Source organism: Aeromonas sp. EERV15 (genome assembly GCF_900079845.1).
GTDB classification, from domain to species: Bacteria; Pseudomonadota; Gammaproteobacteria; order Enterobacterales; family Aeromonadaceae; genus Aeromonas; species Aeromonas sobria.
In genome coordinates, this window is sequence record NZ_FKKY02000012.1 from 1 (window position 1) to 56707 (window position 56707).

Annotated in this window: 53 protein-coding genes, 1 tRNA gene and 2 pseudogenes (1 of these 56 cut by a window edge); 37 read left to right on the forward strand and 19 right to left on the reverse strand. The window is 59.5% G+C overall.

Going from position 1 to position 56707, the window contains the following annotated elements; translation table 11 throughout:
- The first annotated feature begins 169 nt into the window (after window positions 1-169).
- A tRNA-Asp gene (locus BN4575_RS11875) sits at window positions 170-246 on the forward strand.
- Window positions 247-722: 476 nt separating this feature from the next.
- On the opposite strand, the gene BN4575_RS11880 is transcribed toward BN4575_RS11875, so the two are convergent.
- On the reverse strand, window positions 723-1088 hold the full coding sequence (locus BN4575_RS11880; RefSeq protein ID WP_068978310.1) for a YijD family membrane protein: 366 nt from the start codon (window positions 1086-1088) through the stop codon (window positions 723-725).
- 19 nt (window positions 1089-1107) lie between these two features.
- Window positions 1108-1728 (reverse strand): HTH-type transcriptional repressor FabR, encoded by a 621-nt coding sequence (gene fabR, locus BN4575_RS11885; protein ID WP_042019757.1) that lies wholly within the window; start codon window positions 1726-1728, stop codon window positions 1108-1110.
- Between the two features lie 147 nt (window positions 1729-1875).
- Between fabR and BN4575_RS11890 the strand changes: the two genes are divergently transcribed.
- Window positions 1876-2994 (forward strand): fatty acid desaturase, encoded by a 1119-nt coding sequence (locus tag BN4575_RS11890; RefSeq protein ID WP_068978311.1) that lies wholly within the window; start codon window positions 1876-1878, stop codon window positions 2992-2994.
- 211 nt (window positions 2995-3205) lie between these two features.
- Here the strand turns inward: BN4575_RS11890 and BN4575_RS21760 are convergent, their stop codons facing one another.
- Window positions 3206-3346: a hypothetical protein gene (locus BN4575_RS21760; protein WP_172953930.1), complete on the reverse strand. Its 141-nt coding sequence runs from the start codon at window positions 3344-3346 to the stop codon at window positions 3206-3208.
- A 187-nt stretch (window positions 3347-3533) separates the two neighbouring features.
- On the opposite strand from BN4575_RS21760, the gene BN4575_RS11895 reads away from it, so the two are divergent.
- A complete protein-coding gene (locus BN4575_RS11895; protein WP_042019753.1) occupies window positions 3534-4160 on the forward strand; it encodes a lysoplasmalogenase in 627 nt (208 codons plus the stop codon).
- Between the two features lie 79 nt (window positions 4161-4239).
- Here the strand turns inward: BN4575_RS11895 and BN4575_RS11900 are convergent, their stop codons facing one another.
- Window positions 4240-5793 (reverse strand): DHA2 family efflux MFS transporter permease subunit, encoded by a 1554-nt coding sequence (locus tag BN4575_RS11900; protein ID WP_068978312.1) that lies wholly within the window; start codon window positions 5791-5793, stop codon window positions 4240-4242.
- Window positions 5793-6845, reverse strand: coding sequence for an HlyD family secretion protein (locus BN4575_RS11905; protein ID WP_068978313.1), 1053 nt, complete (start codon window positions 6843-6845; stop codon window positions 5793-5795). Before BN4575_RS11905 ends, BN4575_RS11900 begins: the two co-directional genes overlap by 1 nt.
- Window positions 6846-6942: 97 nt before the next feature.
- Here BN4575_RS11905 and BN4575_RS11910 point away from each other — a divergent pair, with 97 nt between their 5' ends.
- Together BN4575_RS11910 and BN4575_RS11915 are read left to right on the forward strand one after the other, a co-directional pair.
- Window positions 6943-7845, forward strand: coding sequence for a LysR family transcriptional regulator (locus BN4575_RS11910; RefSeq protein WP_068978314.1), 903 nt, complete (start codon window positions 6943-6945; stop codon window positions 7843-7845).
- Between the two features lie 9 nt (window positions 7846-7854).
- Window positions 7855-8169, forward strand: a complete 315-nt coding sequence (locus tag BN4575_RS11915; protein WP_042019746.1) for a putative signal transducing protein — start codon at window positions 7855-7857, stop codon at window positions 8167-8169.
- A gap of 11 nt (window positions 8170-8180) precedes the next feature.
- Here BN4575_RS11915 and BN4575_RS11920 read toward each other — a convergent pair whose 3' ends face one another.
- Entirely contained in the window at window positions 8181-9467 is a 1287-nt protein-coding gene (locus tag BN4575_RS11920) for a dicarboxylate/amino acid:cation symporter (RefSeq protein ID WP_042019744.1), read from the reverse strand.
- Between the two features lie 209 nt (window positions 9468-9676).
- Between BN4575_RS11920 and BN4575_RS11925 the strand changes: the two genes are divergently transcribed.
- Together BN4575_RS11925 and BN4575_RS11930 are read left to right on the forward strand one after the other, a co-directional pair.
- Window positions 9677-9922: a YecH family metal-binding protein gene (locus BN4575_RS11925; protein ID WP_068978315.1), complete on the forward strand. Its 246-nt coding sequence runs from the start codon at window positions 9677-9679 to the stop codon at window positions 9920-9922.
- 99 nt (window positions 9923-10021) lie between these two features.
- A complete protein-coding gene (locus BN4575_RS11930) occupies window positions 10022-10621 on the forward strand; it encodes a YhgN family NAAT transporter (protein ID WP_068978316.1) in 600 nt (199 codons plus the stop codon).
- Here the strand turns inward: BN4575_RS11930 and BN4575_RS11935 are convergent.
- The gene (locus BN4575_RS11935; RefSeq protein ID WP_068978317.1) at window positions 10594-11586 is read right to left on the reverse strand and encodes a LysR substrate-binding domain-containing protein; all 993 of its coding nucleotides are present in this window, start codon (window positions 11584-11586) and stop codon (window positions 10594-10596) included. The two genes, BN4575_RS11930 and BN4575_RS11935, sit on opposite strands and share 28 nt — an antisense overlap.
- Before the next feature lie 276 nt (window positions 11587-11862).
- Between BN4575_RS11935 and tatA the strand changes: the two genes are divergently transcribed.
- The 3 genes from tatA (at window position 11863) to BN4575_RS11950 (ending at window position 13991) form a co-directional block, all read left to right on the forward strand.
- Window positions 11863-12024 carry a twin-arginine translocase TatA/TatE family subunit gene (gene tatA, locus BN4575_RS11940; protein WP_005339944.1) on the forward strand — a complete coding sequence of 54 codons (162 nt, stop codon included), beginning with the start codon at window positions 11863-11865 and terminating at the stop codon, window positions 12022-12024.
- A 16-nt stretch (window positions 12025-12040) separates the two neighbouring features.
- Entirely contained in the window at window positions 12041-12343 is a 303-nt protein-coding gene (locus BN4575_RS11945; protein WP_042019736.1) for a YfcZ/YiiS family protein, read from the forward strand.
- A gap of 226 nt (window positions 12344-12569) precedes the next feature.
- Complete coding sequence (locus BN4575_RS11950; RefSeq protein ID WP_068978318.1) at window positions 12570-13991, forward strand: transglycosylase SLT domain-containing protein; 1422 nt, start codon at window positions 12570-12572, stop codon at window positions 13989-13991.
- Here BN4575_RS11950 and BN4575_RS22085 read toward each other — a convergent pair.
- Window positions 13969-14145: a hypothetical protein gene (locus BN4575_RS22085; RefSeq protein ID WP_162850139.1), complete on the reverse strand. Its 177-nt coding sequence runs from the start codon at window positions 14143-14145 to the stop codon at window positions 13969-13971. The two genes, BN4575_RS11950 and BN4575_RS22085, sit on opposite strands and share 23 nt — an antisense overlap.
- A 73-nt stretch (window positions 14146-14218) precedes the next feature.
- On the opposite strand from BN4575_RS22085, the gene BN4575_RS11955 reads away from it, so the two are divergent.
- Complete coding sequence (locus tag BN4575_RS11955) at window positions 14219-15472, forward strand: phospholipase D-like domain-containing protein (protein ID WP_068978319.1); 1254 nt, start codon at window positions 14219-14221, stop codon at window positions 15470-15472.
- A 522-nt stretch (window positions 15473-15994) separates the two neighbouring features.
- Here BN4575_RS11955 and BN4575_RS11960 read toward each other — a convergent pair.
- The 6 genes from BN4575_RS11960 to BN4575_RS11985 form a co-directional block, all read right to left on the reverse strand.
- Window positions 15995-18550: a TRAP transporter permease gene (locus BN4575_RS11960; protein ID WP_068978320.1), complete on the reverse strand. Its 2556-nt coding sequence runs from the start codon at window positions 18548-18550 to the stop codon at window positions 15995-15997.
- Between the two features lie 103 nt (window positions 18551-18653).
- Entirely contained in the window at window positions 18654-19625 is a 972-nt protein-coding gene (locus BN4575_RS11965; RefSeq protein WP_068978321.1) for a TAXI family TRAP transporter solute-binding subunit, read from the reverse strand.
- Between the two features lie 413 nt (window positions 19626-20038).
- Window positions 20039-22192, reverse strand: a complete 2154-nt coding sequence (locus BN4575_RS11970) for a S9 family peptidase (RefSeq protein WP_068978322.1) — start codon at window positions 22190-22192, stop codon at window positions 20039-20041.
- 234 nt (window positions 22193-22426) lie between these two features.
- A complete protein-coding gene (locus tag BN4575_RS11975; RefSeq protein ID WP_005339953.1) occupies window positions 22427-22858 on the reverse strand; it encodes a DUF411 domain-containing protein in 432 nt (143 codons plus the stop codon).
- 46 nt (window positions 22859-22904) lie between these two features.
- Entirely contained in the window at window positions 22905-23228 is a 324-nt protein-coding gene (locus BN4575_RS11980) for a hypothetical protein (RefSeq protein WP_068978323.1), read from the reverse strand.
- 88 nt (window positions 23229-23316) lie between these two features.
- A complete protein-coding gene (locus tag BN4575_RS11985) occupies window positions 23317-24039 on the reverse strand; it encodes an SDR family oxidoreductase (RefSeq protein ID WP_068978324.1) in 723 nt (240 codons plus the stop codon).
- A gap of 143 nt (window positions 24040-24182) precedes the next feature.
- Here BN4575_RS11985 and BN4575_RS11990 point away from each other — a divergent pair, with 143 nt between their 5' ends.
- From BN4575_RS11990 to BN4575_RS12010, 5 genes are all read left to right on the forward strand, one after another.
- On the forward strand, window positions 24183-25025 hold the full coding sequence (locus tag BN4575_RS11990) for a LysR family transcriptional regulator (protein ID WP_068978325.1): 843 nt from the start codon (window positions 24183-24185) through the stop codon (window positions 25023-25025).
- Between the two features lie 101 nt (window positions 25026-25126).
- A complete protein-coding gene (locus BN4575_RS11995; protein ID WP_068978326.1) occupies window positions 25127-25723 on the forward strand; it encodes a glutathione-regulated potassium-efflux system oxidoreductase KefF in 597 nt (198 codons plus the stop codon).
- Between the two features lie 67 nt (window positions 25724-25790).
- On the forward strand, window positions 25791-27647 hold the full coding sequence (locus BN4575_RS12000; protein WP_068978327.1) for a monovalent cation:proton antiporter-2 (CPA2) family protein: 1857 nt from the start codon (window positions 25791-25793) through the stop codon (window positions 27645-27647).
- Entirely contained in the window at window positions 27644-28030 is a 387-nt protein-coding gene (locus BN4575_RS12005) for a SirB2 family protein (protein ID WP_033137694.1), read from the forward strand. The genes BN4575_RS12000 and BN4575_RS12005 overlap by 4 nt, the downstream gene beginning before the upstream one ends.
- Window positions 28031-28321: 291 nt before the next feature.
- Window positions 28322-29308, forward strand: a complete 987-nt coding sequence (locus BN4575_RS12010; protein ID WP_068978328.1) for a helix-turn-helix transcriptional regulator — start codon at window positions 28322-28324, stop codon at window positions 29306-29308.
- Between the two features lie 856 nt (window positions 29309-30164).
- Here BN4575_RS12010 and BN4575_RS12015 read toward each other — a convergent pair.
- Both BN4575_RS12015 and rsmD read right to left on the reverse strand, forming a co-directional pair.
- Entirely contained in the window at window positions 30165-30476 is a 312-nt protein-coding gene (locus BN4575_RS12015) for a DUF1145 domain-containing protein (RefSeq protein ID WP_033137695.1), read from the reverse strand.
- Window positions 30460-31089, reverse strand: a complete 630-nt coding sequence (gene rsmD / locus BN4575_RS12020) for a 16S rRNA (guanine(966)-N(2))-methyltransferase RsmD (RefSeq protein WP_068978329.1) — start codon at window positions 31087-31089, stop codon at window positions 30460-30462. The genes BN4575_RS12015 and rsmD overlap by 17 nt, the downstream gene beginning before the upstream one ends.
- 111 nt (window positions 31090-31200) lie before the next feature.
- Here rsmD and ftsY point away from each other — a divergent pair, with 111 nt between their 5' ends.
- The 12 genes and pseudogenes from ftsY to hutH all read left to right on the forward strand — a co-directional run bounded on the left by ftsY (window position 31201) and on the right by hutH (window position 44171).
- Window positions 31201-32991 carry a signal recognition particle-docking protein FtsY gene (gene ftsY / locus BN4575_RS12025; RefSeq protein ID WP_068978330.1) on the forward strand — a complete coding sequence of 597 codons (1791 nt, stop codon included), beginning with the start codon at window positions 31201-31203 and terminating at the stop codon, window positions 32989-32991.
- Window positions 32992-33193: 202 nt separating this feature from the next.
- A complete protein-coding gene (ftsE, locus tag BN4575_RS12030) occupies window positions 33194-33862 on the forward strand; it encodes a cell division ATP-binding protein FtsE (RefSeq protein WP_042019703.1) in 669 nt (222 codons plus the stop codon).
- Entirely contained in the window at window positions 33862-34815 is a 954-nt protein-coding gene (ftsX, locus tag BN4575_RS12035) for a permease-like cell division protein FtsX (protein ID WP_042019701.1), read from the forward strand. The genes ftsE and ftsX overlap by 1 nt, the downstream gene beginning before the upstream one ends.
- Window positions 34816-35267: 452 nt before the next feature.
- The gene (rpoH, locus tag BN4575_RS12040; RefSeq protein ID WP_042019699.1) at window positions 35268-36122 is read left to right on the forward strand and encodes an RNA polymerase sigma factor RpoH; all 855 of its coding nucleotides are present in this window, start codon (window positions 35268-35270) and stop codon (window positions 36120-36122) included.
- A gap of 125 nt (window positions 36123-36247) precedes the next feature.
- On the forward strand, window positions 36248-36907 hold the full coding sequence (gene can / locus BN4575_RS12045) for a carbonate dehydratase (protein WP_042019698.1): 660 nt from the start codon (window positions 36248-36250) through the stop codon (window positions 36905-36907).
- An 11-nt stretch (window positions 36908-36918) separates the two neighbouring features.
- Entirely contained in the window at window positions 36919-37623 is a 705-nt protein-coding gene (hutC, locus tag BN4575_RS12050; protein ID WP_068978410.1) for a histidine utilization repressor, read from the forward strand.
- Between the two features lie 154 nt (window positions 37624-37777).
- Complete coding sequence (gene hutI, locus BN4575_RS12055) at window positions 37778-39013, forward strand: imidazolonepropionase (protein ID WP_068978331.1); 1236 nt, start codon at window positions 37778-37780, stop codon at window positions 39011-39013.
- A pseudogene (locus BN4575_RS12060) lies at window positions 39006-39338 on the forward strand (formimidoylglutamase); the annotation flags it as partial. The gene hutI and the pseudogene BN4575_RS12060, both read left to right, overlap by 8 nt.
- Window positions 39339-39343: 5 nt before the next feature.
- Window positions 39344-39922 (forward strand): annotated as a pseudogene (locus BN4575_RS12065) (amidohydrolase family protein); the annotation flags it as partial.
- Window positions 39915-40859: a formimidoylglutamase gene (gene hutG, locus BN4575_RS12070; RefSeq protein WP_068978333.1), complete on the forward strand. Its 945-nt coding sequence runs from the start codon at window positions 39915-39917 to the stop codon at window positions 40857-40859. The pseudogene BN4575_RS12065 and the gene hutG, both read left to right, overlap by 8 nt.
- Before the next feature lie 53 nt (window positions 40860-40912).
- Window positions 40913-42634, forward strand: coding sequence for a urocanate hydratase (hutU, locus tag BN4575_RS12075; RefSeq protein WP_068978334.1), 1722 nt, complete (start codon window positions 40913-40915; stop codon window positions 42632-42634).
- Between the two features lie 4 nt (window positions 42635-42638).
- On the forward strand, window positions 42639-44171 hold the full coding sequence (gene hutH, locus BN4575_RS12080) for a histidine ammonia-lyase (RefSeq protein WP_068978335.1): 1533 nt from the start codon (window positions 42639-42641) through the stop codon (window positions 44169-44171).
- Between the two features lie 210 nt (window positions 44172-44381).
- Here the strand turns inward: hutH and BN4575_RS12085 are convergent, their stop codons facing one another.
- Window positions 44382-45479, reverse strand: coding sequence for a calcium:proton antiporter (locus BN4575_RS12085; protein WP_042019692.1), 1098 nt, complete (start codon window positions 45477-45479; stop codon window positions 44382-44384).
- Window positions 45480-45753: 274 nt separating this feature from the next.
- On the opposite strand from BN4575_RS12085, the gene BN4575_RS12090 reads away from it, so the two are divergent.
- Window positions 45754-46404 carry a class I SAM-dependent methyltransferase gene (locus BN4575_RS12090; RefSeq protein WP_068978336.1) on the forward strand — a complete coding sequence of 217 codons (651 nt, stop codon included), beginning with the start codon at window positions 45754-45756 and terminating at the stop codon, window positions 46402-46404.
- Here BN4575_RS12090 and BN4575_RS12095 read toward each other — a convergent pair.
- A complete protein-coding gene (locus BN4575_RS12095; protein ID WP_068978337.1) occupies window positions 46401-47927 on the reverse strand; it encodes an EAL domain-containing protein in 1527 nt (508 codons plus the stop codon). The two genes, BN4575_RS12090 and BN4575_RS12095, sit on opposite strands and share 4 nt — an antisense overlap.
- A 512-nt stretch (window positions 47928-48439) precedes the next feature.
- On the opposite strand from BN4575_RS12095, the gene BN4575_RS12100 reads away from it, so the two are divergent.
- The gene (locus BN4575_RS12100; RefSeq protein ID WP_068978338.1) at window positions 48440-50368 is read left to right on the forward strand and encodes an EAL domain-containing protein; all 1929 of its coding nucleotides are present in this window, start codon (window positions 48440-48442) and stop codon (window positions 50366-50368) included.
- A 14-nt stretch (window positions 50369-50382) separates the two neighbouring features.
- Here BN4575_RS12100 and BN4575_RS12105 read toward each other — a convergent pair whose 3' ends face one another.
- The gene (locus BN4575_RS12105; protein WP_068978339.1) at window positions 50383-51306 is read right to left on the reverse strand and encodes a 1-aminocyclopropane-1-carboxylate deaminase/D-cysteine desulfhydrase; all 924 of its coding nucleotides are present in this window, start codon (window positions 51304-51306) and stop codon (window positions 50383-50385) included.
- An 86-nt stretch (window positions 51307-51392) separates the two neighbouring features.
- On the opposite strand from BN4575_RS12105, the gene BN4575_RS12110 reads away from it, so the two are divergent.
- The 7 genes from BN4575_RS12110 to BN4575_RS12140 all read left to right on the forward strand — a co-directional run.
- Window positions 51393-52256 carry an MSHA biogenesis protein MshI gene (locus BN4575_RS12110; RefSeq protein ID WP_068978340.1) on the forward strand — a complete coding sequence of 288 codons (864 nt, stop codon included), beginning with the start codon at window positions 51393-51395 and terminating at the stop codon, window positions 52254-52256.
- Entirely contained in the window at window positions 52256-52849 is a 594-nt protein-coding gene (locus BN4575_RS12115) for a PilN domain-containing protein (RefSeq protein WP_068978341.1), read from the forward strand. Before BN4575_RS12110 ends, BN4575_RS12115 begins: the two co-directional genes overlap by 1 nt.
- The gene (locus BN4575_RS12120; RefSeq protein WP_068978342.1) at window positions 52849-53496 is read left to right on the forward strand and encodes an MSHA biogenesis protein MshJ; all 648 of its coding nucleotides are present in this window, start codon (window positions 52849-52851) and stop codon (window positions 53494-53496) included. The genes BN4575_RS12115 and BN4575_RS12120 overlap by 1 nt, the downstream gene beginning before the upstream one ends.
- Window positions 53489-53818, forward strand: coding sequence for a SctD/MshK family protein (locus BN4575_RS12125; protein ID WP_042019675.1), 330 nt, complete (start codon window positions 53489-53491; stop codon window positions 53816-53818). The genes BN4575_RS12120 and BN4575_RS12125 overlap by 8 nt, the downstream gene beginning before the upstream one ends.
- Before the next feature lie 70 nt (window positions 53819-53888).
- A complete protein-coding gene (gene mshL, locus BN4575_RS12130) occupies window positions 53889-55559 on the forward strand; it encodes a pilus (MSHA type) biogenesis protein MshL (RefSeq protein WP_068978343.1) in 1671 nt (556 codons plus the stop codon).
- Between the two features lie 92 nt (window positions 55560-55651).
- A complete protein-coding gene (locus tag BN4575_RS12135) occupies window positions 55652-56542 on the forward strand; it encodes an ExeA family protein (RefSeq protein ID WP_042019673.1) in 891 nt (296 codons plus the stop codon).
- A protein-coding gene (locus BN4575_RS12140) for a tetratricopeptide repeat protein (RefSeq protein WP_068978344.1) crosses the window boundary here: on the forward strand, window positions 56539-56707 show its 5' portion. 959 nt of this gene lie beyond the right edge of the window; only the first 169 of its 1128 coding nucleotides appear in the window; it begins with the start codon at window positions 56539-56541; the stop codon falls past the right edge of the window. The genes BN4575_RS12135 and BN4575_RS12140 overlap by 4 nt, the downstream gene beginning before the upstream one ends.

Here is a 56707-nt window from a genome sequence, read left to right on the forward strand (position 1 = left end):
CTCAGAAGTGAAACGCGGTAGCGCCGATGGTAGTGTGGCATTCGCCATGCGAGAGTAGGACACTGCCAGGCACCCAATTAAACGGTGATGTGAGAAATCATATAACCGGCTGCGAGGATGACACCTCTGATAAGCGGCAAAAGATTTAGCGAAAAGCTAACCAAATAGCGGAGCGGTAGTTCAGTTGGTTAGAATACCGGCCTGTCACGCCGGGGGTCGCGGGTTCGAGTCCCGTCCGCTCCGCCACTAATTTGAAGGCCTTCCCGATTGGGAAGGCCTTTTTTGCTATAGGTGGTTTTTGTCCATAAGTCCCACAGGTTTGTACGCAAGAATCAACACAAAGCCCGGTTTCATAACCGGGCTTTTGTATTTTTAGCGCGTTAAGCCACCAATATCTGGTTTTTCTCTGCCAAGTAAGAGTGCCAGATAGCCGATTATTTCCACCATTTTCTGGCTATATCCGAGCCCTATCAGTTTCATTCACTGCAATTTGAACGACTCTGCAGGTGGTCAAATCAGACTTCTGCCGCTTGCCGACTACAGGGCAGTTCCATATTGACCACCCCCTCTTCCATCTGCACATAGATCTTGAAGCCCAGTAGCTTGGCTAGGTTGGGAATACCGAGATTGCCGTATTAATCAGGTATCGTTCAAGCAAAGAGGCCTTCCCGTTGGGAAGGCCTCTTTATCTATCAGGTGATTGCCATCACTTGGTTGATTTATCAGGGCTTCACTTTGCTACCAATGCTCAGGCCCAGCTTGATGGAGAGGGCCGCCAGTAGCAGCAGCATCATGATCAGGGAGAAGAAGTTGCTGCCGAGTTCCGGGTATTGCACCTTGAGCAGCGCGGAGTGGCCGAAGGCACCGATAAAGAAGCAGAGCAGGGTGCAGATGGGGGTATTGCCCACCATGGGTTCATGGCGATAGTGCTGGAACAGCTGATAGGCCGCCAGCCAGAGAGCAATCAGCGGGAAGAAGGAGAAGGGCACGACCGAGTTGGTCAGTGCTGTTAGAGAAGCATCACCACAGATGCCAATCAGCATGGCCATGGCGAGCGGTTTTTTCGGGATCATAAGCTGTTCAGGCATGTCGTTCTCCATCCTGTGGTCATGGGTGAGGTTCACGGCGCTTCTGGTTTTGTACCTCGGCGCCCATGGCGATCATCCGCAGTTGGCTAATGGTGCGGTCGGAGAGTGCCCGGCACTCTTCGCTGGTCATGTCGAGCGCATCGGCACCGGCACTGAAGACGATGGTGACCATGGCTTCGGCCTGGATGTAGGCATCTTCCCGTGGTGCTTCGGTGGTGGCTTCCAGATAATCGGTCAGCTCGGCGATGAAGTGCTGGATCTCGCGCGCCACCGCCTGACGAAAGGCGGCCGAGGTGCCGGAGCGTTCCCGCAGCAGCAGTCGGAAGATGTTGGGGTTGTTCTCGACGAATTCCATAAAGGTCTGCACCGAGGTGCTGATGACACTGCCGCCACCGGCAATGCGCTGGCGTGCCTGTCGCATCAGTTGGCGCAGAGTGAGGCCACCTTCGTCAACCAGGGTCAGGCCCAGCTCCTCCATGTCGCGAAAGTGGCGATAGAAAGAGGTGGGGGCAATACCCGCTTCACGAGCGACTTCCCGCAGGCTGAGATTGGAGAAACTCCGATTGGCACACAGTTGGCTGAATGCAGCGTCGATCAATGTACGCCGGGTTTTTTCTTTTTGTTGAGCGCGAATACCCACGAAATCAGTCACCTTCAGCTTATTGAGGCCAAATGATAACCCGAAGGCGCCTCAGGGTCAGGTTTGTATCCTACTTTTTTACCATTGACCGTGAGGAAATCACCATAGAAAATGGCTAACAGCTGTTCGCTGAAAGGATGCAATGAGATGGCCAGACCCCCAATAATTTTGACCAATACCCTGCTGTTTTCCCTCTCCGGGATAGTGGCGCTGATTGTCGTGCCCTGGTACGGCGTGAGCCACGGTTACGATCTCTGGCAGTGGGCCAGTTTTCTGTTGTTGTTCTGCCTGAGTGGTCTCTCCATCACCGCAGGCTATCACCGGCTCTGGTCGCATAAGGCCTATAAGGCGCACCCCGCTTTGCAGTGGTTGTTTGCCATCGGAGGTGCGTTGGCATTGCAGAATTCGGCCCTGCACTGGTCAGCTGATCACCGCCGTCACCATCGTCATGTGGATGACAACGAAAAAGACCCCTACAGCGCGGGGCGCGGTTTCTGGTACTCCCACATCGGCTGGATGTTGCGGGAGCATCAGGGAGAGCGCTATGGCGATTACAGCAATGTGCGGGATCTGCAGAATAACCCTGTGGTCGCGTTTCAGCATCGCCACTATCTGGCGCTGGTGCTGGCGACCAATCTGGGCCTGCCGCTGCTGTTTGGCCTGATCCACGGGGACCTGTTCGGCATGCTGTTGTTGGCGGGCGTGCTGCGGACGGTGATGACTCACCACACCACCTTCTTCATCAATTCGCTGGCCCATATCTGGGGCAGTCAGCCCTATACCGACCGCAATACCGCTCGCGACAACGGCATCCTGGCCTTTTTCACCTTTGGCGAGGGGTACCACAACTTTCACCACCTGTTCGAGAATGACTACCGCAACGGCATTCACTGGTGGCAGTTCGATCCGACCAAGTGGCTGATCCGGCTCGCCTCATGGTGCGGTCTGGCGGGGGATCTCAGATCCTCGCCGGAGGAGCGTATCGAGCAGGCCCGGCTGCAGATGCAGCTGAAGCGGGCGCAAGCCAGATTGCGCAAGCAGGAAGATCGCGAGCTGTGGCAGGCGTTGCTGCAGGAGGAGTACGACAAACTGAGTGAGCAATTGCAGCACTACTACGCCAGTCGCAAACGGCTGCTGGAGTTGCGCAAGCGCAAGGCATTGGTCCGTTATGACCGCCTCAAGCTGCAACTGGAGTACCGGGCCCTGCGGGACGGCTTCATCGCAGGTAAACGCAACTGGAGTCGCCTGCTGGCAGGCATTGCATGATACCGTCCGGGTAATCACACAGACTAAAAGAGAAGACCGCCAGTTGGCGGTCTTCTCTTTGGTATGCATGTTTGAACGGGCTAGTTGGCTTGGCTCTGCTGTTGCAACTGATCCAGTGCCTGTTGCTCCTGCTGGCTGAGACCCAACTGTTCGCAGGCCTGTTCAAAGCTGATCCCCAGATGGCACATCATGATGTCCAATAACGGGAGGGCTAGTTGGCTTGGCTCTGCTGTTGCAACTGATCCAGTGCCTGTTGCTCCTGCTGGCTGAGACCCAGCTGTTCGCAGGCTTGCTCAAAGCTGATCCCCAAATGGCACATCATGATGTCGATGGCGGGTAGATAGTTTTTCATAGCTTCTTCCATGGTGATCCTCCAGACCCGTCTCTTATGCCCTGAACCACACGAGGGGGCAATTAGACTTTAGGCTTAGTCTGCCCATTTGATAAGCACCTCTGCCACTGCAGCAAGGAATTTGTTACCCTGCACCATGATAAAAACGGTTGCCGTATGACTGCGAGCAACAGGTGAGGAGCAGGGCATGTTATTGAGTTTCTTGATCATCGCTTCCGGTTGGTGGCATATCCGCGCTGCCTACGGTTCAGATAGTCGCCAGTTTTATATCAGCAAGCCGCTGACCATGCTGCTGATCATTGCGCTGGCGTTCGGTTATCAGAGTTATGACCACGATGGTTCTCACGCCTGGATCTTGCTCGGTCTCTGCCTCTCGTTAGCGGGAGATGTATTGCTGATGCTGCCAACTGATCGCTTTATTCAGGGACTGGCCGCATTTTTTGTCGCGCACCTCTGCTATATCGTCGGCTTTGCCCAGGGGCCGCTGGTGCTCAAGTTGGTCGATGGCTTGCTGCTGTTACTGGTCGCAGGCATGGTGTTTGGCATCTTGTGGGGCAAGCTGGGGGAGATGAGGATCCCGGTCTTCTGCTACATGCTGGTGATCATCGGCATGGCTTGGGTTGCCGCCGGTGCCTGGCACGCCTCTCTCACCGCAGGTTCTGCGGCAGCGCTGGTCGGGGCGCTGATGTTCCTCTTCTCCGACTGCATGCTGGCACTTGATCGTTTCCGCCGCCCCTTTCCCCACGCCCGCGCCTGGGTCATGAGCAGTTACTTTGCCGCACAATTCCTGATTGCGGGGTCACTGGCGGGCTAACGCCCGGCGGTTGAGTGCAGGTAACAGATAAAGAAAAACGGGCGCTTGCCCGTTTTTCGTTTTATGCCCCGGCTGTTTTTCACGCCTCTAGCGGTTCTGCATCCGCCGCCCGCGGGGCCGGGGATTTGAGCAGCAACATCAGGGCGCTGGCGATCAGCAGAAAGATCCCCATGATGTAGAACACCTGATTGTAGGCCATGATGGCTGCTTCCCGGTTGATGGTATTGGTCAGCATGGCTTGTGCCTGCTGCTGGGCGATCTCCGGGCCTGATCCCTGATCCATCATGGTTTGGGCCAACTGCAGCAGATAGCTCTGCCCCTCGATACTGCTGGCGGCCAGGGTGCTGCTGATCTGCACCACATGAGTGCGAGTATCGTTGTCGAGCAGGGTGGCGATAATGGCGATACCGAATGCACCACCGAGGTTGCGCAGCACGTTGAGCAGGGTCGAGGAGGAGGGGATTTCGTCGTGGGTCAGGCTGGCGGTCGCGACCAGGGAGAGCGGCACCATGATGAAGGGTTGCCCCAGTGCCCGTACCATCAACGCTTGTATTAACTGTGGCCCGGCATAGTCAGCACTCATATTGACGTTCATAAAGCAGCTGACGGCGAAGATCAGAAAGCCGAAGCTCACCAGATAGCGCGGGTCTATCTTGTGGGTCAACCTGGGCACCAGCGGCAGCACCAGCAGTTGCGGCAGTCCCATCCACATCAGCACCTCGCCGATTTCCAGCGCGTTGTAGTTGTGGATCTGGGTCATGTAGAGCGGCAGCACATAGATGGAGCCCATCAACGCCATGCCGAGGATCAGATAGGCGAAGCAGGCCAGCGCGAAGCGCGGGTTGTGCAGCAGCCGCAAATTGACCAGCGGGTGACGGCGAATAAGCTGGCTGATGACGAAGAACACCAGTGCCACCGCCGAGATGACCGCCAGTCGTACGATGAAACTCGAGCCGAACCAGTCCTCCCGGTTGCCCTCCTCCAGAACCACCTCCAGCAGGCCCAGGCCGAGTGCCATAGTGACGATGCCGATCAGATCGACTTGCTTGATCACTGCCCAGTCCACCGGTTTCTTGTCCAGCCCGTAGGCCAGCATCGCCATCACCAGCAGTCCCGGCGGCACATTCATGTAAAAGATGTAGTGCCACGATATCTGTTCGGTGAGCCAGCCACCGAGGGTAGGGCCGATGGCGGGGGCGAAGGTAGCACAGAGGCCGAACAGCGCCATGCCGGTGGCTCGTTTATGCAGTGGCAGCAGGGTAACAATGAGGGAGAAGGCCATCGGGATCAGCGCGCCACCGGTGAAGCCTTGTAGCGCCCGGAAGATGATCATGCTGGTGAGGTTCCAGCTGAACGAGCAGAGCACGGAGGCGATAATAAAGGCGCCGGTAGTCCACAGCAGGTAACGGCGCACGCTCAGCCCGCGGCTCAGCCAGCCACTGAGGGGGATGGCGATCATCTCTGCCACCAGATAGGAGGTGGAGATCCAGGAGCTTTCGCTCAGGGTAGCTGATAGCGCCCCCTGAATGTCCTTCAGGGAGGCATTGGTGATCTGGATATCGAGAATGGCCATGAAGGCGCCGATAAGGCCCCCCATGACCGCGATCCAGTTGCGACGTGGAATGGGTTCCATCAGTTGGCGGCAACCACGGCTTCAGGAGTACGGGTATCCACGATCACCTCGCTGGAGAGACCCGGCAGCAGCTTCCCTGCCAGCGGGCCCGGCTCGGGGATGCGGATCTTGACCGGCACCCGCTGCACGATTTTGGTGAAGTTGCCGGTGGCGTTCTCCGGTGGCAGCAGGGCGAACTTGGCGCCAGTGGCGGGGGAGAGGCTGTCGATAATCCCCTCGACCGGCTGATCAGGGTAGGCATCCAATACCACTTCTACTTTCTGGCCCGGCTGCATGTGGGCAAGCTGGGTCTCCTTGAAGTTGGCCTCGACCCATACCTGTTGTAGCGGTACCAGACTGGCGACCTGCATGCCGGACTGGACATAGAGCCCCTCCCGCAAGCTGCGCTTGCCGATGATGCCATCGGCCGGTGCCCGCAGTTCGGTGTAAGTCAGCTCCAGTCTCGCCTCTTCCAGTTGTGCTTCGCTCAGGGCCAGCCTGGCCAGATTCTGTTTGCGTTCGGCATCCAGTACCAGTAGTCGCTCGCGGGCGGCCTGCAGGGCAGCTCTGGCCTCTTGCTCCTGTGCCAGATTGACCTGCAGACCGGCCCGCACCTCGTCCAGACTGTCTTGCGAGCTGTAGTGACGCTGGTTGAGCTGGCTGATCCGGTTCACTTGTTGGTGTGCCCGCAGTTGCTCGGCACTGGCGGAGGCGACTCTGGCCTCCGCTTGCTGGATCAGGCTCAGCTGCTGGGTGCGGGTGGCGGCCAGATTCTCGGCGGTGGCCTGATTGAGTTGCAGATTGGCTTGGGCCTCTGCCACCTTGTTTTTGTATTCGCGGTCGTCAAGACGGGCGATCAGCTGGTCTGCTTTGACCGGCTGGTTATCGGTGACCAGTACTTCGCTGATATAGCCCGGCAGTTTGGATCGGATCCCGGTCACTTCACTTTGCAGATAGGCGTTGTCGGTACTTTCGAAATAGCGGCCGTGCAGATACCAGTAACCGGCGAACAGCAGACCGATCAGCACCAGTATCATGGCGGCTAGCAGGGGAATTTTTTGGTGTTGACGCATTTGGCGGGATTCCTGAACGTAAGGCGGGCAGGCTAACACTGGCTGACTGTTTCGATTAGTATTGGTTCACGAGATATACAGTTTCACTGGTGCAACAATGGATCTCAATGCAGCCTTAATTCTGGTGCGTATTGTCGACAAAGGTTCGTTTACCGCCGCCGCTCAGGAGTTGGGGATGACCAAGGCGATGGTGAGTCGCCGTATCGCTGAACTGGAGCAGCGGCTCGGGGTACGTCTGCTCTATCGTTCTACCCGTCAGCTCACCCTGACCGAAGAGGGGGAGAAATACTATCTGCACTGCAGTAAAGCGGTCGATGCCCTGACCGAGGCGGAGCTGATGTTGAGCGCCAGCCAGCAGGAGGTGACCGGCACCCTCAAGCTGGCAGTGCCCATCGAGACGGGGCAGTTGGTGATCGGGCGTATGGTCGCCAAATTTTTGCAGGTCTATCCCGGCTTGCAGGTAGAGCTGGAGTTGACCAACCGGGTGATCGATCCCATCAGCGAAGGGCTTGATGCGGTGGTGCGGGTCGGTGACATGAGCGACTCCAATCTGGCGGCGCTGCGACTCTGGAGCACGGGTCGGCTGCTCTGTGCCAGCCCTGACTATCTGGCGCGTAGTCCGGCCATTACCCGGCCAGAGGATTTAACCGACCATGAGCGGGTTACGGTGAGCAGTGGCTTTCTCGCTTCTCACTGGTGTTTCGACCGAGATGGTAAAGAGGTGCTGGTTGACCCCCCATCTCGTTTTCGGGTCAATAATATTACCTGTGCTCGGGAGGCGGCGAAGGCGGGGATCGGCTTGGCTTCACTACCCGCTATGCTTTGTCAGGAAGAGCTGGCCAGTGGCGAACTGGTGATCTTGCTGCCGGACTGGCAGCAGCCCAGGGTGCCGATTTACCTGCTGTTTCCGGAACGGCGGCTGATGCCGCGCAAGTTGCGGGTATTTATCGATTTCATGATGGAAAATAGCGCCGAGTTTGGCATCGACAAGTTGTTGTAAGGGGGAGCTATGGATAACTGGATCAATCTTTATCGCGCTTCTCATACCCTGGAGGCCCACGCCCTGAAAGGGGCACTGGAGGCGGAAGGGGTGGTGGTGCGGCTCAATGGCGATGGACTGTTTGGCGCCCTGGGAGACCTGCCGGTAGACATGTTGCAGGTGACCCTGCTGGTGCGTGGCGAAGACCGCAGCAAGGCGGGGAGGGTCATCGAGCGTTACCAGCAGCGTCAGGGTAATGGCTGGCTCTGTGGCCAGTGCGGGGAGGAGAATGGCGCCAACTTTGAGGTCTGCTGGCGCTGTCATCACGATCCCCACGACAGCTGATCTCTCTTCCGCTAGCGCAGCGGGAACTCGATATCTTCCCCTGCGCTGGCATCATGGTAGGTCGTCAGATCCAGCTCGTTCTCGCTGCGGGCGATCAGCACAGATACCAGAATATCCCCCGATACATTGACCGTAGTGCGCGCCATGTCGAGGATCCGGTCAATACCTGCAATCAGCGCCACTCCTTCCAGCGGCAAACCGACCGCCGTCAGGGTCAGGGTCAGCAGCATTAGCCCGGTGCCCGGGGTGCCTGCCGTGCCGATACTGGCCAGGGTGGCGATGCTGATGATGGTCAGGTAATCCACCATGTGCAGATCTACCCCGAACGCCTGTGCCACGAACAGCGCGGTGACTCCCTGATAGAGGGCGGTGCCATCCATGTTGATGGTGGCACCGATGGGCAGCACCTTGGCGGTAATAGTGGGCGAGACACCCAGCCGCTGCTCGGCGCAGGCCAGAGTGATGGGCAGGGTGTTGTTGCTGGAGCTGCTGGTGAAGGCCACTGCCTGGGCATCGACGATGCTCTTGAAGTAGTGCAGCGGATTGAGCCGTGCCAGCAGGAGCAACAGGGTGCTGTAGACCCCGAGCACGTGCAGCAGGCAACCGAGGTAGACAGCGCCGATCACCTTGAGCAGCGGCAGCAGCAGCTCGAGGCCGTACTTGCTGGTCATCCAGGCCATCAGGGCGCAGACTCCGTAGGGCGCGAGCGCCATCACCATCTGGGTCAGCTTGAACATCCCCTCGGCCAGCGAGGTGAAAAAGAGAATGGCAGGACGGCCACGACGACCACAGGCGTTGAGGGCCACCGCCAGCGCAACCGCAAAGACGATCACCTGCAGAATTTTTCCATCCACCATCGCTTGCACCGGATTGCTTGGCACCAGGTAGCCGAGCACGTTGGCTAGCGAGGGTGACTCCAGCATCGCTCCGGGCCGCAGATAGGGGCCCATGTCGGCGCCCACGCCCGGCTCCAGCAGCCAGCCCATCATCAGGCCAATGCAAATGGCGATGGCGGTGGAGCAGAAGTAGAGGCAGATGGCCTTGATGCCGATGCGATCCAGGGCCTTGCCCTTGAGCAGCGAGGTGAGGCCAGCGATGACCGAGCAGAAGATGAGGGGCACCATCAGCATCTGGATAGTGTTGACGAACAACACGCCAATGGGCTTGAGCAGCAAGGCTTGCTCTTCAATGCCGACCCCGAGGCCGACCCCCAGCAACATGCCGATCAGGGTCTTGAGCCAGAGCGGACGACGAGTCCAGATCTGCCAGGGCTTGATAGCCTCTCCATGGAACTGCATGACGCCAATATCCTTATAAATTGTCTGCGATGGCTAAAATGGGGCGCCAGTGTAGCGATCCCTGCACCGGGTTGCCACATTATCGACAAAGCGTGGGCGCTGACCACCCCTCTGGTCAGCTAATGCGCGGTTTGTTGGTTTACATCAAGGTCTCCCGATGCGAGGCAGGCTTTAATGTACATTCTGTATATTTATTACTGGGGTGGAAAATGTCGCAATCGGTACATGGTCATGAAGTGATGGAGATGATGCTGGAGCAAGGGGGGCAATTTAGCCGCGCCAGCCTCAAGCAGGCGATGGCGGAACGGTTCGGGGCCGATGCGCGGTTTCATACCTGTAGCGCCAGCGAGATGGACGGGGAGGCGTTGATCGACTTTCTGGCCGCCCGCGGCAAATTCATCGACTCGGCCGACGGCTTCCAGACCCGCGCCGACAAGATCTGCAACCACGGTTGACTCTCCTGCGAGCGCATCATGGCGCTCGCTGAATTCTTCGCCTTTTGCTATATTTCGCCCCCTCTCTTTTCCCTATTCAAGGCGTAGCCAGGGCGTTGTATGGATACTTTCTCTGCCGCAGTCATGCTGTTTCTGATCATGGATCCGCTGGGCAACCTGCCGGTGTTCCTCTCTATCTTGCGTCATATCGATCCCAAGCGGCGGCGCAAGGTGATGATCCGCGAACTGCTCTTCTCGCTGGCGATCATGATGCTGTTCCTGTTTGTCGGTCAGCAGATCCTCGGTTTCCTCAACCTGCGGCAGGAGGCGGTCAGCATTGCCGGCGGCATTATCCTGTTCCTGATCGCCATCAAGATGATCTTCCCCAGTGAAGGGGGCGTCACCGGGCTGGCGGCAGGTGAGGAGCCTTTCCTGGTGCCGATGGCGATCCCGATGATCGCCGGTCCCTCGATCCTGGCCTCCCTGATGCTACTGGCCAATCAGGAACCCGCCCGGATGGTGGACTGGTCGCTGGCACTCTTTATTGCCTGGGCTGCCAGCGCGGTGATCCTGATGTTCTACGAGGTATTCAACAAGCTGCTTGGTGAGCGAGGGCTCACGGCGGTAGAGCGGCTGATGGGCATGCTGCTGGTGATGATCTCGGTCCAGATGCTGCTGGATGGGGTACACCACTATCTTTCGGTGACCGCCATCCCCTGATCTTGGTGGCCTGAAGCTGGTTGTAGCTGACTCATGATCTGGGTCAGCAGCAGCTCCCGCAGCCAGCGATGGCCCGGATCCTCGCTGTGGCGCTGATGCCAGATCAGCAGGTGGGAGATGCTGTCCAACCCGATGGGCAGCGGTAGTTGCAACAGCGGATAGACCTGGGTTGCATGGCGCGCGTAGAGCCTGGAGAGGGTCACAATCATGTCGGAGTGCATCCCCATTCGCAGTGCGGCCTCGAAGGAGGGGACGGTAGCCTCGATGCGGCGGTAGAGATCTTGCTCTGCCAGCTTGTGGTCCAGCATCCAGCGATCCCGCCCCTCGCAGTAGGTCTGCACATGGGGATAGCTGAGGTAGTGATCCAGATTCCAGTTGGGCTCTCGCAAAGCGGGATGGTGCTGCTGTACCAGACAGGTGAGATCATCGACGGCCAGCAGTCGCTGGCAGATGTTGCCGGGCAGGGTGTCGAGCCGGTAATCGGAGCTGATGCAGTTTTCCCGTACCGCGAAGGCGATATCCACCTGCCCCTGACTCATCTCGGTCAGGCTGGTTTCGGTCCACTCCTCATAGCGCAAGCGGATCCGTGGTGCCTGCCGTTTCAGCTCGCTCAAGTACAGTGGTGCAAACAGGGTAAAGGCGCTGTCCATGCTGGCAATGACGAATTCCCGCTCCGAGCTGGCGGGATCGAACTCGGGCGGCTGGATCAGGTTGTCCAGCGACAGCAGGATGGGTTGCAACTGCTGCTGCAACGCAAGGGCGCGACCAGTGGGTTCCAGCCCGTAGGCTGAGCGGATAAAGAGAGGATCATCGAAAGTGTCACGCAGGCGACCGAGCGCCTTGCTGACGGCGGACTGGCTTAGATGAAGGCGGCGTGCTGCCTTGCTGCCGTTGCGCTCTTCCAGCAGCACCTGCAGGATAATCAGCAGATTGAGGTCGATGCGACCCAGTTGTTCCAGTAGCATGATATGAATCTCATTCAATTCTAAGATGAATTTATACCATTTGTTTTCATATCTTGGCGATCTTATCCTCAAATGGTCTCAGGTTCGCATGAGCCACTGGTACAGGATGTAGCGGTTGAGGGGACACGTAGCACAATCAATATGGCGACCTTTGGGTCGCCCTATTTTTTGGTTATGATTTATTTGCTCACTTGCGCCCGCCTTGATTTTGCCCAACAATCCCTGCGCTCTATTTTGATACAACTGATAGATATCTCTTTGTGAGGGAGTATCCCTATGGGACTCGGTGGAATTCATATCTGGCATATGTTGATCCTCTTGCTGGTAGTCGTGCTGGTTTTCGGCAGCAAACGTCTTGCCAGTGCAGGTGAGGATCTGGGGACCGCCATCAAAGATTTTCGCAAGGCGATGCGTGACGACGCAAATCATCCGAAATAAGCAGTAGGAGTAGAAAATGTCTGTAGACGAAAAAGTAGAATTGAACGAAACCTGTGACAGCTGCGGCTGTTTTGCCGAGATCGGCACCATCATAGGTGAAGGTGATGAGGTGATGGAGCTGGCGATTGAAGCCGCGACCGAAGCTGATGCCCGTGCCAAACTGGCTGCCTATGAAGCACTGGCCAAACAGGTCACTGCCGAAGCCCAAGTGAGCAGCGAACTGACCCAGGGCGCCAACGGCGTGATCCTGAAAGCCCGCCTGCAGTTTACCTGCACCGCTGAAAAGCTCATTTTTGAGCTGCGTGCCCGCTCTATCTGATTAATGTGATAACACGGCAGCACAGCCTGCCGTGTTGACCCTTCTGCTGTGGGTCGCCGTTCTATAGTTACTCTACCCCACAGACGTTTTTGCCCGGCGCGAGTCGGCCAACAGAAGGCGTAAACATCATGACGCAGCGATGGATCTCTGCCCCCAATCCCACCTTCTATCGTGATCCTTGCTGCCAACAAGCAGCAGGAGTGACGTCAGCGCAGGAGCCATCGTGATGGGGCGCTGGATCTGGGCTCTGCTGGCCCTCTGCTGTTTTCCCCTGCTGGCGGCTGAACTCAAGCCACTGCGTCTGCCCCAACCCGGGGACCTCGACAGCATTCTGCAAAAACGCGAACTCAGGGCCTTGGTGGTCTATGAGCGCGGCTTCTATTTTCTCGATCGTGGCTCCCAGTACGGCATTCTGGTCAATCAGCTGCAAGGGTTCGAGCGTTGGCTGAACAAGACCTATCTCGCCAAAGAGAAGGTCAAGCTCAAGGTGGTCTACATCCCGGTGCGTCAGGACAAGCTGCTGGACTATCTGGCCGAGGGGCGCGGCGATCTGGTGGCGGCGACCATGACGGTAACCCCGACCCGGCGTGAACAGGTGGCCTTCTCTCGGCCGCTCATCTCTTCCATCGAGGAGTGGGTGGTGAGCCAGAAGGGCCTGCCCGCCTTCAGCCGCATTACCCAGCTCTCCGGCAGACGGGTCTGGGTACGCGCCAGCTCCAGCTACTACGAGAGTCTGCGCCAGCTCAACTGGCTGTTTCGCGAACTGGGGCTGCCCCCCGTCTATATCGAGACGGTGCCCGAATACCTGCAAGATGGCGATCTGCTGGAGATGGTGGCCGCCGGCATTATTCCCCTGACGGTGACCGATAGCTACAAGGGACGGATCTGGCTGGGGGGCATGATCTCCGGCCTCAAGGCCCACAAGCTGGTACCGCTGCGCAGCAATGGCGCCAGCGCCTGGGCGCTGCGCAAGAACAGCCCCGAGCTGCTCAAGGCGGTCAACGGCTATCTGGCGAGCGTCAGCAGTCACAGTCTTTATAGTGATATCACCTTGCGGCGGTTGCTGGTTCACAGCGATCAGATGAGCAACATACTGGCGCCGGATCCCATGGGGCGACTGGCGACTATTCGCAAGGTGCTGGAGAAGTACGCCAATCAATACGATCTCGATTGGCTGATGCTGGCGGCGCTCGGCTACAAGGAGTCTGGCCTCAATCCCAAGGTGCGCTCGCACAAGGGGGCCGTGGGCCTCATGCAGCTGCTGCCCAGCACGGGGCGGGAGGTCGGCATCAACGGCGCCAGGCTGACCACGCTGGAGGGTAATGTGGAGGCCGCCTGCCGCTACATGCGGTTGATCCTCGATACCTACTTCAATGATCCCAAACTGGATCGGCTCAACCGCCACCTGTTTGCCCTCGCCGCCTATAACGCGGGGCCGAACCGGGTTCAGGCGCTGCGGGGCAAGGCAGAGAAGCTGGGGCTCGATCCCAACGTCTGGTTTGGCAACGTGGATCAACTGGTGGCGAACGAAGTGGGGCAGGGGCCGATCAACTATGTCGGCACCATCTACAAGTACTACGTGGCCTATCGTTTCAGCCTGCCCCAGATCGAGGGCAAGGCTGCCGCTATCGAAGCGGCTCAACCCTGAGCCGGTTAACCGGCAGGGTCGCCTGCACGGTCGGTAATTGCCAGCCACCGTCCCTGTGTTGCAAAAACCAGTGGGCGGGGCCGGTGGCCGGGATGAGATCTGGCTGGCTGAGCTGGCCCAGATAGCGCAACATCGGGGTATCATGCAGTTCCATCAGCAACTCCTTTTGAATATGTGAAGAGGCTCGCCAGCGTTATGACACCCGGCCATGACAGCAGGATGACACCATGATCCCCGGATCCTTTGCCCTGATCGATGATCCCCTGCTGGCGCTCAAGGTGCGTTGCCACTGGATCCGCCATGCCCGAGAGCGGATCCAGGCGCAGTACTACAGCTGGGAGGAGGACAGCAGCGGCAAGCTGCTGCTGAGCGAGCTGCTTCACGCCGCCCGGCGTGGCGTCAAGGTACAGTTGCTGGTGGATGATCTCTATGCCGGTGACAACCGCTTTCTGGAAATGGTGGCTCACTACCCGGGGATCGAGGTGCGGCTGTTCAACCCCTTCTGGTTGCGGGGCTGGCGGCCGCTGGCCTTGCTGCTGGAAGGGCTGCTCAGCTTTCGCCGTATCAACCACCGGATGCATAACAAACTGCTGCTGGTGGATGGCAAGCTGGCGCTGATCGGCGGGCGCAACATAGGCGATCGCTACTTCGGTCTGGATCCGCAAGCTCCCTTCGTGGATCTCGATCTCGCCTGTCAGGGGGGACTGTGCCAGCAGATGGTGCAGGGGTTCGAGCAGTTCTGGCACAGCCGCTGGAGTCACCCCATCCGCCATCTGCTGCGCCGCGAGCTGCTGCCCGCCGAAATAGAGGTGGTCAACGACTTCCTGTTTACCATGACGGATCCGGCAGTGGCGACGGTCTACGATCTGCCTGCGGCGCTGTTTGACGAGCGCGATTTGCCGCTGCAATGGCATGAGGGGCGGGCCGAGGTGTGGTTCGACCGTCCCGGCAAGGGACTTATCTCCCGTCCCACCACCGCTCGCCAGCTGTGGCGCCAGTTGGCAAATAATCCCCACCGCTTGGCGTTGGTCACCCCTTATCTCATTCTCACCCGTGGATTTCGCCATCGTCTGGCGCGACTGCGCCAGCAGGGGGTCGCCATCGACATTCTCACCAACTCGCTGGCCAGCACCGATGTGCCGCTGGTCTATGGCGCCTATCAGCGTTATCTCGGCTGGTTGCTGCGCCAAGGGATCCGGGTCGCCGAGTTTGACCATGGCCACGGCAGCCTGCACGCCAAGCTGATCCTGCTGGGGGAGGAGCGGGCGCTGTTTGGCAGCCTCAACCTCGATCCTCGCTCGCTGTTTCTCAATACCGAACTGATGCTGCATCTGCACTGCCCGCCGATCTGCGAGGCACTGCGAACGTGGTTGGCTCGCTGGCAGGATCAGGCTGGCGGATCACCGCGCAAACCCGAGGGGTGGTCAAGGCGGCTGATAGCCCGCCTGAGCGACTGGTTGCCGCTGCGCCGCTGGTTGTGAGGCGGCCATTTTTTGTGCGAGATCTCGCAAAGCCTTGTAAGTCATTGCAGATGGCCCTTGCGGGTGAATAACCATCAGTGAGGCTATCTAGCTGTTTTATAACAATTTAGCAGTGATGATAAGGCTGTTTTTTGTACTCAGATGTGAATGGAATGGGCATAAAAACGTTTTTTATTTTGTTTTTCTGCGTAATATTTCAGTTGCAAGGACAAACACGGCGGCTTGTCTGCCGTGTGGATGAGGGTTGTTACGGGTAGCTGGCCACTTGCATAACTGCAATTGGCGCACACTTCAGATGGGTCGCGAACTATCGGAAAGTCAAACAGAGACCTGGCGTGGCCTTACTCCAATATGGAACATGCTATTTGCGAGGGGGTGACATGGACATGTCACCCCACTTTTTTTGGCCGCTCGCCACCGTTTAGCTTTTTCCATGACTACCGCCCATCGCAAGAGCCACAGAGGGCAAGGCAATAAAAAGAGGGCCGCAATAGCGGCCCTCGGTCTCATTTTCTCGGCGGATTAACCGGCCTTGATGCTGCGACGGCGCTGCAGCCAGACGATCACCCCGAACAGCAGGAAGCCCGGGATCCACATCCACTCCTTGGTCCAGCGTTCGGTCGGCGCCTTGACGGTGAGGATCTCCTGATCGAACTCCAGCCCCATGGTGGCGGCCGGGCTGCCAAAGGTAACGTTGTCGATCAGCGTCTTGCCATCCTGCTCATAGAGGCTCAGCCCCAGATTGGCCAGCCGCTCCTCGCCATCCGCCCCATCCGGTACGGCGACCAGCAGGGTGAATTTGCGCGGTTTGCCCACCGCATCTTCACCGAGGATCCGCAGCCGCAGGGTGCTCTCCGCCTCCACTTCACCCATGGTTTGGGCCAGCTGGGCAGGCGGGCTCTCGCGATAGGGATCGTGCACCATGTCCATCCAGAAACCCGGGCGGAACAGGGTAAAGGCGACCAGCAGCAGCAGCACGCTCTCGTACCAGCGGCTCTTCACCAGGAACCAGCCCTGGGTCGCGGCGGCGAAGATCAGCATGGCGATGGTCGCCACCATGAAGATCAGCACCCCGTGGGCGAAGTCCACGTCGATCAGCAGCAGATCGGTGTTGAAGATGAACAGGAACGGCAGCGCTGCGGTACGCAAGCTGTAGTAGAAGGCGGTGATCCCGGTCTTGATGGGGTCCCCCTTGGAGACAGCTGCTGCCGCGAAGGAGGCCAGCCCCACCGGCGGCGTCACATCCGCCATGATGCCGAAGTAGAAGACGAACAGGTGCACCGCGATCAGCGGCACGATCAGCCCGTTCTGCTGCCCCAGCGTCACCACCACCGGCGCCAGCAGGCTGGATACCACTATGTAGTTGGCAGTGGTCGGCAGCCCCATGCCGAGGATCAGGCTCAGCAGAGCGGTCAGCAGCAGCATCAGCAGCAGGTTGCCCATGGAGAGGAACTCCACCAGATCCGCCAGCACCAGACCGACCCCGGTCTGGGAAACCGCACCCACGATAATCCCCGCAGTGGCGGTGGCAATGCCGATACCGATCATGTTGCGAGCACCGGCGACCAGCCCTTCCCGCAGATCCACTACGCCGTCAGCGACGGTGCCATAGTCGTGCTTGCCGTCCTGGCGCAGCCAGTTGAGCAGCGGGCGCTGGGTCAGCAGGATGATCACCAGCATCACTGTGCCCCAGAAGGCCGACAACCCAGGTGAGAGGCGCTCCACCATCAGGCACCATACCAGTACCACCACCGGCAGCATGAAATGCAGACCGGAGAGCAGCACGGCACGGGTCTCGGGCAGTTCGGTGAGCGGCTTGTCGGGATCTTCCGCCGCCAGCGGTTCGTTGCTGGCGGCGATCTTCAGCAGTCCCAGATAGGCCAGCGCCAGCAGCAGGCTGATCCCCGGCAGGGCGTAGTCACCCAGCACCGGTTTGAGCCAGCCGAGGCCATAATAGACCGCCAGCGACAGGCCGCTGATGAGGGCCGCGCCAAAGGCAAAGCCGGTCAGGCGGTGCAGCCAGGGTTTGGGCTGATGGCCACCGATGGGCTGCATGCCCAGTTTCAGCGCCTCCAGATGGACGATGTAGAGCAGCGCGATATAGGAGATGGTGGCAGGCAGGAAGGCGTGCTTGATGATCTCCACATAGGGAATGCCCACATACTCCACCATCAGGAAGGCGGCGGCCCCCATCACAGGTGGCATGATCTGGCCGTTGACCGAGGAGGCCACTTCGACCGCCCCCGCCTTCTCTGAACTGAAGCCCACCTTCTTCATCATCGGGATGGTGAAGGTGCCGGTGGTCACCACGTTGGCAATCGACGAGCCGGAGATCAGGCCGGTCAGGCCGGAGGCAACCACTGCCGCCTTGGCCGGGCCGCCGCGCAGGTGACCGAGCAGGCTGAAGGCAAGCTGGATAAAGTAGTGACCAGCACCGGCCCGCTCCAGCAGGGCGCCGAACAGCACGAACAGGAACACGAAGCTGGTGGAGACGCCGAGGGCGATGCCAAACACCCCTTCGGTGGTGATCCACTGATGGTTGGCCAGTGCGCTGAAGCTGACCCCGCGGTGTGCCAGCAGTCCCGGCATCCAGGGGCCCGCCAGGCTGTAGACCAGAAAGACGATGGCGATGACCGCCAGTGCTGGCCCCAGCGCGCGGCGCGCCGCTTCCAGCAGTAGTGGCAGACCGATACAGGCGGTCACCAGATCGGCGGTGGTGAGGGTACCGGGACGCAGTGCCAGCGCTTCGTACATCACAAACAGATAGGCGGCGGCACCCGCGGCGATCAGGCCGAGGGCGATATCGCTGAGTGGCACCCGATCTCGCGGCGAAGAGCGAAATGCCGGGAACACCAGAAAGGCCAGCAACAGGGCAAAGGTGAGGTGAATGGATCGGGTTTCGGTGTCATTGAGGACGCCAAAGCCCACCATGAAGGGGAGTGGCGAGGCGATCCAGAGCTGGAACAGCGACCAGGCCAGCGCCAGGGCGGTGATGATCCAGCCCAGCGGGCCTAACGGCAGACGAGCGCCCACATCCTGGGCGATCAGTTCCTCGGTAGAAAGTTGGTTATCTTGCATAGGGTTAACTTGTGCCAGCGAGTACAACAAGAGCGACACCCGCCTCCGCAATCAGGCGGCAGACGGGTGTCGAGGAGAATGACAAAGGCCCCGGGGCCCGAAATCAGAGCCAGCCGCGCTCTTTGTAGTAGCGGGCAGCCCCTTCATGCAGCGGTGCAGAGAGACCCACCTTGATCATGTCGGCCTCTTTCAGGTCGGCAAAGGCAGGGTGCAGGCGCTTGAAGCGATCCAGGTTGTCGAACACCGATTTGACCAGCTGATAGACCACTTCCGGATCGGCCTTGGCGCTGGTGGAGAGCACCGCTTTGCCACCAATGGAGGGGGTGGGCTTATCGCTGCCCTTGTAGATGCCGCCCGGGATCTCGGCCTTGCTGTAGTAGCTCTTCTCGGCCAGCAGCTTGTCGATCTCTGCGCCGGTGACCGGTACCAGCACCGCATCTGTGGTGGTGGAGGCTTCCTGAATGGCACCGTTCGGGTGACCGACGAAGTAGCTCATGGCGTCGATGTTGTTGTCACCGAGGGCGGAAGCCTGTTCAGCCGGTTTCAGCTCGGAGACCAGACCGAAGTCGCCCTTTTTCCAGCCCTTGACCGCCATGATCTCTTCCATGGTGTCACGCTGGCCGGAGCCCGGGTTGCCGATGTTGACCCGCTTGCCTTTCAGATCGTCGAAGCTGGCAATCTTGGCATCGCGGCGAGCCAGGATGGTGAACACCTCGCTCTGCAGGGAGAAGACGGCGCGAATGTCATCCATGGCCCCTTCGGCCTGGAACGGTGGCAGTCCTTTCATCGCCTTGAACTGGTGGTCGGATTGCATGATGCCGAAGTTGAATTCGCCGCTACGGATGCCGTTGACGTTGGCAACACCGCCGCCACTGGCCGGGGCGTTGCACTTGATCTGGTGATCGGCAGCGCCGCGATTGAGGAAGCGGCAGATGGACTGGCCAGCGACATAGTAGACGCCGGTCTGACCGCCGGTGCCTATGGTCACGAAGCGCTCCTGCGCTTGTACCGGACCACCAAATGAGACACCGACCAGAGCCGCCGACAGGGCGCACGCCAAGGTTAATCCTTTCATTATTTCTCCCTTTTCTGTGATTTTGGTTTATCCGATCCCCGGATAAATTGATGACAATCCCGCTCTGCGTCGGGCTTGCCTGCTCTTCTCGTTGCGCGAAATCGGGGGGATTGATCACCCCTTTTCGGCAGTCACCCTCATCCTGTGGTGAGGCTACCAACCTCCTGTCGGTCGAAGATAAATTGGCCCCTGAGGGGCCAAATAAAAAGTTGCAAGCACTCCGATTAAGCACATTTACCCAACATAAATCAAACGAAATGGCAAAATCACGGAGTTAAATCTTGAGAAACATGACCTCGATCATTCATTTTCTAGCCGAAGATTAATTTGATATAGAGGGAAATGGAAGAGGGAAAAACTACGAGAGGATTCTTATGCGGCCCTTGCGTGGCAAGGGCCGGAGTCATGATGGATCAGTTAGCCGGGGTGGCCAGATCCAGGATAAAGGCGTATTCCAGCGCGATATCTTCGTAGGCTTTGAAGCGGCCCGACTTGCCGCCGTGGCCGGCGTCCATGTCGGTATTGAGTAACAACTTGTTATCATCCGTCTTCAGCTCGCGCAGCTTGGCGACCCACTTGGCGGGCTCCCAATACTGCACTTGCGAGTCGTGCAGCCCGGTGGTGACCAACAGGTTGGGGTAGGCTTGCGCCTTGACCTGATCGTAGGGGCTGTAGCTCTTCATGTAGTCGTAGTAGCGCTTCTGGTTCGGGTTGCCCCACTCGTCATACTCCCCGGTGGTGAGGGGAATCGACTCGTCCAGCATGGTGGTGACCACATCGACGAACGGCACCTGCGCTACCACGCCGCGATAGAGCTGGGGCGCCTGATTGATGACGGCCCCCATCAGCAGACCACCGGCGCTGCCGCCCATGGCGTAGACCTGCTCTTTGGCACCGTAGCCTTGCTCAACCAGCGCCTTGGTGACATCGATGAAGTCATTGAAGGTGTTCTGCTTTTTCAGCAACTTGCCATCTTCGTACCAGTGACGGCCCAGCTCTTCACCCCCCCGGATATGGGCGATGGCGTAGACGAAGCCTCTGTCCAGAAGGCTCAGGCGCGAGCTGCTGAAGTCGGGATCCATGCTGGCGCCGTAGGATCCATAGCCATAGACCAGCAGCGGATTCTTGGGCGCATCGGCCTGCTCTTTCTTGAACTTGTCCTTGCGATAGACCAGCGACACTGGCACCGATACGCCGTCGCGGGCGGTCACCCAGAGTCGCTCGCTGGCGTACTGGTCGGCCTTGAAGCCGGCCACCGGCTGCTGCTTGAGCAGGGTGCGCTTGCCGCTCGCCATATCCAGCTCATAGGTGGAGGCGGGGGTGGTCATGGAGGAGTAGCCATAGCGCAGGGCGCTGGTATCCGGCTCCGGGTTGTAGGCGAGCCAGGTGACATAGGCGGGATCGTCGAAGGCGATCTCCTTCTCGTCACCGCTCTGCCAGTTGATCTGGCGCAGTCGGGTCAGCCCCTTGTTGCGCTCTTCCAGTACCAGCCAATCCTTGAACAGGGCGTAGCTCTCCAGCAGCACGTCCGGATTGGGGGCAATCACCGCCTTCCAGCGATCGACCGGGCTCTCCTTGGTCTCGTAGAGGCCGAAGTTCTTGCCGTCCTTATTGGAGCGCATATAGAAGCGGCCGCGGTAGTGATCCAGGCTGTATTCGTGATCCACCTGACGTGGCAGAAACAGCCGTGGCCGCTGACTCGGCACGTTGGCATCGATCAGCCGCACTTCGCCGGTAGTCGTGCTGGAGAGAGCGATGACGATGAAATCTTCCGAGGTGGTGGCGTAGAGGCTGATGTAGAAGGAGTCATCCTTCTCCTCGTAGACCAGCTTGTCCGTGGCCGGATCCGTCCCGAGCGTGTGGCGATAGACCTGATAGGGCAGCAGGGTCTGCGGGTGCTTGCGCACATAGAAGACGGTCTTGTTGTCGTTGGCCCATACCAGATTGCCAGAGGTATTTTCCAGTTTGTCGGTGGCCCACTGGCCGCTCTCCAGATCGAGGAACTGGATCTGGTACTGACGACGGGAGAGGAAATCTTCCGCCACCGCCAGCCAGCGGTTGTTGCGGCTCACCTCAAGGGCGCCGAGGGCATAGAACTCGTGCCCTTCAGCCCGCAGGTTGCTGTCGAGCAGCAGACTAGCCTGCTCTTCACCGAGCTTGGTGCGCGAATAGATCCCGTACTCCTTGCCCGGCTCATAGCGGGTCTGGTAGCGGTAGCCATTCTTCACATAGGGCACCGATTCATCCTGCTGGGGGATGCGGGCGACCATCTCTTTGTAAAGCTGTTCGCGCAGGGGCTGGGTCGGCTTGAGCATGGCCTCGGTATAGGCGTTCTCGGCCTTGAGATAGTCCAACACCTCGGGCTTCTGCCGCTCGTCGTCACGCAGCCAGTAGTAGTTGTCGATGCGGGTATCCCCGTGTTTTTTCAGCGTGCGGGGATGTTTGGCGGCCACGGGCGGCTGGATTGGATGTTCGCTTGTCAGCATGGCGGGCTCTTCATTGGCATAAGTGGGGGGGAGAACTGTCAGAAAGGCTAGCAGCAGAACTCCTCGGGAAAAGGTAAACATGTCGCATCCTTGGCGCTGGAAAGGGTTGGTAGACCTGAGCATCGGCTCCATGAATTGGCGTTAAATCTGCCCCTTGTTGCCGGTGGTTGCAAGCAATCCCTTGTTATTGCAGGAAATGTAATCAAAAAAAGCCGCTATCTTGCGATAGCGGCCCTCTTTCTGGCCATGAGCGGCAAGAGTCCGCTCAGGTGTGCCTCACATGATATGGGAGTGCCCTCTCATGGCCAGTTTTCGTCAGCCGGGGTAGCTCGACCAGCGGTTGGTCGCGCCCTCGTTGCTGATACTCAGTACCTCATAGGGATGGCCCGGAATATCCATGCCCGGCGCACTCTGGGGCATGCCCGGAATGGTCAGGCCACGGATCGCCGGTTTTTCCCTGAGCAGCTTCTGCACATCGGCGGCCGGTACATGCCCCTCGATCACATAGCCATTTACGATACCGGTATGGCAGGAAGCCAGTTCCGGCGCGATACCGTATTGCTGCTTCACTGCGCCGAGCTGTTCGGTTTCGATGACCTCCAGTTCGAAGCCATTCTGCTCCATGTGCTCGTTCCAGCTTTGGCAGCAGCCACAATATTTGGATTTGTAGACGGTCATCTTCTCGGCCGCGAGAGCCGAAAAGCTGACGGTACCGGCCAGCATGGCCAGTAACAGGGGTTTGTACATTACTCACCTCAGATTGAAAGAAAAGACGCCCGATACGGGATGCGTTTCAGATCCGGGTGCGTGGGGGACGTTCGAGCCGCTCGCACGGGGCGTCCGGCATAAAGAGAGAGGGGGAGGCGAAGTCGGGGGTATCCGGTTCCAGCACGGCGACCATCAGGCTGTCGCTGCCTACCAGCGTCATCGAGAGGGCGGTGGTAAAGCTGCCGCAGGGCATCGCTTTTTCCAGGGTGCGCGCGCTCTGGCTGCAGTGGGTGGTCAGGGTGCAGAGGTCGGTTGCGGCCCGGCTGCCAAACGACATCAACACCAGCACCAGACTCCACAAGGGGATCCAGCGACGGGCGTGAGCGAGTTGGCGATGGGTGAGAACCATGGAATGACTCGGAAAAAATAAGGGGCACATGGTAACCCTGTGCCCCGGGGGAGGGTCAAGCCCTCCCCATGGTGTCAGTCAGCCAGGATTAAGGTTGCTGACGGGTCGCCGCCAGCACGATCTCGCGCACGCAGACGTTGGCAGGCTGGTTCCAGGCGTAGAGCACGGCATCGGCGATCACTTCCGGCGCAATGACGCCGCCCATCTGATCTTTCCAGTCGTGATAACCGGCCTTGATGCTCTCGTCAGTGGTGTGGCTGAGCAGTTCGGTCTCCACCGCACCCGGGGCAATGGTCACCATCCGCACGCCGACATCGGCCACCTCTTCCCGGATGTTCTCGGTCAGGGCGTGCACGGCGAACTTGGTGGCGCAGTAGGCGGCATGGTTCGGGAAGGTCTTGCGACCGGCGATGGAGCTGATGTTGATGATGGTGCCGCTGCGGCGCTCTTTCATGCCTGCCAACACTGCGTGGACGCCGTTCAGCACCCCCATCACATTGATGTTGAGCATCTGCTGCCATTCGGCGGGATCCTGCACATCGGCCTGACCCAGCAGCATGACACCGGCGTTGTTGACCATGCAGCCCACCGGGCCAAATTTGGCTTCTGCCTGCTGGACGGCGGCCTTCATGGCGGCGGTGTCGGTTACATCGACTCCGATGCAGAGGGTATTGGGCAGGTTCAGTGCCTGCATCGGCTCGACCCGGCGGGCCAGCAGCAGCAGCGGATGACCGGCAGCAGAGAAGGCGCGGGCGATGGCGGCACCGATCCCGGCGGAGGCGCCGGTGATCACGACGAGAGATTTGGACATGGGTCTTTCCTTCTGATTCAAGAGTCGGTTTGAGCAAACAGGTGGCTGGCCAGCACGGAACCCAATCACTATAGTCACTGCATCTATAAGTGATAAATATTGTTTTCCGCTGGTTATCATCTGAAAAAACTATGGTTGGGCTTATGCTGGATCTGAGATTGCTGCGTTTCTTCATCGCCATCTATGAAGAGAAGAACATCACGGTGGCCGCCGAACGCTGCCACGTCAGCCAGCCTTCTCTCTCGGCTGGGTTGCGCCAGCTGGAAGAGGCGCTCGGTGATAGCCTGTTTGTCCGGGGCAAGAAGGGGGTGGTGGCGAAAGATCCGGCCCACTATCTCTATCCCCACGCGGTCAAGCTGGTGGAGGAGGCGCGCCGTCTGCCGGAGCTGTTTCGCCAGAAAGCGACGCGTGCGCGGCTCAATATCGCCATCATGCCGGACTTGAGTCGCCGCCGGGTGGCCGGGCTGCTGCAGCAAGTACAGCGTGTGTTGCCGCAGCTGGATCTCACCCTCTCCGACTACACCACGCCCGCCGACTGTCGCTTGACGCTGGATGCCCTGCGCCGGGAGGACGAGATATTCCTGCCGTTGTGGGAGGAGGATTACGTGCTCTGCGTGCCGGTCGACCATCCCCTGGCCAGTCGCGAGAGGATCGAACTGGCCGAGCTGCAACATTATGATTTTATTGAGTGCCCGCCTTGCGAGGCCCATCAGCAGACCATCGGCCTGCTGGCCTGTGACCGCCTTACCCTCAATTTGGTGGCCAAGGCCGAAAGCAAGGGGCTGGTGATGGCGCTGGTGCTGGCGGGGGTCGGCATCAGTTTTCTGCCGGACGGGCTGGTGGAGGATGAGGCGGGGCTCTGTACCCTGCCGGTGAGCGGGCCGCGGATGTTTCGCCGGATCGGGCTCTGCTATCCCGCCCACCAGACCCTCAATCCGGCGCTGCGGGAGCTGATCCCCGAGTTGGCAGGCTATGGCGCTTCCTGATAAGGTCGCTTTCCTGTGCACCTTTACGATGCAGCTTCCTAGACACCCTTTTTCTGTTTACCGCGCCTTGTACAGCAAGGCTTTGTTCGGGTGATGTGGTCATGAAACGCATTCTGGTTATTTTTTCCCATCCCGCGCTGCAGAGCTCGCGGGCCAACAAGCAGCTGTTGCAGGCGATTGAAGGGCTGGAGGGGGTCACGGTTCACGACCTCTACCAGCACTATCCCGACATGTTCATCGATGTGAAGCGGGAGCAGGCGCTGCTGTCGGAGCACGACATCATCGTCTTTCAGCACCCGTTTTACTGGTACTCCTGCCCGGCCATCATGAAAGAGTGGATGGATCTGGTGCTGGAGTATGGCTACGCCTATGGCCCCGAAGCCCACGCCCTCAAGGGCAAGCAGTGGCTGAGCGCCATCACCACCGGCGGGGCGCCGGAGTCCTACTGCAGCGAGGGGTACAACAGCCGACCGCTGCTCGACTTTTTGCTGCCATTTCAACAGGCTGCCACCTTGTGTGGCATGAACTGGCTGCCCCCTTTCGTGCTGCACTCCTTTCACAAGATCAAGGATCCCGCCGCCCTGCGCCGCTGTGGTCAGGATTATCGCCAGCTACTCTGCGCCCTGCGTGACGATCAGCTGACCCCGGAACAGTTGGCCGGGCGTCCTTATCTACGCGACTTGCTGGAGGTGCTCTGATGACACATTGGCAGCTTTTTGGCCGACTCCATGAGCCGGATCAGACGTTCACACGGAGGGCTGATTGATGGGCCACGGGATCCTGTTTGATGCCTTTATCTACCTCTCTGCCGCCGTCATCGCGGTGCCGCTCGCCAAGCGCTGGGGGCTGGGCTCGGTGCTCGGCTATCTGCTGGCAGGGATCATTATCGGCCCCTTTCTGCTGGGGCTGGTGGGGGAGCAGAAGGATGTGATGCACTTCGCCGAGTTTGGGGTGGTGCTGATGCTGTTTCTGGTCGGCCTTGAATTGCGTCCGGCCCTCTTGTGGCAGCTGAAGGGGCCGATCCTCGGCACCGGCGGCCTGCAGGTGCTGCTCACCACGGCGGCGCTGACCGGCGTGGCGCACCTGATCGGCCTGCCGCTGCAACAGGGGCTGGCCATCGGCCTGATCCTGGCGCTCTCCTCCACCGCCATCGTGCTGCAGAGCCTGCAGGAGCGCAAGCTGATGCAGAGCGAGAGCGGTCGTTCCGCCTTTGCGGTGCTGCTGTTTCAGGATATTGCGGTCATTCCGATCCTGGCGCTATTGCCGCTGCTGGCTATCGCGCCGGTGGCCAGCAATGGCAGCGCCGAGCTGGCAGGTTGGCAGCATGGTCTGCTGGTGGTCGCGGCGATCTCCGGCATAGTACTGGGTGGCCACTACCTGATGCGGCCGGTGTTTCGCGCCATCGCCCAGTCCCACATGCGGGAGATCTTTGTCGCCGCGGCCCTGCTGCTGGTGATCGCCATCGCGGTGCTGATGGAGTCGGTGGGGCTCTCGCCTGCTCTCGGCTCCTTCCTCGCCGGTGTGGTGCTGGCCGACAGCGAATATCGCCATGAGCTGGAGGCGGACATAGAGCCGTTCAAGGGCTTGCTGCTCGGCCTGTTCTTTATGTCGGTGGGGGCGGGGATCGACTTCGGGCTGTTTGCCGAGCATCCCTTCCTGATACCCACTCTGGTGGTTGGCCTGATGGTGCTCAAATGGCTGGTGCTGATGGCGCTCGGCTTCGTTCTTCGCATCTCACCGAGTCAGCGCTGGACTTTCGGACTGGCGCTGGCGCAAGGGGGTGAGTTTGCCTTCGTGCTCTTCTCGTTTGCCGCCCAGAACCGGGTGCTGCCCGGTGAAACCATCTCGCTGCTGACGCTGGTGGTGGCGCTCTCCATGGCGCTGACCCCGCTGCTGCTGATCCTCAACGATCGGGTGATCCAGCCCTGGTTCGATTACCGTAACCAGAGCGACGCACCGCAGCATGAGCAACCTGAGCTGGTGGAGCATCCGGTGATCATCGCGGGCTTCGGCCGCTTCGGTCAGATCGTGGGGCGTCTGCTGCATGGTCACGGTATCGGCACCACCATCCTCGAGCAGGATGCCAGCCAGATAGAGACCCTGCGCAAGTATGGCTATCAGGTCTTCTATGGCGATGCCAGCCGGATCGATCTGCTCCATGCCGCAGGGGCGCACAAGGCGAAGCTACTGGTGCTCTCCATCAACGATCCCGCTACCTCGCTGGCAGTGATCGAGATGGTGCAGAAGCACTTCCCGCACCTGAAGATCCTGGCGCGAGCGCTGGATCGACCTCATGCCCACGAGATACTGCGGCACGGGGTCGAGAGCGTGCACCGGGAAACCCTGGGCTCTGCGGTCGATCTGGGGGTGGAAGCCCTGACCCAGCTCGGTTTTCGGGCCAACCAGGCCTGGCGGGCGGGGCAGACCTTCAAACAGCACGATAACTGGCTGTTGCGCGAGCAGGTCAACTATCTGGACGACGAACACACTTATATCAACAAGAGCCTGCAATACCGGGAGATCCTCTCCGATCTGTTGCAAGACGACGAGGAGGGGCAGGAGCGTATCCATGCCCACAACTGGAACAGCGGGCTACCCGACGACGACAAGGAAGCAAAATGATTGCCTATTACCCCATGTTCAAACACCTGCATATGACGCTGGCGCTGGTCAGTCTGCTGCTCTTTATCTATCGCTGGCGTCTGGCACTGGCCGGCAGCGATCGGTTGCAGCAGAAGTGGCTGAAGATCTTGCCCCATATCAACGACACCTTCCTGCTGCTGTTTGGCGTGCTGCTGGCGGTGACCTTGCAGCTGAGCCCGGGTCAGCAGCCCTGGCTGATGGCCAAGCTGATTGCACTGGTGCTCTATATCGGTCTGGGTGTGATGGCACTCAAGCGCCCGGCCCGCGGTCAGAAGCTGGTGGCCGGTGTGGCGGCGCTGGCGGTGTTCGGATACATGATCGGTGCGGCCATCACCAAGTCAGCCTGGTCGTGGCTGATGTAAACAGGGTAGGGGGAGGTTAGTCTCCCCCTTTCGAGATAATATTCTGATTAATTATTTATTCATGGAATGTTTAACTGCCATTGGAGTGGCATGTAGAACTTTAATTTGATGCTTTTCTTGCTAATTTAAGCCTGTGTTGACCCCGATTTGTTCTTTTTTGTGATGTAAAATCAATTACATATCGACGTTTGTATGAAAATGGCGACAGTTGTCGCAGCAAAACTTGCGACATAGACTGTCGCAAGTCACGACTAGCATACAGTCAACGCTAAACCAGTGAAGGCATGCACCATGAGTAAGAAGCTGTTACGACAACTGACCTTGGCGCGTTGCATCCCGCACCGCCCTTACAAGCTGACCGCCAGCCAACTCCAGGTAAAACTGGAAGAGGAAGGTATCCACGTCAGTCTGCGTACCGTGCAGCGGGACCTGGAGGAGATGTCCGGCATGGGGCTGTTCGACCTCACCTCGGACGAGCGCAGCAAACCCCATGGCTGGTGCTTCGAGCGCCACGGCCTCAACGATTTTGCCAATATCATGCCGCTCTCGCTGGCGGTGGCCCTGAAAACCTGGAGTGATCAGGCGAGCCAACTGTTGCCGGCGAGTGTACTGACCGAATTGAACCCGCTGGTCGACAAGGCGAGCCAGGTGATCCGCGACAGCCAGAGTGAACTGGCCGAGCGCTGGCTGGAGAGTGTCCACCAGTCGCCGCGCCCGTTTGCCGGCAACCCGGAGATCCGCCGTAGCACCCTGATCCGCGATGCGCTCTGGCGTGGCCGCAAGTTCAGCGCCGAGATCCAGCGCGTGATCAAAGAGCGTACCGTGTGGCTCTGCTATGACCGGATCAACCCGCTCGGCATTCTCAATCAGCCGGATGGCCCGATCCTGCTCTGCACCCTGTCCGAGCTGGATCCCAAGGTTTACGGCATCCCGTTCGACCATATCAAGAGCGTGGAGCTGACCAACTTCAGCGCCACCCAGCCGAAGGATTTCAATATCCAAAGGCTGATCCGCGATCAGGGCTATCAGGACGTGAGCGGCCCGATCCGCTTCGTCGGCCGGATCGATGCCAACAGCCAGTCGCTGGTGGATAACCAGATCCCCGGCAACAATCCGCGCATGACCCGCTATGACAAGCGCAGCGTGGTGGTCGAGACAGAAGTGCAAGACACCCCGGAGTTTCGCAGCTGGTTGAACAACATCAGCGGTGAACTGGAGGTGCTGGCGCCGGAATCGCTGCGCAAGGCCTATCTCAATCCGGCCAACCGCTTGAGCTGATTAAAGAATGGCAATATTGAAGAGTCGAGCCTGGTCTCGGCTCTTTTTTTTGCTGTTTTTTTAAGCATATTTATTCAACTAATTTTTAAGTCTTAACGACAGGATTGAACCGTTTTCCTGCCCCGTTTTTGGGGGTGAAAGCCGTGTAAGAGATCTGCCATAGCTACTGTAAGAGGCTGGCGCGTCAAGCCGTACGTGAAGCCATGCCAGAATGATCGAGCTTTCCTGTGAAACTAAATAAGATACTGATTTTAAAGCCTTAGTTTTTAAGTTCATTTTTGGGAATGGGATCGCCATCAGATCTTTCTCGGAGAGTGGCTCTTGTTCGAGCCGCACATTTCCTTACTATGGGTCTCACAAGGACGGAGCTGGTCCGGCAGGATGCAGGGCAGCGCATAAAGATGGAATAGTCTGCAGGATGCAGGCAAGGACACCTCAGGATGAGCTCGATAATCAGGATGATTATCGTCACGGATGAATAAAGGAACACCGCGGGATGCGGCAGGACACTCTCGGGATGGGAGCAGAACGAACGGAACCTCGTTCTTCAGGATGAACAGGACCTCGCAGGATGCGAGAAGGAATACTTCAGGATGAAGTGAGATAGCCAGGATGGTTATCGGTCAGGATGACGCAAGGAACCCCCACAGGATGTGGTAACGGACACCTCCAGGATGGAGACAGTGAAGCAGTTCAGGATGAATTGCCAGGCCAGGAGCGCCGCAGGACACGCCAACGGATTGGAAAGGGGATATTCCAAAGGATTAGGATAACGTCAGGGATTGCAGGGAGCATTGCAGTTCTAAGGACAGGACGACACGACTCTAGGGGACGGCTACCGCCGTCCCCTTTTCTTTTATGGTTTGCCGGAGAGATTGCCGCGTTGGGCGGCGTTGACGATCTCTTGCAGGCGCTGACGAATGTCGACCATGCCAAACACGCCAAAGATCAGCACAGTGACAAACTCGGCTTTGGTGACCGCGAAGTAGCGTTTGCAAGCTGCCTTGATCATGCTGGCCTGCAACCAGTGCAGCAGCGCGACGATCACGCCGCAGACAGGCAGAAAACCGTTGAGTTTGCCCGGCAGCGGGGCAATCAGGCTCACCAGTACGCCAAACCAGAAAAACAGTACCAGCCCCATCGCCAGCAGATTAAAGACTCGCTTCATTGTTTACCTCCCGCAGATAGAGTTGATAGCAGACTTGACCTGCTTGTTTGTCCTTGAGCAACTGCCAGCTGGCAGGCAGCGCCAGATCGGCCATCTCTTTTTCCCGTTCCAGATAGATCAGGGCATCCGGTGCCAGCCAGCCGCGCTGCTCCAGCAGCTCGCACACTTGCGGCAGCAGCTCGCGGCGAAACGGCGGATCGAGGAACACCAGATCGAAGGGGGTGGCAGGGCCTTGCAGCCAGCTTACTGCATCAGACTGGATAACCTGGCCCTGGCTGCTACCAAGTGCAGCCAGATTCTTCTTGATCTGGTCGGCGGCACCTTTGTCCATCTCGATCAGGGTCACTTGCTCGGCATAGCGTGACAGTGCCTCCAGCCCCAGCCCGCCGCTGCCGGCGAACAGATCCAGACAGCGGGTGCCACGGACATGGGGGGCCAGCCAGTTAAAGATGGTCTCCTTGACGCGATCCGTGGTGGGTCTGAGCCCCTCCACATCCTTGACCGGCAATTTACGACCTCGCCACTGGCCGCTGATGATTCTCACAAAGCCCGATTTTCCTTGCGGGGCGGGACTTTGGCTCGGGTTGCTACGGCTGGATTTCACTCTGGGCATCGCGTTTCATCGTCAGAAAATAAAGTGGTAGTATAAGGCGGTTCATTTTTATTCCGACCCGCCAAGGGACGGCTATCTTAGCAGTCAGCCAACGAAGTGAGTATTTTTTAGATGGCAAAAGGTTTGTTTTCCTGGCTCGGTTTCGGCCGCAAGAAAGAAGAGGCTGAGGTTGTCCAACCACAGACACCCCAAGCCACCCCCGTTACCGTTGAGCCCGAGGTCGCTACTACCCCTGCTCCCGATACCACGCCGGCTGTTGCACCCGAAGTGCCTGCCAGCGCGCAACATAGCGTTCTGCATGATGATTGCTGTCTGCCGACCGAGCTGGATGACCATGGCCCGCTGGTGGTGGAGGAGTGTGCCTCCGACCTGGAGCCGGTGATTGTCAACGAAGCGCTGATCGCCGAAGAGGAGCGTGCTGCCGAAGCCGCTCGTATCGCTGCGCAAGCACAAGCTGCTGAAGCTGCTCGCATTGCCGCTGAAGCACAGGCTGCCGAAGCTGCCCGTATTGCCGCACAAGCGCAAGCCGCCGAAGCCACTCGTATTGCTGCGGAAGTACAAGCTGCCGAAGCTGCCCGTATTGCCGCTGAAGCGCAGGCTGCCGAAGCTGCCCGTATTGCCGCAGAAGTTGCCCGTATTGCTGCTGAAGCACAGGCTGCTGAAGAGGCCCGTATTGCTGCGCAAGCGCAAGCTGCCGAAGTTGCCCGTATTGCTGCTGAAGCTCAGGCTGCTGAAGCTGCCCGTATTGCCGCTGAAGCACAGGCCGCCGAAGCCGCTCGTATTGCAGCGGAAGCGCAGGCTGCCGAAGCTGCCCGTATTGCCGCTGAAGCTCAGGCTGCTGAAGAGGCCCGTATCGCCAAAGAGGCCCAGCGAGCGGAAGATCTGCGGCTGGTAGCCGCGATGGAGGCTGAGTCCGCCGCGCTGGCTGCTCTGCCGCTGGCTGCTGCCGTGGATGATGACACTCAGGACAAGCCGCAGCGGGAGGGCTTTTTTGCCCGCCTCAAGCGCAGTCTGGTTCGCACCAAGGAGAACATAGGTTCCGGTTTTATCGGTCTGTTCCGTGGCAAGAAGATCGATGATGAGCTGTTTGAAGAGCTGGAGACCCAGCTGCTGACGGCAGATCTTGGCGTGGATACCACCCGTCGTATCATCGATGGCCTGATTCAACATGCTGATCGCAAGCAACTCAAGGATGCCGAGGCGCTCTACGGCCTGCTCAAGCAGGACATGGGGGCCATGCTGGCCAAGGTCGAGCAGCCATTGGTGATCGATACCAGCAAGAAGCCTTACGTGATCCTGATGGTCGGTGTGAACGGGGTCGGCAAGACCACCACCATCGGCAAGCTGGCCAAGCAGTTCCAGGCGGAAGGCAAGAGCGTGATGCTGGCGGCGGGTGACACCTTCCGTGCCGCTGCGGTCGAGCAGCTGCAGGTATGGGGTCAGCGCAATAACATTCCGGTGATTGCCCAGCATACCGGTGCTGATTCCGCTTCTGTCATTTATGACGCCATCGAAGCTGCCCGCTCCCGTGGGGCTGACGTGCTGATTGCCGACACCGCCGGTCGCCTGCAGAACAAGAGCAACCTGATGGAAGAGCTCAAGAAAGTGGTGCGGGTGATGAAGAAGCTGGATGAAGAGGCACCCCACGAGATCATGCTGACCCTGGATGCAGGCACCGGCCAGAACGCCCTGAGCCAGGCCAAGCTGTTCAGCGAGGCGGTGGGTCTGGACGGGATCACGCTGACCAAGCTGGATGGTACTGCCAAGGGCGGCGTCATCTTCGCGGTGGCCGACAAGTTCCAGATCCCGATCCGTTATATCGGGGTGGGCGAGGGGATCGACGATCTGCGTCCCTTCGTTGCCAACGACTTCATCGAGGCGCTCTTTAGCCGCGATGAATAAGTCCGGTCGAGATGAGTAAGTGTCCCATGCCCCGACTTTGGTCGGGGTTTGTCACTATTGGGTTTTTGGATGTCGTTTCGACAAAGGTGGCAAGATGGTTGGCTGTGGATCAGCCATTTCATCAAGGCCCAGTGCCGGCGGCGATGAGCCAGCGCGCCATACTTCGATCCTGGCCGAGGTTGGTCAATATCAGGGAACCGTTATGATTCGTTTTGATAAGGTCAGCAAGGTATACAGCGGTGGCCATCAGGCGCTGCAAAAGGTCAGCTTTCACCTGCAGAAGGGAGAGATGGCCTTTCTGACCGGACACTCGGGGGCGGGCAAGAGTACCCTGCTCAAACTGATCAGCGTGATGGAGCGTCCGACCGATGGCCGGGTGTTCTTTCATGGCGACGATGTCAGCCATATCCAGCGCAGCCAGATCCCCTATGTGCGTCGCCAGATCGGGATGATCTTTCAGGATCACCGGTTGCTGATGGATCGCACCGTGTTTGACAACGTGGCACTGCCGCTGGTGATCGATGGCTACAGCCACGCCGACATCAACAAGCGGGTCGCTGCAGCCCTCGACAAGGTGGGGTTGCTGGGCAAGGAGCGTTACCAGCCACGCCAGCTCTCCGGCGGTGAGCAGCAGCGGGTCGGTATCGCCCGTGCCATCGTCAACAAGCCGCCCCTGCTGTTGGCGGATGAACCGACCGGTAATCTGGATCCCCAGCTCTCCATGGACATCATGCGGCTATTTCAGGAGTTCAACAATTTTGGGGTATCGGTGTTGATCGCCACTCACGATCTGGGATTGATTGCCCGTATGCGTTACCGCACCCTGACCCTCAAGGCGGGTCGTATGTATTCAGCCGGGGAGCAGCTCTGATGGCCATCGTTCGACATAAACAACCGCCACTGCGCCGTCTGATGATGTATGGGGTTGACCACGTGCGCCAGGCATTTGCCAGTCTGGGGGAGTTGTGGCGCAATCCGCTCGCCTCCCTGATGACTCTGGCGGTACTGGGCGTCAGTCTGGCGCTGCCCTCCTGCTTCCATGTGCTGCTGAAAAACGCCGAGGTGGTGGAGGGGAGCTGGCAGACCAGCTCCCAGATCTCCCTCTATCTGCGCAAGGATCTGCCGGAACAGAGCATTCTCGATCTGCAGCAGCGGATTTTGCTCTACCCCGAAGTGGACTCGGTCACCTATCTGAGCCGGGACGATGCGTTGCGGGAGTTTCGCGAGATTTCCGGCTTTGGTGATGCCCTCGACTACCTCGACAGCAACCCGCTGCCACCTGTGCTGAGCGTCATTCCGGATCCGCGCTGGCAGAACCCGGAAGGGGCCGCCGAGTTGCTCGGCAAGCTCAACAACGAGGTGGGGGTCGAGCAAGGCAAGCTGGATCTGCAGTGGTTGACCCGTCTGCAGGGGATCATGAACTTGCTACGCCATACCATTACCGGTATCGCGGTGCTGTTGCTCTCCGCCGTGCTGCTGATCGTCGGCAACACCCTGCGCCTTAATATCCTTAACCAGCGCTCCGAGATCGAGGTGCTTAAACTGATTGGAGCGACCGATTCCTTCATCCATCGCCCTTTCCTTTATACCGGTATCTGGTTTGGCATCATTGGCGGCATGCTGGCCTGGTGGCTCACCGAAGTGATGGTGATCTGGAGCGAAGGGGTGGTGAAGGAGCTGGCCGGTTTGTATAACAGTAACTTCCGGTTGGTCGGTATGGGGGCGGTAGACGGGATCAATCTAATCTTGCTGGGTGCCCTGCTGGGGTTGATCGCCTCCTGGTTTTCGGTCCATCGCCACATTCGCGACATCGAACCATCTTGATTGATTTATCATCAAAGTAAATCACTGGATTTTGAGAAGCGGATCAAGTAAAAGAGGGGCCGTTTCTGGCTTGGCCCCCATTGTCAGAGTATTCTGAATAATAATGATCTTCCGGATCTTTGCTAGATCCGTTGAACCTTCTGATTTATAAGCAGTCTATTAAAGCTGAAGCATTTATACGAGTGTGGCCCCTCTGCCTTGCTCGTCAGACTTGGCAAGCATGTGAAGGTTGCGAGCTCCGCAACAATGGACTTAGCATGCTACTTTTCGGGGGTCCTTCATTGTGACCCCCTTTTTTTGACTGTTCATTCATGATTCATCCTGCAGGCCTAAGATAACCCGGTCTTAAACTGGGTCGGTATCTTTGATACAGGCCGCAGAATGGCATCCGGTCGGTAGACAGACCCTCTCAGGGTGTTAGACTGATTCGATTGAAAAGTAAGAGGTAACAGATGGGAACTTCATTGCAGCGCACCATGGCCCTGATTCCGCAAGGTAGTCTGGAAGGCTATACCCAGGCAGTAAATTCTATTCCGGTGCTAAGCGCAGAGGAAGAGCGTGAGCTGGCTGAGCGTTTGCAGCAGGATGGCGATCTCGAGGCTGCTCGTCAGCTGATTATGTCGCACCTGCGCTTTGTCGTTCATGTTGCCAAGAGTTATGCCGGTTACGGCCTGCCCCAGGCCGATCTGGTACAGGAAGGCAACATCGGCCTGATGAAGGCGGTCAAGCGCTTCGACCCGACGGTCGGCGTGCGTCTGGTCTCCTTTGCCGTGCACTGGATCAAGGCCGAAATCCACGAATATGTGCTGCGCAACTGGCGCATGGTCAAGGTGGCCACCACCAAGGCCCAGCGCAAGCTCTTCTTCAACCTGCGCAAATCCAAAAAGCGTCTGGGCTGGCTGAACCACGAAGAGGTTCAGGCCGTGGCTGCCGATCTTGGTGTCTCTGCCGCTGACGTGACCGAGATGGAAGGGCGGATGGCCAACTACGATCAGGCGTTCGATCTGGTTGGTGATGATGAAGAGGAGGGCGGTTTCTCGCCGGTTCACTATCTGGAGGACAAATCCTCCGATCTGGCCGCGACCATCGAGAACGACAACTGGGACGATCACGCGACCCGTCGCCTGAGCTCGGCCCTCGCCACGCTGGATGAGCGCAGCCAGCACATCATCCGCGCCCGCTGGCTCGATGATGACAGCAAGACCACCCTGCAGGAGCTGGCCGATACCTACGGCGTCTCCGCCGAGCGAGTGCGTCAGCTTGAGAAAAACGCGCTCAAGAAGCTGAAAGATGCCATGGAAGCCTGATGCTTCCTCGCTGAAAACAGGGCCTGATGGCCCTGTTTTTGTTTCTGCCGCCGGTAATCGAGGCTTGCCCTGATAACCCTTGGGTGTGTTATGTTGCCGCAACTGCCACATTAGGGAGAGCAGAAGTGAAACTGTTGAACGACCTGTTTACCAACAACCGTGAGTGGGCCGAACGGATCAAGGCCGAAGATCCCGCCTTCTTTGCCACCCTTTCTGCCCAGCAGGCCCCCGAATACCTCTGGATCGGCTGCTCCGACAGCCGGGTTCCCGCCAACCAGCTGATGGGCCTGCTGCCGGGGGATGTCTTCGTCCACCGCAACGTCGCCAATCTGGTGGTGCATACCGATTTCAACTGCCTCTCTGTGCTGCAATACGCGGTAGAAGTGCTCAAGGTGAAGCACATCATCGTCTGCGGTCACTACGGTTGCGGTGGCGTCAAGGCTGCGATGCAGAACCAGGAGCTGGGTCTCATCGATAACTGGCTGCGCAACATCAAGGATGTCTACTTCAAGTATGGCGAGCAGCTTGAAGCGATCGAGGATGAGCACGAGCGCTTCGACTACCTGTGCGAGCTGAACGTGGCCGAGCAGGTGGCTAACGTCTGCCACACCACCATCATCCAGAACGCCTGGCGCAAGGGGCAGGAGCTGGCGGTGCATGGCTGGATCTACGGCATCAAGGATGGCTTGCTGCACGATCTCGATCTCTGCATCAGCGGGCCGGATCAGATCCCCGACGTTTACCGCGCCTGGCCGGACATGCGTCCGCCTCACCGTCGGCGCTAGGGAGCTTCATGGTGGCGCCAGCCCTCTATCTGCAGATCAAGCAGCACATTCTGGACGGGATCCGCGAACGCCACTATCAGGCGGGGGACAGGATCCCGACCGAAGCAGCCCTGTGCGAGCAGTTCACCGTGAGCCGGATGACGGTCAACCGGGCGCTGCGGGAACTGATGGCGGAAGGGTGGCTGGTGCGTACCGCCGGTTCCGGCAGCTTCGTGGCGGACAGGCGCACCGAGTCGCCGCTGCTGGCCATTCGCAACATTGCCGACGAGATCGCCGAGCGTGGCGGCGAGTACAGCGCCCGGGTGATCCGGCTGCAGCGACTGGCCGCCGACGAGAAGGTGGCAGTACAACTGGGGCTGCGGGTCGGTGCCCCCATCTTTCACAGCCTGATCGTCCATCAGGCTGATGGTGAGCCGTTGCAGCTGGAGGAGCGCTTCGTCGATGCCGGGCGCTTGCCGGGCTATGGCGAACAGGATTTCACCCAACAGACCCCCAACCGCTATCTGATGGATGTCTGCCCCCTCTCCGAGATGGAGCACGTGGTGGAAGCTGTGTTGCCGAGCGCCGGTGAGGCGGGCTTGTTGCAGATCCGCGTAGATTCCCCCTGCCTGTTGTTGCACCGGCGTACCTGGTCGGAGGGGCATCTGGTTTCCTACGCCCGTTTGCTCTCCCCCGGTTCTCGCTACAAACTCAGCTCAAAGACTCAGCTGGAGTAAATGTCTATACAACTCGATTTTGCAAAGCCCACCTCTTGGTGGGCTTTTTTGTGTTTAAACTCTAAGTTTGATGCTGTTATCAGGATGTGAACTCTGCTCTTTCTTTCGTCATAGAGATCGACTATAAGGATATGTATATACATTTGAGGTCGCTATGAACAAGGAACTGTTGAACTGCGAGCGGGTCTGGCTCAACGTGACGCCCGCCACCCTGAATGACGAGCTGGCCGACTACGGCCTGCTGCCGCTCCACGCCATCGGCGTGAAGGATGGCAAGATCCATGCATTGGTGCCGATGGCCGAGCTGCAGGGGCCCCATCCCGCCCACTGGCAGGATATGCAGGGCAAGCTGGTCACCCCCGGTCTTATCGATTGCCACACTCACCTCGTCTTTGCCGGCAGTCGCGCCGAGGAGTTCGAGCTGCGCCAGCAGGGGGTACCCTATGCCGAGATCGCCCGTCGGGGCGGTGGCATCATCAGCACGGTGCGTGCTACCCGCGCCGCCAGCGAGGAGCAGCTGTTCGAGCTGGCGCTACCGCGGGTGAAATCACTGATCCGCGAAGGGGTCACCACGGTGGAGATCAAGTCCGGCTATGGTCTGACGCTGGCGGACGAGCTCAAGATGCTGCGGGTGGCCCGCCGACTGGGAGAGGCGCAGCCGATCCGGGTCAAGACCACCCTGCTGGCAGCCCATGCGGTGCCGCCGGAATATCGCGATGACCCCGATAGCTGGGTCGAGACCATCTGTCAGGAGATCATCCCGGCCGTCGCCGAGGCGGGTCTGGCCGATGCGGTGGATGTCTTCTGCGAGTACATCGGCTTCTCGCTGGCCCAGACCGAGCAGGTCTATCTGGCTGCGGATCAATACGGCCTGCCGGTGAAAGGGCACATGGATCAGCTCTCCAATCTGGGGGGCAGCACCCTGGCCGCCCACTTTGGCGCCCTCTCGGTGGATCATCTGGAGTATCTGGATCCGGAAGGGATCCTGGCGCTGGCACATCGCGGCGTGGTCGCCACCCTGCTACCTACTGCCTTTTACTTCCTCAAAGAGACTAAGTTGCCCCCCGTCGCTGCCCTGCGCAAGGCGGGGGTGCCGATAGCGGTCTCTTCCGACATCAACCCGGGTACGGCCCCCATCGTCTCGCTGCGGATGGCAATGAACATGGCCTGCACCCTGTTTGGCCTGACCCCGGTGGAGGCGATGGTCGGGGTGACCCGTCACGCTGCCAAAGCGCTCGGCGAGCAGGCGCGTCTTGGCCAGCTCAAGGTGGGCATGGCGGCCGATTTTCTGATCTGGCACTGCGCTCATCCGGCCGAGCTGAGCTACATGGTCGGCGTCGATCAGCTGGCAGGCCGCATCTTCAACGGTGAGGAGACCCTCCATGGATAAGTTCAACCCGATCGACATGTCGCTCTGGCAGGGACGGCAGGATCCGGAAGATGGTGAACTGGCACTGCGCTGGCACGACAAGGTGCAACCCTGGGCCGCCGGGGCACAAGAGGCAGCCGGTGTAGTACTGCTCGGTTTTGCCTGCGATGAAGGGGTACGCCGCAACAAGGGGCGTATCGGCGCCGCCGGTGCGCCGCAAGCGGTGCGCAAGCTGCTGGCCAATACCGCCTGGCACCTGAATCGCCCCGTCTACGATGGCGGGGATGTGAGCTGCCCCGATGGCGATCTCGACGCTGCCCACGGCCGACTGGCCGAGCGGGTCGCCGCTGCAACATCGGCTTCTCGCTGGCCCAGACCGAGCAGGTCTATCTGGCTGCGGATCAATACGGCCTGCCGGTGAAAGGGCACATGGATCAGCTCTCCAATCTGGGGGGCAGCACCCTGGCCGCCCACTTTGGCGCCCTCTCGGTGGATCATCTGGAGTATCTGGATCCGGAAGGGATCCTGGCGCTGGCACATCGCGGCGTGGTCGCCACCCTGCTACCTACTGCCTTTTACTTCCTCAAAGAGACTAAGTTGCCCCCCGTCGCTGCCCTGCGCAAGGCGGGGGTGCCGATAGCGGTCTCTTCCGACATCAACCCGGGTACGGCCCCCATCGTCTCGCTGCGGATGGCAATGAACATGGCCTGCACCCTGTTTGGCCTGACCCCGGTGGAGGCGATGGTCGGGGTGACCCGTCACGCTGCCAAAGCGCTCGGCGAGCAGGCGCGTCTTGGCCAGCTCAAGGTGGGCATGGCGGCCGATTTTCTGATCTGGCACTGCGCTCATCCGGCCGAGCTGAGCTACATGGTCGGCGTCGATCAGCTGGCAGGCCGCATCTTCAACGGTGAGGAGACCCTCCATGGATAAGTTCAACCCGATCGACATGTCGCTCTGGCAGGGACGGCAGGATCCGGAAGATGGTGAACTGGCACTGCGCTGGCACGACAAGGTGCAACCCTGGGCCGCCGGGGCACAAGAGGCAGCCGGTGTAGTACTGCTCGGTTTTGCCTGCGATGAAGGGGTACGCCGCAACAAGGGGCGTATCGGCGCCGCCGGTGCGCCGCAAGCGGTGCGCAAGCTGCTGGCCAATACCGCCTGGCACCTGAATCGCCCCGTCTACGATGGCGGGGATGTGAGCTGCCCCGATGGCGATCTCGACGCTGCCCACGGCCGACTGGCCGAGCGGGTCGCCGCTGCACTCGATCTGGGCCACTTCCCGCTGGTGCTGGGGGGCGGCCACGAGGTGGCTTTCGGCAGCTGGAGCGGCCTCAACCGTCATCTGGGCGGTAGTGGCAAGGTTGGCATCATCAATTTCGACGCCCATTTCGACCTGCGCATGAAACAGGAGCTGGCAAGCTCCGGCACCCCCTTCTTCCAGATCGCCGAGCAGTGCGCCGCTCAGGGCACACCGTTTCACTACGCCTGCCTCGGGGTGGCCGAGACCGCTAATACCCGGGCGCTGTTTGCACGGGCCGACGAGCTGGGGGTCTGGTATGTGAAAGATGAAGTCATGAGCGAGCGGGCCCTGCCTAGCTTGCTGAGCGGGCTGGATGCCTTTATCGCCCGCTGCGATCACCTCTACCTGACCATCGATCTCGATGTGCTGCCCGCCGCCGTGATGCCGGGAGTGAGTGCGCCCGCCGCCCACGGTGTGGAGCTGGCGGTGATCGAACCGCTGATCGCCCATATCCGGGCCAGCGGCAAACTCAGGCTTGCCGATCTGGCCGAGCTTAACCCTACGCTGGATCAGGACAACCGCAGTGCCCGCATGGCTGCGCTTCTGGTTCATCTGTTGACCCGTTAACCCTTTGGCCGCAGGTCGCCGAAGGCACCCTATTGATACAACAAGGAGTGTGTATGTCTGTGCAACACCAGGATCCTCGCGCTGATTCCAGAACTGACCCTAACCGCGTGATCCGTGCCCCGCGCGGCACCGAACTGACCGCCAAGAGCTGGCTCACCGAGGCGCCGCTGCGGATGCTGATGAACAACCTGGATCCCGAGGTGGCCGAGCATCCCCAGTCGCTGGTGGTCTATGGCGGCATTGGTCGCGCCGCCCGCAACTGGGCCTGCTACGACAAGATCGTCGAGGTGCTGACCCGTCTGGAGGAGGATCAGACCTTGCTGGTGCAATCCGGCAAGCCGGTTGGGGTGTTCCAGACCCACAAGGATGCGCCGCGGGTGCTGATCGCCAACTCCAATCTGGTGCCGCACTGGGCCAACTGGGAGCACTTCAACGAGCTCGATAAGAAGGGCTTGATGATGTACGGCCAGATGACCGCAGGCTCCTGGATCTACATAGGTACCCAGGGGATCGTGCAGGGCACTTACGAAACCTTCTTCGCAGTGGCCAACCAGCACTTCAACGGCGAGCCTGCGGGCCGCTGGATCCTCACCGGCGGTCTCGGTGGCATGGGCGGCGCCCAGCCGCTGGCTGCGACCATGGCCGGTTTCTCGATGATCGCCGTGGAGTGCGACGAGACCCGCATCGATTTTCGCCTCAAGACCCGCTATGTGGACAAGAAGGCCCACAGCCTGGATGAGGCGCTGGCGATGGTCGAAGAGGCCAAGCAGAGCGGCACCGCCGTTTCCGTCGGCCTGCTCGGCAACGCCGCCGATGTCTTCGCCGAGCTGGTGGCCCGTGGCATCACGCCAGACGTTGTGACCGACCAGACCTCTGCCCACGACCCGATCCACGGCTACCTGCCGCAGGGGTGGAGCGTTGCCAAGTGGCGCGAGCTGCAACAGAGCGCCCCGCAGGAGGTGAATCTGGCCGCCCGTCGCTCCATGGCCCGTCAGGTGGAGGCGATGCTGACCCTGCAAGCCCGCGGCGCTGCCACCCTGGATTACGGCAACAACATCCGCCAGATGGCGCTGGAAGAGGGGGTTGCGAACGCTTTCGACTTCCCCGGTTTCGTTCCCGCCTATATCCGCCCGCTGTTCTGCGAGGGGATTGGTCCGTTCCGCTGGGTGGCCCTCTCCGGCGATCCGGAAGATATCTACAAGACCGATCAGAAGGTGAAAGAGCTGATCCCCGATGATCCTCATCTGCATAACTGGCTCGACATGGCCCGCGAGCGGATCGCGTTTCAGGGGCTGCCGGCGAGGATCTGCTGGGTCGGTGTCAAGGATCGGGTGCGGCTCGGTCTGGCCTTCAACGAAATGGTGAAAAACGGCGAGTTGAAGGCGCCCATCGTGATTGGCCGCGACCATCTGGATTCCGGCTCGGTGGCGAGCCCGAACCGCGAGACCGAGTCGATGATGGATGGCTCCGATGCCGTCTCCGACTGGCCGCTGCTCAACGCTCTGCTCAATACCGCCGGTGGCGCGACCTGGGTGTCGCTGCACCACGGCGGCGGGGTGGGGATGGGCTTCTCCCAGCATTCCGGCGTGGTGATCGTCTGCGATGGCTCCGATGATGCGGCCCGCCGCGTGGGTCGGGTGCTGCGCAACGATCCGGCCACCGGTGTGATGCGCCATGCGGATGCGGGCTACGAGATTGCCATCAACTGTGCCCATGAGGCGAAACTGGATCTGCCGATGTTAGGCGGCGCCAACGGTGTCAAAGGAAAGGTGTAACACCATGTTTGAATTGACTATTACTCCGGGCGAGCTGGATCTCGCCACCCTGCGTCGCGTTAGTCGCGAGCCGGTACATATTTCACTGGATCCGGCCGCATTGCCGGGGATCCACGCCTCCGCTGCGGTGGTCACCAAGGTGATCGAGCAGAACCGGGTGGTGTACGGCATCAACACCGGCTTTGGCCTGTTGGCCAACACCCGTATTCCGGTGGAGCAGCTGGACGAATTGCAGCGCTCCATCGTGCTCTCTCATGCGGCAGGGATTGGCACCTATATGGATGACGTCACCGTGCGGCTGATGATGGTGCTCAAGCTCAACTCGCTGGCGCGGGGCTTCTCCGGCATCCGGCTGGCGGTGCTGGAGGCGCTGATCCGGCTTATCAATGCAGAGGTCTATCCGGTGGTGCCGAAGAAGGGCTCCGTCGGCGCCTCTGGCGATCTGGCGCCGCTGGCCCATATGAGCTGCTTGCTGATCGGTGAAGGCAAGGCGCGCCACAAGGGCGAGCTGATCGATGCCGCCACGGCGCTGAAAATTGCCGGGCTTGAGCCCATCGCGCTGGCGCCGAAAGAGGGGCTGGCGCTGCTCAACGGCACCCAGGCCAGCACCGCCTTTGCGCTGGAGGGGCTGTTCCACGCCGAGGATCTGTTTGCCGGTGCCATCACCATAGGCGCCATGAGCGTGGAGGCCGCCCTTGGCAGCCGCCGTCCGTTCGATGCCCGCATCCATGAGGTGCGTGGTCAGCGTGGCCAGATCGATGCGGCCGCCTGCTATCGCCACCTGCTGGTGGATGGTAGCGAGATCGGCATGTCCCATCACAACTGCGAGAAGGTGCAGGATCCCTACTCACTGCGCTGCCAGCCGCAGGTGATGGGAGCTTGTCTGGCCCAGATCCGCCACGCCGCCGAGGTGCTGGTGTGCGAGGCCAATGCGGTCTCCGACAACCCGCTGGTGTTTGCCGATGACGAGGAGATCCTCTCCGGTGGCAACTTCCACGCCGAGCCGGTGGCCTTCGCGGCTGATAATCTGGCGCTGGCCATCGCCGAAATCGGCTCGCTGTCAGAGCGGCGGATGGCGCTGCTGATCGACTCGCGCATGTCCGGTTTGCCCGCGTTTCTGGTCAACAATGGCGGGGTCAACTCCGGCTTTATGATTGCTCAGGTCACCTCGGCGGCGCTCGCCTCCGAGAACAAGAGCCTGGCCCATCCTGCCTCGGTAGACAGCCTGCCCACCTCCGCCAATCAGGAGGATCACGTCTCCATGGCCACCTTCGCCGCTCGTCGGCTGGCAGACATGGCGGAGAACACCCGCGGCATTCTGGCTGTCGAACTGCTGGCGGCGGCACAGGGTCTGGACTTCCGTGCGCCCTTGCGCAGCACCGAGTTGATCGAGTTGGCCAAGGGACGACTGCGGGCAGAGGTGAGCTTCTACGACAAGGACAGGTATTTTTCGCCGGATATCGAAGCTGCCGCCGCCCTGCTGGGCCGTGCCAGCTACAACGATCTGATCCCGGCCGGGGTGCTGCCCAGCCTGTAAGCCTTGATCCCCCTTCTCCCCTGGCGGGAGAAGGGGGGGGATGGGGGGGAAGCCGCTTCACTGGCGCCGGTGAGATCCGGGAGCAGATGACAAAAGACCGCCCAATCGGGCGGTCTTGTCGTTTCTGGCGTTGGCTAAACGCGGTTATTCGTGCTCGAACATCAGGAACAGATAGACGACGAACAGCACCGGGATAGGTGCTGGCGCCTGTTATTCGTGCTCGAACATCAGGAACAGGTAAACGACAAACAACACCAGATGGGTCGCGCCATGGAGCACATTGGTGCGGCCACTGCTGAAGGTCACTTTACAGACCATGAGAGTGGTGACCAGCAGCACCATGTCGGCGGCGGAGAGCCCGAGGCGCACCTCTTGACCCATGATGGCGCCGATAAGAAGTACCGCCGGTACTGTGAGGGCGATGGTGGCCAGCACCGAGCCGAAGTAGAGGTTCATTGCCCGCTGCAACTGGTTGTTGAAGGCGGCCTTGATGGCACCGACCGCTTCGGGCGCCAGCACGATACAGGCCACGATAAAGCCACCCAGTGCTGCAGGGGCCTGCATCACATGTACCCCGTAGTTGATGGGGATGGCCAGCGTCTTGGCCAGCAGGATCACCACCACCAGATAAACGAGTAGCAGCAGGGTGTGATAGACGTTGCTCTGCAGCGGGCCGTGGTGCTCTTCGTAATCCTCGTGATCGCTGTCGACGAAGAAGTGGCTGTGGCTGCGGGTCTGGATCAGCAAAAAGACCCCGTAGAGCAGGACTGAAATGATGATCAACATCCATGACATGGGGCTCGACATGCTGCCGACCGTGCCGCCCCGGGTGAAGTTGGGCAGCACCAGACAGAGCAGCGCCAGCGGGATGATGGCCACCAGATAGGATTTGACCCCGTCCAGATTGAAGCTCTGGGTGTGGTAGCGCCAGCCGCCAAACAGCAGGGTGAACCCCACCAGCCCGGTGCTCACCAGCATTACCACCGCAAACATGGTATCGCGGGCCATGGTGGGATTGGGCTCGCCGGTCAGCATCACCGAGGAGATCATCACTACCTCCAGCGAAATGACCGACAGGGTGAGGATCAGGGTGCCGAAGGGTTCGCCCAGCTTGATGGCGAGGGCGTCGGAGTGGCGCACCACCGAGAAGATGGCCCAGGTAACGACGGCCAGCAGAGCCAGTGAGACCGGAAGATAAATCGCGAGCGGAGTTGTCTCTGTCAGCAGGTCGCTGCCCAGGGTCTTGAAAAAGAGCAGGGTCAGCAGGCCAACGGGCAGGGCAATCTCTTGCCGGATAAATGTCTTCATAGGCAATGGTTCTCTTCTGGGGGTCTGAGCGACCGGATGACATAAACAGGCTGCGTAGTTATCGGTTGCGCGATAACCAGCCCCTTATGATAAAGGCAGTGACCCCCATCCGGGCAGATCATTTTGTTGCGGAATGTAAATGAGCGGTTGAAGGGGGTGGGTCGCTCCCCCCGATAGGGATAGGTATCGGGCCCGTGCAGGGGTAGCATGGCGAGGTAGCGGTCGTTGCGGCAATCCTGCCGCTGTGGCTGCTATCCCCGCGATAAGGGTGCTTATGTCAGCGGTTCGTCTGCGTTACCACACCATCGAATTTGGTGAGCTGGATATCCATCTGCGCACATTGCGCGACAATCAGCAGTTCTCCGACGATGGGGGCGAGGCAGAGGCACTCGGCATCTCCTCGGCCTTCTGGCCGCTGTTCGGGATTGTCTGGGACTCTGGCCGGGTGCTGGCCAGCCAGATGGTGTGTCAGGAGGTGACAGGACTGCGGATTCTGGAGGTGGGCTGCGGCATCGGATTGGCCAGTCTGGTGCTCAATCATCGTCATGCCGACATCACGGCCACCGACTATCACCCCGAGGCGGGTGCCTTTCTGGCCCGGAATGTGTTGCTTAATCAGGGGGCCGAGATCCCCTTCACCCGTACCGGTTGGGCCGATGCCGCCACCGATCTGGGCTGCTTCGACCTGATCATCGGCAGCGACTTGCTCTATGAGCGCGGTCATGTGGAGACGCTGGCCGCCTTTATCGAGCAACATGCCAAGGCAAGCTGCAAGGTGATCCTGGTGGATCCGGGTCGCGGTCAGCAGGGGCGCTTTACCCGGCTGATGGCCGGGCTGGGTTACCGGCACAGCCAGCACCAGCCTGATGATGTCGAGCAGCTTGCCCAGCCGTTTCGCGGTCAGATCTTGCAATATCTGCGCTAGCTGGCCTCGCGGTGTTGCAGCTGCCACTCCTGTTGCCAGCGCGGCAACATCTTTAGCGGCATGGGTTTACCGAAGAAGTAGCCCTGGATCAGATAGACGCCGTGTTGGCTCAGATAGTCGACCTGCAGCTGGCTCTCGACCCCTTCGGCGATCATCTCCATGCCCGATTCCCGACCGAAGACGATGATGGCATCCAGTACGCTGCGCTTGAGGTCGTTGGTGCCTATGGTATCGACGAACATCTTGTCGATTTTTATCTGGCGGATCCCCAGACTTTGCAGATAGGCAAAGCCGCCGTAGCCGGTACCAAAATCATCCAGCTTGAAGTGATAGCCCATCTGCTGCAGCAGGGTGATCTCCTCGGTAGCCGCCTTGATATCATGGATCGGCTTGCGTTCGGTCAGCTCAAAATTGAGCCGGTCAGGGGAGGGGTTATGGTGTTTTGCCAGCAGCTGGCGCAGTAGTGGTTGTTCGATATGGGTTGCGACCAGATTGACGCTGACCCACTGCTCCGGCGCCAGCAGCGGCAGGTCGCTGATCACCTGCTCCAGCAACTGCTCGGTCATCGGCAGGATCAGCCCCTGTTCCTCCGCATAGTCAATAAAGGAACCCGGAGGAATTAACTCGTTTCCACGTTGCCAGCGCAGCAGGGCCTCAAAGCCAACAACCTGGCGAGTTTGGCTATTCACCACTGGTTGGTAAAAAGGCACAAATTCCCGCTTGGCTAGCCCCGTTTGTAGCAGTCCCTTGAGGGAGCGCCGGTAGTTGCGTAGTAGCCAGTACGCGGCACTGAGCAGGGCGCCTAGCACTATGCCGGACCAGAGGCCGTAGTGATTGAGCTGGTCATGGGCATATTGCTCCAGCGCTTTTCCCGCCCAGATCGTCTTTCTGGTGAGTTCATTCGGGTCGTAGAAACTCAGGCTGCTATTGTTCTCTTCCTGCTTGATGGTCTTGTCGCCGCGTGGAAAGTGAACGGTGGCCGCATCGGGAGCCTGCCGGCTGAACTCCATATAGAAGCAGTTGGTACAGGGGTGTTGCAGCTGCTCGTGGCTCCAGCTGTTATCCAGTACCCAGTAGGCGAGGTTGCCGCCGGATTGGTAGTAGGCCACCAGCTCCTGCTCGGTATTGAATTTGGCCACGGTAGCAGTAATCCCCAATTTACCGTACTTCTGCCCGTTGTTTTGGGCATCTTTGAGCATCGTAATCCCCACCCCCAGACTGGAGCAGCTGTTACCGGAGGCGAGCTCCAGCCCCTGCAGGCGGATGTGGTTGCTGTAGAAGCGGGGATCGCGCAGCAGCATCATGTCCTTGGCACCACAGTCAAAGTTAAACTGTGCCAGTTGCTTGTTGATGGCGGCATCCAGCTCCCTGTGGCGTTCTGCCATTGCCTCTTTGAGCTCGGTGACCTTATTTTCCAGCAGATGGAAGGCCATCGGCTTGGCAAACCACAGGCCGAGAGACTGGCTACCCACGATAGGCAGGGCGAACAGCAACAGAGAGATCCAGACGGGAGATATACGCAAAGGGAGTACCTGCCAGTTTCATAAGACACAGTTGGATATTGTCATCATAATGGATTAGTACAATCAATTTGAATCAGAGTTACCAAACTGATTGGATTCCCTGTTATTTATTTGATTTGTAATGATTTTTATTATTTTCACGCAAGATTCAATCGCTGACCTGTCAGAAATGACAATTGCTCGGCTTATCCGAACTGGATTAAAGTGACAGTACGGTTTGACTCACCGTGTGTTCAATACTCCTGTATCTGTTTTTTTATCAGTAGCACAGAGTGTTAGTTTTGATATGAGTGTTCCTTTTGGTCCCCTTTGAGGGACCATTTTTCTGCCAGCTATCTCCCCTGGTACCGCATCAGCACCGCATCACCTCCCCCCATTCTTGGTATTCTCACCGTGCTTTGGTTATGCTGCCCGCTTAAATTGCAGAAGCGGGATCTTCATCCATAGCTGCGGTGCTGACGTCGCTGCTAGCATGAGGTCACATGGATGGTACCGGGCATACGGAAAGGTGCATGAAACTCACAACACAGCTTGTCTCCTTTATCACCCTGTGCGTGATTGCCGCCATGGCAACCGTGCTGATTGGCGGGGTGTTCAGCTTTCGCCAGCTGGGCATGGAGTTGCAGCAAAAGAAGGTTGATGCGCTGGTCGAGGTGATCGACAAGCAGCTGGATGTGGCTCATGACATGGAGGATATGAGCCGTTGGCTGCCCACCCTGTTACGAGCCGCCCATGTGGTGGAGCTGGAGGTTCGTCAGAACGACCAGCGGGTCTACTGGTTCCGCAACGTGCAGGATGCGGTCGATGAACAGCTGCTGCAGCCATACAGCCTGCCGTTACCCCATCAGGCCGACATGCAGGCCAATTTCAAGCTGGAGCGCCCCTTCAAGGAGGCGGAGTACTCCATCAGGGCGATGTCCGGCATCTCGTTCGGCGTCTTTATCGTGGTGTTCGGTCTCTGGTACTCCATCCGCTGGCTGCGCCAGCAGTTGCGCGGTGCCGAGCTGTTGAGCATTCGCGCCCAGCTGATCCTCGATGACAAACTCTCCAAGCTGAATCATGACCCCGCCGAAGAGTGGCCGGTGGCCGCCAGTCAGGCCCTCGACCACCTGCTCGCCGAGCTGGCGGATGCTCGCAAGGAGCGCAGCCGCTTCGACAACTTTATCCGCAGCAACGCCTATGTCGACAAGATGACCGGTATCGGCAACCGGTTGTTTTTTGACAACCGGCTGGAGAGCGCCATCATGGAGGCGAGCGTGATGAGTGGTGGCGTGTTGCTGATCGATCTCGCTTGCCTTGAAGAGCTGGAGTCCGAGCCGCTCGAGCTGCAGAGCCGTGACCTGCTGTTGGAAGCGAGTGCCACCATCGGTGCTTTCGTGCGTAAACATAACGGTGCTCTGCAGGCCCGTTATGCCGGACAAGTGTTTGCCGTGTTGCTGCCCAATATGTCAGAGAGCGAAATGGTGGAGGGGGCGAACCAGCTGCTCAAGAGCCTACAACGGCTGCATTGGCCACAGACAGTCAATCCCGAAACGGCAGTGTATCTCGGTGCCGTCTGTTATCAGGCCGAAGATAGCCTGCTCAAGGTACAGGAGGAGGCTGAGCTGGCCCTCAAGAGTGCCCGCCTGCAGGGCCACAATGGCTGGTTCCTCTATGAGAAGCAGTTGAATGAGGAGCAGAGCAGCAAGGGCTCGGTGCGCTGGCGCACCCTGATCAGCCGTCGCCTGGAAGAGCAGGGCATCGAGTTCTATAGCCAGCCGATCCAGCAGGATCGGGACCAGGTGGTGCTGCAGCAGGAGTTGCTAACCTATCTCCATGACGAGCAGGGACGGGCACTGCAGGCGGGGATTTTCATGCCGATGGCGGAGAAGGTGGGGCTGTTGTTACCACTGGATCGCTGGGTGGCAGAGCAGACCCTGCTCTTGCTGCGCCAGCGTCCCGAGCAGAGTTGCCCCATTAGCCTGACCCTGAGTGCCCAGAGCCTGCTCAACCGCGAGTTTCAGCGCTGGCTGTTCTTCGCTCTGTTCCAGCTACCCCGCAGCACCAACGAGCGGTTGGTTCTGCAGTTGTCAGAATCCCAGGTCACTCGCCATTTTGAGGCGCTCAAACGGCCGCTGCGCTCCCTGCGGATGCTCGGTTGTCGGCTGGCCATCGATCACGCCGGTCAGGATGTGGTGAGTACCCAGTACATCAAAGAGTTTGAAATTAACTTTCTCAAGCTGCATCCCAGTCTGGTGCGGGAGATCCATCTCCGTCAGGTGAACCAGATGGCGGTGCGCAGTTTGGTAGGGGGTTGTGCCAATACCGGCACCCGGGTGCTGGCGGTGGGAGTGGAGAGTGGCGACGAGTGGAAGATGCTGCGCCACCTCGGGGTGCATGCCGGTCAGGGCCCCTGGTTTGCTCCGCCTCAGCGGCTGTTCATTGAGCCAGCCAGAGCCTGAAAGAGGGTTGCGGCTTAGAGGCGGCCTTGCTCTTTCAAGCCCGCCAATCCCTGCATGCCACCGGTGTGGATAAAGACGATCTTGCTGCCGGGGGCGATGCGTCCGGCGGCCAATTCGCGAAACAGTCCCCACATCGCCTTGCCGCTGTAGATGGGCTCAAGGGGCAGGCCGGTTTGGGCGCTGAAATCCTGCACCCACTGCCAGAGGGCTGGGCTAAATTTGGCGTAGCCACCATCGTGGTGATCCAGCGCGATCCGCCAGCCAGCTATAGTGGTGGCCGCAGGATGAAGGCGGCACACCTCGTCGGCGATAAAGCCACCTCCCTTGAGCACCGCAATGGCGAGGATCTGTTCTTGTTGTCGCTTGCCTGCAATCAGCCCTGCCAGGGTGCCGCCGCTGGCGCAGGGCAATACCCAGAGATCTGGTGAAAATGGCACTTCACTGACCAGTTCAGCGACACCGGGGATGGCCAGCGGGCTGCTGCCCCCTTCCGGCACGATCAGGGTGTCGCTGGCAGCAAATTGGGCTAGCCAGTCGGGATCCTGCCGTCGCCGGTAACTCTGGCGGTCAACGAAAACGAGATCCATGCCCCAGCACTTGGCATCCTGCAGGGTAGAGTTACTGACGGCATAGGATTCGCCCCGTATGATACCGGTAGTGCGAAGACCAGCTTGGCGCCCTGCCGCCGCCAAGGCGTGGATATGATTGGAGTAGGCGCCGCCAAACGACAGCAGATGCTGCTTGCCCTGCGCTTTGGCGTGCAGCAGATGATGTTTGAGCTTGCGCCACTTGTTGCCTGATATGGTTGGATGGATCAGGTCATCCCGCTTGCACCACAGCTCGACACCATAGCGGTGCAGCAAGGGGTGATGGAGGCGTTGCAGGGGCGAGGGCAGGTTAGCGGTGTCATCTGACTCAGCTGGGAAGTTGGCTTGCAATGGTGAGTCCGTCTTTTATATGGAAGCTAATTTGCTGTTTATGTTAATATTTCACACATTTAACCACTATTGATGGGCGAGCTTACATGAAACAACTGTTCAGGCGATCGACGCCAAGCCGCCAGGTGGGGCTGTTGCTGGCCAATGACAGGATCATGCTGGCAGCGGTGGGCAATTCCCCCGTTTTTGCGACTCGTTCTATTAACGGCCCACAGGAGTGGGCTGTTGCCATCAATGAGCTGTTCAGTCGTCATGGGCTGGCCAAGTCTAAGGTGCGGGTAGCCCTCGCCGCCAGCCTTTATCAACAGATCCAGATCGACAAACCCGCAGTGCCCGATGCCGAGATGGCGGGGGCGCTCCCTTGGGCGGTAAAAGATTATGTCAGCGAGCCGGTGCTGCAACTGGCAATGGATTATGTCGATTTGCCGACCGCGCCAGCTGGTCGTCCGCGCATCAATGTGATTTGCCTGCCCAAGAGCCGAGTGCAACAGCTGGCCGATGCCATCAATGGTATTGCCACCCTGCAATCCATCATCAGCGATGAGCTGGCACTGACCTCTCTTTATGACGCGGACGAGACGGTGCGCATGCTGCTGTGGCAGCCGAAGGGGCAGGATCTGCAACTGCTGGTCTTCCATCAGGGAGGGCTCTGCTTCTCCCGCCAGCTGCGCGGTTTTACCAGCCTGACCGGGGAACATGAGCCGGACAGCATGCTGCTCGACTCGCTGGCGCTGGAGATCCAGCGCTCTCTTGACTATCTGGCGGGCCAGCTCAAACTGCCCGAGCTGGGGCAGATGCAGTTTGCCGTCGCTTCGCCCTTTATCGGTACCCTTGTACGCCACATGGAACAGACCTTCGGCTTTGCCGTCTCCGCCATGGCCAACAAAGCGGTGCTGGCCGGGGTCGAGTACCTGTCGGCCTATGCCGCCGCTATCGGGGAGGATGCGTGATGAAACGTCAGATAAACCTCTATGGCGCCGAGTTTCGCCCCAAACGGCAGTGGGCCAGCCTCAATCAGATGGCGCTGGTATGGGGCTGCGCGCTGCTGCTGATCTTGCTGGCTGGCGTCGGTTACAGCTGGCAGCAGCAACAGGTCAGCCGGGCGCTGGCGCAGCGCAATGTTGAACTGGATCTCAAACGCGACGAGGCCCAGCGACTGGACGCCGAGTTGGCCCGCCATCAGGCGGATCCCCGCTTGCAGCAGCAACTCACCAACCAGCAGGATGAGCTGACCGCCAAGCAGGGGCTGATGCGCCAGCTGGGCAGCCTGACCCTGCAAAAATCTCAGGGCTACGCCAGCCTGATGGCGGACTTGTCCCGTATTCGCAACAGCAACCTCTCGTTGCAGCGTATTGAAATCAACGAAGGGCGGATCAACCTCTCCGGCTTTGCTGGCCGCAGTCAGGATGTGCCGGCCTGGGTCAACCGCTTCAAGCAGACCCCGAGTCTGGTGGGCAAGGAGTTTGGTGAACTGACCCTGAGCCGTGACAAGGAGGGTCGCCTGACCTTCCAGTTGAGCGGCATCGCGCGGGAGAAACCCTGATGAACCTGAAAGCACAATGGCAAGCATGGAGTCAGCGGATCGCAGTGTTGAGCCAGCGGGAGCGGGTGTTAATGCTGCTGACCGGTCTGGTGTTGCTGGGGGCTGCCGGATTTTATGGTTGGCTCGATGACGCCGATATCCGTTTGCAACAGGATCGCATCGCCCTGAGCGCCGCCGAGCGCGACCTCGAAATCATGACGCTGGAAAACCTCGGCAAGCAGGCCCGGCTCAAGCGGGATCCCAACCAGGGGGTTCACGACCAGTTGGCGCAGGTGGCGGTCGATCTGGCCCGGGTCGATGGTGAGCTCAAGGCTCAGACCGTCGATCTGATCCCGGCCCACGAGATGCCGCTGGTGCTGGAGGCGTTACTCTCCCGCTCCGCCAATCTTCATATGCTGGCCCTCAGTTCGCTGGAGCCGACCCCGCTGATGGCGGGAGAGCAGCAGGTCAATCTCTATAAACACGGTATCCGGCTGCAACTGGAAGGCGGCTATTTCGATGTTTATCAATATCTTAAAGCGCTGGAAGCCTTGCCGCGCCACTTCTACTGGAAGCAGTTCGACTATCAGGTCAAGGCTTATCCCAGCGCTGTGGTGGAGATGGAGATCTACACCCTGAGTACCAGCAAGGAGTTTATCCGTGGCTAGAGTGTTTGCATTGTGCTGTTGCCTGTTCAGCGTGCTGGTACAGGCGGAGCCGGTCGAGGTATTGCAGGATCCCACTGCACCGCTGGCGGATGTGGCGGTCGGTGCCAGAGCGACTGGCGAGAGCAGTGCCGGGTTGCCGAAGCTGCAGAGCGTCATACTGGGTAATGGCCCAGCACTGGCAGTGCTCAATGGCAAGAGTTATCGGGTCGGGCAGCAGGTGGATGGCTATATGCTGCTGGCCATCAATGCCGATGCCGTGGTGCTGGAAAAGGCGGGAAAACGCCATACGGTGGCACTGTTTGCCAGCAAGATCCGGGTTTGAATCGGTGTTGCCTCCTGTGAGGTGAGCCTGTTTTATCGAGTTTAATTGCAAGTCAGGGTGCCCTAATTACATGAAAACACACCGTCTCTGTCTGATCACCGTGGCCATGATGGCCGCGGGCTGTACCACGTATCAGCACCCCGAGCCGACCCAGGCCAAGGATGCGCTCAAGCATGCCATGAACGAACAGCAGAAGCAGGCTGCCCCTCTGACCGCGTTGCCCAAGTCGGTGCAGAGCGAATTGCTGCAGCTGAACCGGCCCCAGATGCCGGTTGGCATGCCTGAGAAGCGGCTGCGGATTGCGGCCAATGATGTGGAAGCGGTGGAGTTTTTCGGTTCCCTGTTCAAGGGCTCCCGTTATAGCGTGGCAGTCCATCCCGGGGTTGCCGGGCTGGTGTCGGTCGAGCTCAAGGATGTGACCCTGCCGGAAGTACTGGCGGTAGTGGGCGACATGTATGGCTTCGATGTGCAGCGCAAGGGCAATATATTCCATATCTATCCGGCTGGCCTGCGCACCGAGACCATCCCGGTCAACTACCTGATGATGTCCCGTCGTGGTCTCTCCCGCACCTCGGTCAGCACTGGCGGGGTGACCGCCAATGACAGCAATAACAGCAGCAGCGATAGCAGTTTTGATAGTGCGTCCAACAACAGCGGCAGCAACAGCTCATCCAGCAGCTCGGGCGGTGACAACAACAACGGCACCCGTATCGAGACCGATACCAACAGCGACTACTGGACCGATCTGCGCGACTCCCTGCAGACCCTGATCGGCAGCGGTGACGGCCGCGCGGTGATCACCAGCCCGCAGGCGGGTCTGGTCACCATTCGTGCCTACCCGAAAGAGCTCAAGGCGGTCCGTGAGTTCCTCACCCAGTCCGAAAGCCACCTCAAGCGTCAGGTGGTGCTGGAGGCGCGGATCATCGAAGTGGCCCTCAACGAAGGCTACGAGCAGGGGGTGGACTGGAGCGGTCTCTCCGCCAGCTGGGATGGCAACAAGGGAATCACCGGTGGTGGCTCGGCGGCTAATTCAGGGTTGCCCACCACACCTAACCAGATTTTCAGCGCGCTGGGGGGCGGTGCAGGCTTTACCATCTCCGACGGCAACTTTAACGTGGCGGTCAACCTGCTCAAGACCCAGGGTGATGTGAATACCCTCTCCAGCCCCCGTGTCACCGCAACCAATAACCAGAAGGCGGTGATCAAGGTGGGGACGGACGAGTATTACGTCACCAATGCGTCCACCACCATTACCACTACCTCGACGGGCACAGACAAGACGCCCAATGTGGAGCTGACCCCCTTCTTCTCCGGTATCGCGCTGGACGTGACGCCGCAGATCGATGAAGAGGGTAAGGTGCTGCTGCACATCCATCCCTCCGTTATCGATACCGAAGAGCAAAACAAGGTGATCGACATGGGCACCTCGGGTGGCAAGTTGCAACTGCCGCTCGCCAAGAGTTCGATCCGCGAGTCCGATACCGTGGTGCAGGCCAATAACGGCGACATCATCGTCATCGGCGGTCTGATGAAGACTGACAAGCAGGAGATCGTCAGCAAGGTGCCGCTGTTGGGTGACATCCCCTGGATTGGCGAGGCCTTTACCAACCGCCGTGAAAGCACCAAGAAGGTAGAGTTGGTGATCATGCTCAAACCAACCGTGGTGGAGAAAGATACCTGGCAGAATGAGCTAAAACGATCCTCCGATCTGCTCGACAAGTGGTATCCGGCCAAGGGCTAAGCCATGACACACGACGCGGTCGCCCTTATCCCGAACGGCCGGTGCTGCCTTGCCAGCACCGGCTGCTTGCTCGCCATGGTCGGTGACGCCTCATGTACCTGAGCCACTTCGGCCTGCAGGAGGCGCCGTTCAGCCTTACCCCCAATACCGGCTTCTACTACGGCCTGCCGCCCCACGAAGAGGCGCTGCAGGTGCTCAACTGGGCGCTGGCGCAGGGGGAGGGGTTTATCAAGGTGACCGGCGAGGTGGGCACCGGCAAGACCCTGCTCTGCCGCAAGTTGCTAAGCGAACTGGGCTCGGAAGCGTGCCCGGTACGGCTTGCCTGGTTGCCCAATCCCCACCTCACCCCGGCCGAGCTGCGTATCGCGCTGGCGCTGGAGTTGGGGTTGGCGGTGCGGGATCAGAGCGAACTGGATCTCACCGATCGGATCCATCGCCACCTGATCAGCCTGCATCAGCAGGGCAGTCGGGTGGTGGTGCTTATTGACGAGGCGCAGGCGCTGCCGGACGAGACCCTGGAGGCGATCCGCCTGTTTGGCAATCTCGAGACCGAGTCGAGCAAGCTGCTGCAGATCGTGCTGTTCGGCCAACCGGAGCTGGATGCCAGGCTGGCCAAGCCGCACCTGCGCCAACTGCGCCAGCGGATTGGCTTCTCTTACTGCCTGCGTCCGCTGCGTTTTGACGAGACCCGCGCCTATCTGGAGCACAGATTGCAGGTATCCGGTTATCGCGGTGCGCCGCTGTTTGCCAGCAGCGCCATGCGCAGGTTGTGGCGGGCATCGCGCGGTATCCCGAGACTGATCAATGTGCTGGCGCAAAAGTGTCTGATGCTGGCCTATGGTCAGGGCGCGCGCCAGATCGACAGTCGTCTGGTGCGGCTCGCCATTCGTGATACCGAAGATGCCAGCCGCCTTGCGCCGTGGCGCTGGTGGCCGCTGTTACTGTTGCTGGGGTGTGCCCTGGCTTATGGAGTCTGGCCATGAGTGTAATCAACCAGATGCTCAAAGATCTGGATCAGCGCCAGCAAGGGTCCGATGGTGCTGCCGTCTATATTGCCCCTGCACGCCAGCAGGGATGGTGGATGTTATTGCTGACCCTGATCTGCGGGTTGGCGCTGGGGATCCTCGGTTGGCGAACCTGGATCTACT

Coding starts and splice junctions, on each gene's coding strand:
- BN4575_RS11880 (WP_068978310.1), bottom strand. CDS start 1,088: ATGCCTGAACAGCTTATGATCCCGAAAAAACCGCTCGCCATGGCCATG.
- BN4575_RS11890 (WP_068978311.1), top strand. CDS start 1,876: ATGGCCAGACCCCCAATAATTTTGACCAATACCCTGCTGTTTTCCCTC.
- BN4575_RS21760 (WP_172953930.1), bottom strand. CDS start 3,346: ATGAAAAACTATCTACCCGCCATCGACATCATGATGTGCCATTTGGGG.
- BN4575_RS11895 (WP_042019753.1), top strand. CDS start 3,534: ATGTTATTGAGTTTCTTGATCATCGCTTCCGGTTGGTGGCATATCCGC.
- BN4575_RS11900 (WP_068978312.1), bottom strand. CDS start 5,793: ATGGAACCCATTCCACGTCGCAACTGGATCGCGGTCATGGGGGGCCTT.
- BN4575_RS11905 (WP_068978313.1), bottom strand. CDS start 6,845: ATGCGTCAACACCAAAAAATTCCCCTGCTAGCCGCCATGATACTGGTG.
- BN4575_RS11910 (WP_068978314.1), top strand. CDS start 6,943: ATGGATCTCAATGCAGCCTTAATTCTGGTGCGTATTGTCGACAAAGGT.
- BN4575_RS11915 (WP_042019746.1), top strand. CDS start 7,855: ATGGATAACTGGATCAATCTTTATCGCGCTTCTCATACCCTGGAGGCC.
- BN4575_RS11920 (WP_042019744.1), bottom strand. CDS start 9,467: ATGCAGTTCCATGGAGAGGCTATCAAGCCCTGGCAGATCTGGACTCGT.
- BN4575_RS11925 (WP_068978315.1), top strand. CDS start 9,677: ATGTCGCAATCGGTACATGGTCATGAAGTGATGGAGATGATGCTGGAG.
- BN4575_RS11930 (WP_068978316.1), top strand. CDS start 10,022: ATGGATACTTTCTCTGCCGCAGTCATGCTGTTTCTGATCATGGATCCG.
- BN4575_RS11935 (WP_068978317.1), bottom strand. CDS start 11,586: ATGCTACTGGAACAACTGGGTCGCATCGACCTCAATCTGCTGATTATC.
- tatA (WP_005339944.1), top strand. CDS start 11,863: ATGGGACTCGGTGGAATTCATATCTGGCATATGTTGATCCTCTTGCTG.
- BN4575_RS11945 (WP_042019736.1), top strand. CDS start 12,041: ATGTCTGTAGACGAAAAAGTAGAATTGAACGAAACCTGTGACAGCTGC.
- BN4575_RS11950 (WP_068978318.1), top strand. CDS start 12,570: ATGGGGCGCTGGATCTGGGCTCTGCTGGCCCTCTGCTGTTTTCCCCTG.
- BN4575_RS22085 (WP_162850139.1), bottom strand. CDS start 14,145: ATGGAACTGCATGATACCCCGATGTTGCGCTATCTGGGCCAGCTCAGC.
- BN4575_RS11955 (WP_068978319.1), top strand. CDS start 14,219: ATGATCCCCGGATCCTTTGCCCTGATCGATGATCCCCTGCTGGCGCTC.
- BN4575_RS11960 (WP_068978320.1), bottom strand. CDS start 18,550: ATGCAAGATAACCAACTTTCTACCGAGGAACTGATCGCCCAGGATGTG.
- BN4575_RS11965 (WP_068978321.1), bottom strand. CDS start 19,625: ATGAAAGGATTAACCTTGGCGTGCGCCCTGTCGGCGGCTCTGGTCGGT.
- BN4575_RS11970 (WP_068978322.1), bottom strand. CDS start 22,192: ATGTTTACCTTTTCCCGAGGAGTTCTGCTGCTAGCCTTTCTGACAGTT.
- BN4575_RS11975 (WP_005339953.1), bottom strand. CDS start 22,858: ATGTACAAACCCCTGTTACTGGCCATGCTGGCCGGTACCGTCAGCTTT.
- BN4575_RS11980 (WP_068978323.1), bottom strand. CDS start 23,228: ATGGTTCTCACCCATCGCCAACTCGCTCACGCCCGTCGCTGGATCCCC.
- BN4575_RS11985 (WP_068978324.1), bottom strand. CDS start 24,039: ATGTCCAAATCTCTCGTCGTGATCACCGGCGCCTCCGCCGGGATCGGT.
- BN4575_RS11990 (WP_068978325.1), top strand. CDS start 24,183: ATGCTGGATCTGAGATTGCTGCGTTTCTTCATCGCCATCTATGAAGAG.
- BN4575_RS11995 (WP_068978326.1), top strand. CDS start 25,127: ATGAAACGCATTCTGGTTATTTTTTCCCATCCCGCGCTGCAGAGCTCG.
- BN4575_RS12000 (WP_068978327.1), top strand. CDS start 25,791: ATGGGCCACGGGATCCTGTTTGATGCCTTTATCTACCTCTCTGCCGCC.
- BN4575_RS12005 (WP_033137694.1), top strand. CDS start 27,644: ATGATTGCCTATTACCCCATGTTCAAACACCTGCATATGACGCTGGCG.
- BN4575_RS12010 (WP_068978328.1), top strand. CDS start 28,322: ATGAGTAAGAAGCTGTTACGACAACTGACCTTGGCGCGTTGCATCCCG.
- BN4575_RS12015 (WP_033137695.1), bottom strand. CDS start 30,476: ATGAAGCGAGTCTTTAATCTGCTGGCGATGGGGCTGGTACTGTTTTTC.
- rsmD (WP_068978329.1), bottom strand. CDS start 31,089: ATGCCCAGAGTGAAATCCAGCCGTAGCAACCCGAGCCAAAGTCCCGCC.
- ftsY (WP_068978330.1), top strand. CDS start 31,201: ATGGCAAAAGGTTTGTTTTCCTGGCTCGGTTTCGGCCGCAAGAAAGAA.
- ftsE (WP_042019703.1), top strand. CDS start 33,194: ATGATTCGTTTTGATAAGGTCAGCAAGGTATACAGCGGTGGCCATCAG.
- ftsX (WP_042019701.1), top strand. CDS start 33,862: ATGGCCATCGTTCGACATAAACAACCGCCACTGCGCCGTCTGATGATG.
- rpoH (WP_042019699.1), top strand. CDS start 35,268: ATGGGAACTTCATTGCAGCGCACCATGGCCCTGATTCCGCAAGGTAGT.
- hutI (WP_068978331.1), top strand. CDS start 37,778: ATGAACAAGGAACTGTTGAACTGCGAGCGGGTCTGGCTCAACGTGACG.
- hutG (WP_068978333.1), top strand. CDS start 39,915: ATGGATAAGTTCAACCCGATCGACATGTCGCTCTGGCAGGGACGGCAG.
- hutU (WP_068978334.1), top strand. CDS start 40,913: ATGTCTGTGCAACACCAGGATCCTCGCGCTGATTCCAGAACTGACCCT.
- hutH (WP_068978335.1), top strand. CDS start 42,639: ATGTTTGAATTGACTATTACTCCGGGCGAGCTGGATCTCGCCACCCTG.
- BN4575_RS12085 (WP_042019692.1), bottom strand. CDS start 45,479: ATGAAGACATTTATCCGGCAAGAGATTGCCCTGCCCGTTGGCCTGCTG.
- BN4575_RS12090 (WP_068978336.1), top strand. CDS start 45,754: ATGTCAGCGGTTCGTCTGCGTTACCACACCATCGAATTTGGTGAGCTG.
- BN4575_RS12100 (WP_068978338.1), top strand. CDS start 48,440: ATGAAACTCACAACACAGCTTGTCTCCTTTATCACCCTGTGCGTGATT.
- BN4575_RS12110 (WP_068978340.1), top strand. CDS start 51,393: ATGAAACAACTGTTCAGGCGATCGACGCCAAGCCGCCAGGTGGGGCTG.
- BN4575_RS12115 (WP_068978341.1), top strand. CDS start 52,256: ATGAAACGTCAGATAAACCTCTATGGCGCCGAGTTTCGCCCCAAACGG.
- BN4575_RS12120 (WP_068978342.1), top strand. CDS start 52,849: ATGAACCTGAAAGCACAATGGCAAGCATGGAGTCAGCGGATCGCAGTG.
- mshL (WP_068978343.1), top strand. CDS start 53,889: ATGAAAACACACCGTCTCTGTCTGATCACCGTGGCCATGATGGCCGCG.
- BN4575_RS12135 (WP_042019673.1), top strand. CDS start 55,652: ATGTACCTGAGCCACTTCGGCCTGCAGGAGGCGCCGTTCAGCCTTACC.